Source organism: Brevundimonas sp. EU05-FHT14B07 (assembly GCF_058790795.1).
The window spans coordinates 55778-112508 of sequence record NZ_JBYTCZ010000002.1; the positions used below are offsets into that span (position 1 = coordinate 55778).

Sequence of the window (56731 nt, forward strand, 5' to 3'; positions counted from 1 at the left end):
CGAGAACTCCTCGACCCGTTCACGCACCAGGGCATGGTCGAACTCGTCATATCGATACATCAGCCAACGCCTCCGACGACGCTATGGCCGACGGTCGGCCCGGCCGAACGGATGCGCTCCTTCAGTCGGTCGCGGCCCGAAGGCGTGCGGTCCTGAACCTCAACCAGATAGGGGTTCACGAAGACGTCCGGCCGCCCGGCGACGTGAGCCAGCACGACCTCGGCTGTCGTCTCGTCCAGCACCAAAGCCTGATCGATGTGTTCGACCGGCTGGTTGTCCACGCCCGCATAGATGACGCGGCCGTCCGACAGGCGGTTTGCGGTGACGATCTTCACGCCGCGACCTCCGCTCGAACATCCAGTTGAGCCGCCGAGAAAGCCGCCGTTTCGCCGACGAACAACAGGGCCGGGCCGGTCAGGTCGGCGCCGCGCACCAGGGCGCCCATCCCGTCCAGTCGCCCGGTCAGAACCCGCTCGTCCGGGCGGCTGCCGTTCTCGACAATGGCGACGGGCGTCGAGGGCGAACGCCCCGCCGCGATCAGGCGCGCAGCCGTCTCCTCGGCGCGGTCCGACCCCATGTAGATGGCCAGGGTGTGGTTCGGGCCGGCCAGCCGCGTCCAGTCGGCCTCGACGCCCCCCGGCTTGGCCTGAGCCGTCACGAAGGTGACCGCCTGGGCGTGATCGCGATGGGTCAGGGGAATGCCCGCCGAGGCCGCGCAGGCCAGGGCCGCCGTCACACCCGGCACGACAAAGACCGGGACCCCGGCCGCCCGCATGGCGTCCAGTTCCTCGCCGCCGCGCCCGAAGACGAAGGGGTCGCCGCCCTTTAGGCGCACGACGCGGTGGCCGGCGCGAGCCTCCGCAATCATCAGGGCCTCGATCTGATCCTGCGGCACCGAATGTTCACCGCGCGCCTTGCCGACATAAAGCCGCTTGGCGTCGCGCCGCGCCCGCTCCAGCACCGGCTCGGGCACCAGACGGTCATGGATGATGACGTCGGCGTCCTGCAAAACCCGCAGCGCCTTCAGGGTCAGCAGTTCCGGGTCGCCCGGCCCGGCGCCGACGATATGGACCACCCCCTGTTCCGGCGCGGCGACGTTCAGCAGGCGCAGCATCTCGCGCCGCGCCTCGGCCGTTCGACCTTCCGCCGCCAGCGTCGCAGCCGCCCCCCGGAACGCTTTTTCCCAAAAGCGACGGCGCGCCATGAAGTCGGGCACGCTGGCCTTGACCGTATCGCGCAGCTCTCGCGCCAGCCGCGCCACATTCGCCAGTCCGGCGGGCAGCACGCCCTCGATGGCCGTGCGGATATCCCGCGCCAGAATGGGCGCCGATCCGCCGGTCGCCACGCCGATCACGACCTCGTCGCGGTCGATCAGGGCCGGGGTCTGGAAATCGCTCAGATGCGGCTTGTCCACCACATTGACCTGAGCCCCTGCCGCCCGTGCGAGATGGCCCAGCCGCACGAGTTCATCCGCGTCGTCCAGCGCCATGAACACCAGCCGTGCGCCGGCCAGTTCGTCAGTCTCTGGCGCACGCAGCACCGGTTCCGGCGCCGTCAATGGCGTCTCGATCTTGGGCGGCGCGCCGTCGGGCGCGAACCACATCACCTCGGCGGGCGTGTTCAGGAACAGTCGCAGCTTGGCCAACGCCGGCTCGCCGCCGCCGATGATCACGATCTTTGCGGCCTCCAGCGGAATGGAGGCGAGAAATACACGCATCGTCTTGCTTTCTGGGCCGTCGGGAGAGGAAACAGGGACGACGGCAGGGCGCGAACCTTCGTCTTCCCCGTCCAGAGCCGCAAACCAGATTGCCTTTGTCTCGCTGATAGGATTTCTATCCGCGATGCCCCGTCCCCTGCTCCCGCTCAACGCCCTGCGCGCCTTCGAGGCCGCCGCGCGGCATCTGAACTTCTCGCGCGCCGCCGACGAACTGTCAGTGACGCCGGGCGCGGTCAGCCAGCAAATCCGCCTCTTGGAAGACATCGTCGGCGGGCCGCTGTTCGTGCGCGAGGCGCGGGGCCTGCAACTGACCGATCTGGGCCGCTCGTCCGTGCCGCTGCTGCGCGAGGGGTTCGAGCGGCTGATGGACGCCTCGGCCCTGTTGCGCGAACCCCCGCGTCGCAAACAGGTGTCGATCAGCGTGGCGCCCGGCTTCGCCTCCAAATGGCTGATGCCGCGCATGGACGACTTCCACACCGCCCATCCCGAGATCGAACTGTGGATCTCGGCCGACATGGAGCCGGCGGACTTGAGCGAGGGCAAGGTCGATCTGGCGGTGCGCTACGGTCCCGGCGACTATCCCGGCCTTACGGTTGATCGGCTGATGACCGAGACGGTTCTGCCTGTCTGCGCCCCATCGGTAATGGATAGCGACAAGCCGATCCGCAAACCGGCCGACCTGATCGGACACACTCTGCTGCACGACATGTCCAACGACGGCGACCCCAGCCGCCCGGACTGGGCCATGTGGCTGAAGGCGCGTGGCATTCGTCACCCCGACCCGCGTCGAGGCTCGCGCTTCAATCAATCCGGCCTGTTGATCGAGGCCGCCATATCGGGGCGCGGCGTGGCCCTGGCCAAACGCACCCTGGCCCAGGCGGACCTAGCGTCAGGGCGACTAGTCGCCCCCTTCCCTGACGGATCCGAGGCGGTCGGCTTCGCCTATTATGTCGTCCAGCCCCGCGACCGGCCGCCCCCGCCCAGCGCGACCGCCTTCGTCGGCTGGCTGAAGAAACAGGCCGTGGATCACGACAATACGATGGGTCAGTTGTAGGGTTCGTTGCACCGCAGATTGGCGGCGCAGGAAAAGGACATGCGCCATGGCTGACGACAAGGCCCCTCGCCTCGCGGTCCTGATCGATGCGGAGAATGCTTCCGCCCGCATCGCAGAGGCGCTGTTCAGCGAAATCGCCACCTTGGGCGAGGCCTCGGCACGACGGATCTACGGCGACTTCGCCAGCCCGCAGATCGCCGGCTGGACGCGGGTCCTGGCCCGTTTCGCCATCCAGCCGCAGCAGAATTTCGCCAACACCAAGGGCAAGAACTCGGGCGACATCGCCTTGGTCATCGATGCGATGGACCTGCTGCATTCGGGGCGGTTCGACGGCTTCTGCCTGGTGTCTTCCGACGCCGATTTCACCCGACTGGCGGCGCGCATCCGCGAGGAAGGCGTCGACGTCTACGGGTTCGGCGAGCAGAAAACGCCCGAAAGCTTCCGTCAGGCCTGCACCCGGTTCATCTATACAGAGAACCTGATTGCGCCGGTTCCGGTCGACGCCGGCGCCAAGTCGCCCGTCGCTGAAGTGCCGGCGACCAAGCGCAAGCCGTCCGAGGCCGCGCGCCTGATCGCGGCCATCATCGCCGACATGGACGAGGACGGCGACGGATGGGTCGCGGTGGGTGGTATCGGCAATCGGCTGCGCAACGCCCATCCCGACTTCGACCAGCGCACCTATGGCTACGCCAAGCTGTCAGACCTGATCCGCGCGACCGGCCGGTTCGAGGTCGAGACCGGCGAACGCGGCGCGATGCGAATTCGCGACCGCGCCTGACGCGTTTACGCGCGGACGGCTTGGCTCGCGGAAACGCCGAGGGCCTGAAGCGCGGCGGCGGTGATGTGTTCGGCGTTCAGGCCGGCCTGGGCATACATCGCCATGGGCGCATCCTGGTCCTGGAAGACATCGGGCAGATTAAGGGTGCGGATCTTCAGACCCGCATCCAGCGCGCCCTTCTCGGCCAGCAGCTGCAGCACGAAGGCGCCGAAGCCGCCCATGGCGCCTTCCTCCACCGTGATCAGCGCCTCGTGCTCGCGCGCCAGGCGCAGGATCAGATCGGCGTCCAGCGGCTTGGCGAAGCGGGCGTCGGCGACGGTGGCCGACACGCCCTTGGCGGCCAGCATGTCCGCCGCCTTCAGCGATTCCTGCAGACGGGTGCCCAGGCTGAGAATGGCGACCGAAGTCCCCTCGCGCACGATCCGGCCCTTGCCGATCTCCAGCGGGGCGGCCAATTCCGGGATCTCCACGCCCACGCCGTCGCCGCGCGGATAGCGGAAGGCGCTGGGCCGGTCGTCGATGGCCAGGCTGGTCGAGATCATCGCCGCCAGTTCGGCCTCGTCGGCGGCGGCCATCAGCACCATGCCGGGCAGCGCGCCCATGAAGCCGATGTCGAACGATCCCGCGTGCGTGGCGCCATCCGACCCAACCAGGCCCGCCCGGTCCATGGCGAAACGGACAGGCAGCGACTGGATCGCCACGTCGTGGACCACCTGGTCGTAACCGCGCTGAAGGAAGGTCGAATAGATCGCGCAGACCGGCTTCATGCCGTCCGCCGCCAGACCGGCCGCGAAGGTGACCGCGTGCTGTTCAGCGATGCCGACGTCATAGGTCCGCTCGGGGAAGGCCTGACCGAACAGGTCCAGACCCGTGCCGGACGGCATGGCCGCCGTGATTGCCACGATCGACGGATCGACCTTGGCGTGTTTGATCAGCTCGGTTCCGAACACCTTGGTGTAGCTGGGGGCGTTGGAGATGGCCTTGGCCTGCTTGCCTGAGACCACGTCGAACTTGACGACTGCATGCAGTTTGTCGGCGCTGCTTTCGGCGGGGGCATAGCCCTTGCCCTTCTGCGTCACGACGTGAACCAGAACCGGGCGGTCCTCGATGGCGGCCGCCTTCTTCAGGATCGGGACCAGATTGTCCATGTCGTGGCCGTCGATCGGGCCGACATAATAGAAGCCCAACTCCTCGAAGAAGGTGCCCCCGGTGACCATGCCGCGGGCGTATTCCTCGGCCTTCTTGGCCGCCTTGCGGAAGGGGCGCGGCAGGTGCTGGGCCACCGTCTTGCCCAGGCGGCGGACGTTCTGATAGGCGCCGCCCGACACCAGGCCGGCCAGATAGGCGCTCATCCCGCCAACCGGCGGCGCGATCGACATGTCGTTGTCGTTCAGGATGACCATCAGCTGGCCGCTGGTCGCCTCGGCGGCGTTGTTCATCGCCTCATAGGCCATGCCGGCGGACATGGAGCCGTCGCCGATGACCGCTACGACGCGGTTCTTCTCACCCTTCTGATCGCGCGCGGCGGCGAAGCCCAGGGCGGCGCTGATGGAAGTCGAGGCGTGGGCCGCGCCGAAAGGATCGTATTCGCTCTCGCTGCGCTTGGTGAAGCCCGACAGGCCGCCGCCCTGGCGCAGGGTGCGGATGCGGTCGCGCCGTCCGGTCAGGATCTTGTGCGGATAGCACTGATGCCCGACGTCCCAGATCAGGATGTCCTTGGGCGTCTCGAACACATGGTGCAGCGCCGTGGTCAGTTCGACCACGCCCAGCCCCGCGCCCAGATGGCCGCCGGTGACGGACACGGCGTCGATTGTCTCGGCCCGCACCTCCTGTGCCAGCTGTTTCAACTGGGCGATATCGAAGTCCCGCGTGTCGGCGGGCGTCTTGACGGTGTCGAGTAGCGGGGTGTCGGGCATCAGCCGTAAAACCTTGGAAAGTCTGGTCGATCAACCCGCAGGTCGGTTCAACGTTTCGTATCAGGACCGGCGCTTTAGCACAAAGTCCACGCTGGCCCTGAGGATTTCGGCCTCGTCGCCGAACGTCTCAAGGTGCGACCGGGCCTGGTTTGCGAGATGCGCGACCCTTTGCCGCGCCGCCTCCAGACCCAGCAGGGTGACGAAGTTGGTCTTGCCGAGAGCCGCGTCCTTGCCCCCGGCAGCCTTGCCCATTTCCTCGGCCGACCCTTCAGCATCCAGCAGGTCGTCGACGATCTGATAGGCCAGGCCAACATCGTGGGCGAAGCTGATCAGGGCATGGCGGTGCTGGGCAGAGGCGTCGGCGATGATCAGAGGAATTTCGAAGGCATAGGCGAACAAGGCGCCGGTCTTCAGTCGCTGCATACGCGCCACGCCGCCCAGGTCGTCGCGCACGCCCAGCAGATCGATCATCTGACCGCCCGCCATGCCCCGCGCGCCGGACGCCAGCGACAGCCGCGCCGCCAGTTCGCAGCGCACGGCCGCATCCTCATGGGTGTCTTCGTGCAGGATGATGTCAAAGGCGGCCGTCTGCAGCGCGTCGCCGGCCAGCACCGCCGTCGCCTCGTCGTAGGCGCGGTGAACGGTCGGGCGGCCCCGGCGCACGTCGTCGTCGTCCATGCACGGCAGGTCGTCGTGGACCAGGCTGTAGGCGTGCACGCATTCCAACGCGCAGGCGGCGCGGAGCACCGACCGCTCATCGATGTCGAACAGGCGTGCGGCCTCCAACGCGAAGAACGGGCGAAGGCGTTTGCCGGGGCCCAGCGCCGCATAGCGCATCGCCTCGGTCAGGCGGGATTCTGGGCCCTCGGCGCGCGGCAGCAGTTCATCTAGCGCGACCGTGACCAGATCGGCGACCTCAGCCACGCGATCGATCACAGCCTGTTCCGGCGAGTTCGCGGCGATGACCCGGTTCACGAGAACCGGCTCCAGACCAGGCTCGAAGACGACACGGGGATCATTCGAACGACGCCGCCTCGACGCCCTTGGCCTGGCCGTCGGGGCCGACGACGATCTTTTCCACACGCAGTTGAGCCGCCTTCAGCCGCGCCTCGCAATGCGCCTTCAGCTTGGCGCCCTCTTCATAGAGGGCGATCGATTCTTCCAGCGGCGCCTGGCCGGATTCCAGGCGAGACACGATGGTTTCCAGGCGCTTCAGGGCGTCTTCGAAGCTGAGATCGGCGGGGATGGCGGCGGCGGCGTCGGTCATGGCGCGGACCCTAGAGGCGCGCGCGGGGCGCATCAACGTCAGAAGCGGCTATCGCTTCTCGTAGCGACGCTGCGACCAGTATTTGAAGCCCTGGTTCTGGACCAGTTTCCAGCCATCGGCCTTCAGCGCGCGGCCGACCATGTGGTTGAAATAGCCGTGGGCGAAGACCAGCACGTCCTGCCCGCTTTCGGCCCGCGCAATCAGCTTTTGCGCCGCCTGATCGGCGCGCGCCTCGGCCTGGGCGCGGGTTTCCTGGCCGCCGTGATGATCGAAGGCGTGCCACCAGAAGCGCGACACCACGCCCCACCATTTGGGCGACAGCTTGATCCATTCTGGAATCGGCGGCGGCGGCAGGGGCGCCTCGATGAACATGACGTCGGCCATGACCTCACGCCCCGCAGCGACAGCAGCGGCGGTTTCCTGGGCGCGCTGACGGGTCGAGGCGTAGATGGCCCCAGCCCCTTGGGCGGCCGCAACGAGTTCGGGCGGCGGGGTCTGGCCGGCCAGCAGGCCGCCGATCTCATACTTCGCCCACCAGTCGCCGTACTGGCGCGCAGAGATCAGACATTTGCGCGACAGGGCCGGCTCGCCGTGACGCGTCAGGATGATGGCGCCGGGACGGACAGCGACAAGCGCGCCGACGGATGGCGCGGCGTCAGGTGGGGACACGGACGGTTCGGTCGAATCGAGGGACAGGGCGGGGGCTGACATGACAAACGGACGGGCCTTTGGTTTCAAGGCGTTAAGCGTCCTCAGTCCTCCCCGAGCGCAGCGACGTGGGCGACCGCAGAGCGGCCTAGTCCTTCAAGGTCGTAACCGCCCTCAAGCGCCGACACAACCTTGCCCGAACAGGTCCGACGCGCGACCTCCAGAATCGCACGCGTCGCCCAAGCGAAATCCTCGGCCTCCAGCGACTGATGCGCCAGTGGATCGCGCCTGTGGGCGTCGAAACCAGCCGAGATCAGGATCAGGTCCGGCCGGAACGATTCCAGCGCCGGCATCAATCCGCCGGCGAAGGTCGCACGCCAGTTCTCGCGCGCCGCATGGGGCGCGACGGGGGCATTGACGATATTGCCGACGCCCGTCTCGGACGCCGCGCCGGTACCGGGATAGAGCGGCATCTGGTGGATGGAGGCCAGAAACAGGCTGTCGTCGTCTTCGAACGCAGCCTGGGTGCCATTGCCGTGGTGAACGTCGAAATCAACCACCGCCACGCGCGCCATCCCTTCGGCCTGAGCCGCGCGCGCCGCGACGGCGACGGAGGAAAACAGGCAGAACCCCATCGCGCGGTCCGGCTCGGCGTGGTGGCCCGGCGGGCGCACGGCGGCGAAGGCGCGGTCCATCTCGCCCCGCGCCACGGCCCTTACGGCATTGATCGCCGCCCCCGCCGCCAGCCGCGCCGCCGGTACGCTGCCGGGTGAAAGGACGGTGTCGGCATCCAGTTGGACCATGCCGGCGACCGGCGAGGCGTCCAGCAGGCGCGCGACATAGGCGGCGGGATGCACCCGCTCCAGATCCACAACCTCGGCCTGGGTCGCGGCGCACCGGTCGCGGGCCAGGCCTGCATCCTCCAGAGCATCCAGCACCGCCTTCAGCCGCTCGGGACTTTCGGGATGGCCCGCGCCCGGCGCGTGGGACAGCATGGACGGATGGGTGAAGATCGGCAGGGACATTGAAGCGACGATACGACGGGCTTTCGGACTTGTCGCCCGTGACGCGCACCAAGGCGCGCGCTAGAGCCGACGCATGACCGAAATCGTGATCCGCCCTGCCCGCCCCGAAGACGCCGCCGCCTTGGGCGCCCTGGGCCGCCAGACCTTTATCGACACCTTCGTCGAGGGGTTCGGCATCCCCTACCCGCAAGCCGACCTGAACGCGTTTCTGGACGCCAGCTTCGATCTGGAGCCGACGCTGAAGAAGTTGGCGGAGCCCGACTGCGCCTGGTGGGTGGCTGACCGCGACGGCGAGCTGCTGGCCTTCGCCAACGCCGGCCCCAACGGCCTGCCCCACCCCGAGGCCAGACCGTCGCACATGGAACTGCGCCGGCTCTATGTGTCCCAGGCGGCGCAAGGTCAGGGCTTTGGAACCAGACTGCTGAAGCTGTCTCTGGACTGGATGCAAACCCACACGGACGGCCCGCTATGGATCGGCGTCTGGAGCGGCAATGACAAGGCCCAGCGTCTGTACGCCGCCTACGGCTTCCAGAAGGTCGGCGAATACGACTACCCCATCGGGGCCTGGCGTGACCACGAGTTCATCTTGCGGCGCGGATAGACCAGGCCTATCCAGACAACCGGGGATAAGAGTTCGGGGGAACCAATGCGTAGATTATTGCTGGCGGCCGTGGCCGTCTTCCTTTCGGCAAGCCCCGTCATGGCACAGGAAACCGAAAGTCCTCCCGCCGATCCCATCGCCGCCAAGGCGGAAGGCGAACGCATTCTCGCGGAAGGTCGCGCCGCAGACCTGTTCGAGAACATCACTGCAGAGGACGGCGCAGTTCGATTGCGTCACAAGGCCAGCGGCATGGTCTGCATCTTCGAGGCCGCAGCGCCAGGCAACGTGGTTCGCGTCTATCCGCAAAGCGTCATGACGCCCAATCGCGGCGACGACGTCAGTTGCGGCAACACGATGATGGGAGCGACCTTCACCCTCTACGCCACACGATACCGAACCATGCCGACAGAAACGCAGGACATGGCGAGTTCCGTGGCAAGCATTCGCGCCAACTGGACCAACGTCCAACCGCTTGAAGGCGCCTTTGGCGTCGCCTCGGTGGAAGGCCGCCCCATACCTCTGTTCGCTGCCTTCAAGGGACGCCATCCGTATGGGTGGGACGCGGCAACCTTCATCATCCTGACCCACATCGACGGGTGGTCGTTCAAGACCCGCGCATCCGGTCCCGTCGCCGACGCCGACACCATCGCCTTGGCGGCTGGATTGATGTCCGTCGCCAGCATTCCAGCGCCGAAGAACTAAGCCACATGACGGCGTCGCCGGCGCCGTCCTATAGTGCCGCCATGCTCCTGCCCTTCTTCACCGCCCTGCGCGACGCCAAGGTTCCGGTGTCGATGAAGGAATGGCTCCATCTGATGGAGGCCATGGATCGCGACGTGGCGGAGCGCGAGGTCGAGGCCTTTTATCACCTGTCGCGCGCCGTGCTGGTCAAGGACGAGAAGCACTATGATCGGTTCGATCAGGTGTTCGGGACGGTGTTCAAGGGCGTCGAATCGGTCGGAACGGGCGAAGACCTGGCCACCGACATTCCCGAGGACTGGCTGCGTCTGCTGAACGAAAAATACTTAACCGAAGAGGAGAAGGCTCAGATCGAGGCGCTGGGCGGATTCGACAAGCTGATGGAGACGCTGAAGCAGCGGCTGGAAGAGCAGAAGGAGCGCCATTCCGGCGGCTCTAAATGGATCGGCACGGGCGGCACCAGCCCCTTCGGCCACGGCGGTTACAATCCCGAAGGCGTGCGCATCGGCGGGCCGGGCAAACACGGCCGGGCGGTCAAGGTCTGGGAGAAGCGCGAGTTCAGGAACCTGGACGATACGGTCGAACTGGGCACGCGCAATATCAAGGTGGCCTTGCGCCGCCTGCGCCGTTTCGCGCGCGAGGGGGCGGCCGAGGAACTGGACATCGACGGCACCATCGACGGCACGGCGCGCCAGGGCTGGCTGGACATCCAGATGCGGCCCGAGCGGCGCAACACCATCAAGGTGCTGCTGTTCCTCGACATCGGCGGTTCGATGGACGGTCACATCAAGCTGGTTGAGGAGCTGTTCTCGGCTGCCAAGACCGAGTTCAAGAACCTGGAGTTCTTCTACTTCCACAACTGCCTCTACGAAGGCGTCTGGAAGGACAATCGCCGGCGCCACACCGAGCGGATCCCGACGTGGGATCTGCTGCACAAATACCCCGGCGATTGGCGCGCCATCTTCGTCGGCGATGCGACGATGAGCCCCTATGAGATCACAATGCCCGGCGGCTCCGTCGAGCACTGGAACGAAGAGGCCGGCGCCGTCTGGATGAAGCGGGCGCGCCAGCAGTGGGAGAAGTCGGTCTGGCTCAATCCCGTCCAGGAGCGGTACTGGGACTATACCGCTTCCGTCGGCCTGTTGCGCGAGGTGATGGAGCAGAGGATGTTCCCGCTGACGCTCGAAGGCCTCGACAAAGCGATGCGCGCCCTGACAAGGTAGGTGACGTTCAGGCGACCGCCTGAAACTTCACGAAGGGTCCGACCATGATCGCCGCCGCCTTCGCCTTGTTGATCCTCCAACAGACTGCGCCGACCGTCGTGTGGGATGCGCCCGCGCCGGAGGCGGTCGTTGAAGCGCCCGCGCCGCCGCCCGAGCACAACATACCTGCCTGGGGCCTTGCCGATCCGTTCGGCTTCGAGCGCGCACGGTGCAGTCCGCTGGTGCGCGGCCAGAAGTCCATGGCCGAATGCCAGACCGAGGTGCGCGAACAACTCGCCATCGCCATGGGGTCCGACCTGCCCGAGGCTCTGCGCCCGAGCGGCATGGCCGGCAACTGCCAGATGATCCGGGCCAGCGCCGCGGGCTCGGACTATGCGGTCCAGTGCGGCCCGCAGTCGCGCACGGCGGCCGCGCCCTCGAGTCTGCGCGAAATGGATTGTCGTCCGCGTCCTGTCGAGGGCGGGTTCAGCTCCGAGTGCCGCCCAGTCGATGCAGCGGACAAGAAGGGTCTGTCGCTGACGCTGTGGGGCGACAAGGATTGATCGACACAGAAAAGCGCCGCCCGCTTTCCCGGACGGCGCTTCGCATTTTCGCGCATTTCTAGCGAGGCTTAGGCCTTGTCGCGCAGGCTGTCCTTGGCGCCGCCAACGGCGTTCTGGACCTTGCCTTCGACCTGATCGGCCTTGCCTTCGGCTTGCATCTTGGTGTCGCCGGTCAGCTTGCCGACGCCTTCCTTGATCTTGCCGCCGATGTTTTTGGCGGCGCCTTCGATACGGTCATGATCAGCCATGGAAATCTCCTGTTTTCATCGCCGCGACGTGGCGTTGCGGTTCGAAAAATAAACGACTTCGCTGAGGGCCTGTTCCGTAAAGCTCAGCTTGGGCGGCGGAGCCAGACGGCGACAGCCCAGGCGTGGGAATCGTGACGCAAGCGCGAGATGGCGAAGGTCGGATCCAGCCACACCAGCGTATGATCGTCCTCGCATTTCGCATCGGGATTTTCCGCCGCCACGGTCGCTGTCCAGAAGCCGCCGACGTTGTTCACCGGCTCGCGCGTGGACCGCACGAAATACTGGCTGGCCTCGGCGATGCGGTTCAGCGGCGTAACCGTCAGGCCGGTTTCCTCGACGAATTCGCGGATCAGGGCCTGGACCTCGGTTTCTTCCATATCCACGCCGCCGCCGGGAAGGTCGAAATAAGGACCGGCCTCGCGCTCGACGCGCACGCAGGCGATCAGGCCCTCACGCTCGACGATGCCGAACGCGGTGGCGCGGTGACGATAATCCGAAGCGGGTTTGCGAACGCCGAACTGCAACATGATGAAAACCGACCCTAGAGGTCGAACGACAACCTGGCGCGCACACCCTTGTGGGCGCCGTCGAACTCGACCGCCGACCGCAGACCCGATGCCATGGCGGAAATGATCTTGGCGCCCAGACCAGTGCCCTTTGGCGTGCCGTCGCCCATGCCGGGGCCGTCGTCCTCGACCGTCAGCATCACGCGATGTTCGTTTTCGCGACGCAGATGGATGCGGATCTCGCCGCCCTGCCCCGGCGCATAGGCGTATTTGACGGCGTTGGTCACCAGTTCGGTGACGATGACGCCGATGGAGACGGCCTGATCGGTGGTGACCGACAGAGGCTCGGCGTCGAGCGTCAGTTTGGGTGATCCTTCGTCCGGTCCGATGGACTTGGACAGTTCGTCCATCAGCCCGACCAGATATTCGTCCATCGCCACGTGGCTCATGTCGCCGGACGTGTAGAGGCGGCGGTGAACATGGGCGACGGCCTCGATCCGCGCCTGCGATTCGCGCAACGCGTCCTTCGCCCCCTGATCGGTGACGTGGCGCATCTGCAACGACATGAAGCTGGACACCAGTTGCAGCGAGTTGCCGACGCGGTGGTTGACCTCGCGCAGCATGGCCTCGGCCCGATCGCGCGCTCGGCGGATTTCTTCCTGCGCCAGTTCGTTCTCGCGCTCCAGCCGACGGCGCGACAGGGCGTCCTCGAGCGCCGAGCGCAACAGGGAGGTGAAGTCCTCCGAGACATCCTTGATCACGTAGTCCGCCGCGCCCGCTCGAAGGGCCGCGACGGCGATCCGCCCATCCTGCGCACCCGTCACATAGACGACGGGCGGCGGCGCCGTCAGGGCCAGAATGTCCGGCAGGACGTCCAGCCCGTCTCGCGTCGGCATATAATGGTCGAGCGCGCAGACGTCGAACTCGTCCTGCTGCAACAGCGCTAGCCCCGCATCGCCATCCGGCGCGCAGGTGACGGCGTAGCCGTGACGCCCCAGTTCCTTCTCGACCAGTCGGGACAGACCCCGATCATCGTCGATGTAGAGCAGGCGGATGGGCTGGGACGCGTCGATCGTCAGATCTCCGGCGCCTGGATCACCGACAGGAACAGACCCAACTGACGGATGGCGCCGGCGAAGGACTCATAATCCACCGGCTTGGTGATGTAGACGTTGCAGCCCAGGTCGTAGCAACGCTGGATTTCGACCTTGTCGTCCGTGGTCGTCAGCACCACGACCGGAGCCCGCTTCAGACGGTCGTTGGCCTTCACCTTTTCCAGAATGTCCGTGCCCGACATATCGGGCAGGTTGAGGTCGAGCAGGATCAGCAGCGGGCCATTGGCGAGGATTTCGTCGCTGAACAGATAGTCGAGCGCCGCACCGCCCTCATCGAAATGCTTTATCTCGTTGTTGATGTTGGCCCGGCGGATGTTCTTTTCGATCAGTTTGGCGTGGCCGTGGTCGTCTTCGACCATGATGATTTTGACGGGTTGCGTCACAGCGCGCCTCCGGGTTCAGACAGGATCAGTCGTTTGGGGAATTTCAGCAGGAAAGTCGAGCCTTTGCCCAGTTCGGACTCGACGTCGATGGTGCCGCCCAGGCGGCGCACGCTGTTTCTGACGAACGCCAGCCCCAGACCTTCGCCGGAACGGTCTTGTTTTCCCGAGCGACGGAACAGCTCGAAGATCCGTTCATGGTCACGCGGGGCGATGCCCCGGCCGTTGTCGGCGACCCGGTAGACGACCCAGCCGCCCGGCACGTCTTCGCCCGACACGACGATTTCGCCCGGCCTGTCATGGTCCAGATATTTGACGGCGTTGTCGATCAGATTCCCGACGATCTGCTCCATCGAAATGCGGTCGCTTTCGATTTCGGGCAGCGACTGCACATCGATGCGGGCGCCCGAGGCTTCGGTCTGGTGATGGACGCTGTTGGCGATGTTCTGAGCCATCGTCGTCATGTCCAGCGGTTCTGGAAGCAGGTTGCGGCGACCTTCGCGCGACAGCTTCAGGATGGCGTTGATCAGCCGGTCCATCTTCTCGGTCGAGGCGCGGATGAAGCCGATGGCCTCGGGCATTTCCTCGCGCACGGCTGTGACGATCTCGGGATCGACCACGCGCGTCTTTTCCGCCTCGTGGATCGCCTTGTCGACGATCTTGCCCGCCTGCTCCAGTTCGGAGGTGTAGCCCATCACGTTGACCAGCGGCGCGCGCAGGTCGTGGCTGACGATATAGGCGAAGCGCTGGATTTCCTCGTTGGCGCGCATCAGGTCGCCGGTGCGTTCGCGAACCTTGTCCTCCAGGCTGGCGTTGGCGGCGTCCAGGGTGGCGCGAGCGGATTGGATTTCGGCCACGTAACGCCGCACCAGCCAGGCCGACAGCAGCGCCAGAACGAGGACCAGAAGCCCCGCGATGGCGTTCATGACCACCGTCAGAACGCCAGAACGTTCCGACGCGATCCGTCGATCTTCGATCCGCTTGGATTTCAAAGCATCGAACGTGTCCACGGCCGCGCGCAACTCGTCCATGTAGCGCTTGCCCTCGCCCGAGCGCACGGACTGGATCGACTGACCGATCCGTCCCTGCTGGGCCAGCGACACGGTGCGCTCCATCTCCGCCCATTTGCGATCGGCAAGGCGATGAATGGGATCGACGGTAGCCTTCAGGGTCGGGTCGAGCGCCGCCCCCTCGTCCAGGAAGGCCAAGGCCGGCGCCATGTCCGCCTGCGCCTTGCGATAGGGTTCGAGGAAGTCGCTGCGCCCGGTCAACAGGAAACCGCGTTGGGCCGTCTCGGCGTTCAGCATGGCGATCAAGGTCGTACGCGCCGCCCGGCGCATCTGCTGGGCGTGTTCGATGGTCCGGTTCACTGACGCCGTGCGCTGGATCATCACGAACGTCGTCGCATTGACCAGAATCAGCAGCCCGAACACCAGGACCAGCATCGCCGACATGGACCGGGCCAACGACGGCGTACGCACGAAATCTTTTATGCTGGCGAGGCGACGTGGAGATGCAGCGTTCATTGCTCCGCTTTAGCCCTGCGCTGGAAAGCATGGAAGTCAAACCAGAGGGCCATAAGTCCTCTGACCAAGGACGAAACCAACAAAAACGACCTGTTTGACAACCAAAAGTATCCATGAACTACTACCGGCACATTGTAAGGATCACAACTTATGAAAAATATTCTGGTTGGCCTTCTCCTGTCTGGCGTAATTGTTGGATCGTCTTGGGCCCAGACGGGTGGCACGATGCCAAGCGAAGCGCCGCCGCAAGTGCCGCTAAAGCCGGTTTTCGGATATAGTCCCGTTGGAAGTGCAGCGCTGGATAGGGTTCGACTAAATGCGCTGGCTCTGCAAAACTGGCCATCTAGCATTGCGGCCCGCGAGCGTAGGGATCGAATGGCTAGAGCCGAGAGACTGGCTGTTCTCGTAAATCTGGGGCGCTGCCACGACGCTCATGGCGTTGCTTTGGCAGAAGGCGACGCCGCGATGGCTGATCGCGTCGCTTCCGTGTGCAGGGGCGAGCCCTAGCCGTTAAAATCACGACAGTAGTTAATCTCAGACTTGGCCCAGGGTCCGCAACCGGGCCTTGGGGTGGATCTCGTTCTGGCTCATTACGACGGTCTGGCCGCGGAAGCGTTCGATGATCGATCGCACATAGGGCCGCGTCATCGGGCCGGTCAGCAGGACGGGGTTCTCGCCCGTCATGGCGATCCGCTCGAAGGTGTCGCGAACGGCGCGGATGAAGTCCTGAAGGCGCGACGGCGCCATCGCCAGCTGCTTGTCCTCGCCATTGCCGATCAGGCTTTCGGCGAAGGCGTTTTCCCATTCCGGCGACAGGGTGACGATGGGCAGGGCGCCCTCGCCGTCCTTGTTCTGCCAGCACAGTTGACGGCCCAGACGCGCACGAACGTGTTCGACCAAGGTCGTGACGCTGGAACTGTGCGGCGCGGCCTCGGCCAAGCCTTCCAGGATCGCCGGCAGGTCGCGGATCGACACCTTCTCGCGCAGCAGAGACTGCAACACCCGCTGCAGCGTTGTGACGGTGACCACGCTGGGCACCAGTTCCTCGACTAGCTTCTTCTCTTCGGCGCCCAGTTCCTTCAGCAGCTTCTGCACCTCTGCGTAGGACAGCAGATCGGCCATATTATCTTTCAGGATCTCGGTCAGATGGGTCGTCAGGACCGTCGACGGATCGACCAGCGTATAGCCCCGGAACGTCGCCTCCTCGCGCAGACCTTCCTCGATCCAAGTCGCCGGCAAACCAAAGGCGGGTTCGCGCATATGCTCGCCCGGAAGCTCGACCTGGCGACCTGCCGGGTCCATCGCCATCAGGTGGCCCAGCCGCACTTCGCCCGCGCCCGTCTCCATCTCCTTGATGCGGATGGCGTAGCCCTGGGTCGGCAGGCGCATATTGTCGAGGATGCGCACCTGGGGAATGACGAAACCGTATTCCTGGGCCAGCGACCGCCGCAGAGCGCGAATCTGATCGGTCAGGCGCCGCCCTTCAAGGTCGTTGATCAGGCTGAGAAGCGAATAGCCGAGTTCGATCTTCACCTCGTCAATGGTGAGCACATTGGCGATCGGCTCTTCGACGTCTTCCTTGGGTTTTGCGGCCGCTGCCGCCGCCGCGATCTCCGCCTCTGTCGGCTGAGGCTTCAAGCGATTGCGGCCCAGCCGCCAGGCCATGAAGCCCGAGCCGATGGCCAGGGCCGCGAACGGGATCAGCGGCATCCCGGGGATCAGACCGATCAGACCTGCCGCGCCCGACACCACGCCCAGCGACACGGGATTGGTCGCCAACTGGGTGACCATGGCCTTGTCCGCCGTGCCTTCGACGCCCGCCTTGGACACCAGGAAGCCGGCGGCGATCGAGATGATGATGGCCGGCACCTGCGTCACCAGACCGTCGCCGATGGTCAGCTGGACATAGGTGTTGGCGGCCTCCATCGCCGGCATGCCGTGTTGCAGCGTGCCGATCAGTATGCCGCCGATGGCGTTGATGAAGGTGATGATCAGCCCGGCGACGGCGTCGCCGCGCACGAACTTGGAGGCGCCGTCCATGGCGCCGAAAAAGGTCGATTCCTGCTCCAGCTCCTTGCGACGCAGCTTGGCCTGGTCCTCGGTGATCAGGCCCGAGGACAGATCGGCGTCGATGGCCATCTGCTTGCCCGGCATGGAGTCCAGGGTGAAGCGGGCGGACACCTCCGCGATCCGGGTCGAACCCTTGGTGATGACGACGAAGTTCACCACCAGAATGATCGCAAAGATGATCACCCCGATAATGAAGTTGCCGCCCATCATCAGCTGACCGAAGGCGTTGATGACCTGACCCGCCGCATCGTGACCTTCCTGGCCGTGGGTCAGGATCAGGCGCGTGGACGCCAGGTTCAGGCCCAGCCGGAACAGGGTCGAGACCAGCAACACGGTCGGGAAGATGGCGAAATCCAGCGGCCGCTTCATCATCACGGCGGTCATCAGGATCAGCACGCTGGACACCAGCGAGAAGGCCAGCAGCAGATCCAGCAGGAACTTGGGCACCGGCAGGATCAGCAGCATGATCACGCCGATCACGCCGACCGCCATCAGCACTTCGCCGCGGTTGACCCAGCCCAGAACGTCGCGACCCGTCGGGCGCGCCATGCCGTCCTTCATCATCACCGGCGTATCAGTCACGGCCCAACGCCTTCAGCGAGCGACGCGTCGCCTCGGCGATGACGGCCGCATTGGCGTCGTCCGATGTCGCCCGGGCAGCGTGGTAATAGGCGGCGACGATCACGGGTTGGCCGTTCGGCGGATACAACAGGCCGATGTCATTGGTCGGCCCATAGCCCCCCGTCCCCGTCTTGTGCGCCACCCGCCAATTCGCAGGCGTCCCAGCCCTAAGACGATTCTGACCCGTGGGCGTATCGGTCATCCACTGCAGCAACAGGGCGCGCGACGCTGCGGTCAGGGGCGAGGCCGGATCAAGGAACAATCGTTGGAGATTGGCGACCGACTGGTTGGGAAGGATCGTGTCCTTGTCGCCGTCCAGACGGTTCATCTCCGGTTCGAAACGGTCCGAGCGAGTGCTGTCGTCGCCGATGCCGCGATAGAAGATCTGCATCGCCGACGGGCCGCCCATGGCCTTCAGCAGCAGATTGGCGGCGGGGTTGTCGCTGACCTCCACCGCGCCCTTCATCAACTGCTCGACCGTCAGGCTGACGCCAACGGCGGGCTCGGTCACCGGAGCGTGGTTGATCATGTCCGCCGCTGTGATGGGGATGCGGCGATCAAGTCGCTCCTGCCCGGCCTGCACCCGCAACAGGGTCGCGGCGGCCAGATACATCTTGAAGGTCGAGCAATAGACGAAGCGTTCGTCGCCGCGCCAAACCAGCTTACGCCCTGTCGCCGCGTCCTGAACGACGAAGCCGAGACGGCCGCCATTGCGCGCTTCCAGGTCGGACAGGTCAATAACCTCGTCTGACAGAGGGGCGGGCGCGGCAGGGCGTGATTCCGCGCGCGGCGAACAGCCGACCGCGCTCAAGGCGGCCAGCCCCGTCAGGACGCATCGGCGCTCCACGGGTGCGCGCATGGGTTCAGGCCGCGTAGCCCGAGGCGGAGACGCCGCTCATCGGCGCCGGAATGGCCGTGCCCTCATCGGCGTATTCGTTCAACTTGTTGCGCAGAGTGCGGATCGAGATGCCCAGGATGTTGGCCGCATGGGTGCGATTGCCGAGGCAGTGCGTCAGGGTGTCCAGGATCAGCGTCTTTTCCATCGCCGCCACGGTCTGACCCACGAAGCTGCGGGTCACGGCGTCGGCTGCCTGGGCGGCACGCGCAGCCACTCCGGCTTGCGGCGCCTCATAGGCCTGTCCCGCCATCATGCCTGCGCCCATGCCGCCCAGCGGCTGACCGTCCGGCAGGCGGATGGCGTCGACGTCGATCTCAGGGCCGGTCGCCAGCAGCACCGCGCGGTGCATGGCGTTTTCCAGCTCGCGGACGTTGCCTGGCCAGCGATGGGCCGAAATGGCCTGACGCGCTGCGGCCGAGATCGGACGCACCGGCACACCGTTGGCGGCGGCGTATTTCTTGATGAAGTGGTCGGCCAGAACCACGATGTCGCCGGGCCGCTCGCGCAAGGACGGCAGGCGCAGGTTCACCACGTTCAGGCGATACAGCAGGTCCTCACGGAAGGTGCCTTCCGCCACGGCCTTGGCCAGATCGCGGTTCGAGGTGGCGATGATGCGGATGTTTACAGAGACCGGCTTGGAGCCGCCGACGCGGTCGATGACGCGCTCCTGGATGGCGCGCAGCAGCTTGGCCTGGAGCCGGGCGTCCATCTCGGAGATTTCGTCCAGCAGAAGCGTGCCGCCGTCAGCCTCTTCGAACTTGCCGATGCGGCGCGCGACGGCGCCGGTGAAGGCGCCCTTCTCGTGGCCGAACAGTTCGGACTCCAGCAGGTTGTCGGGAATGGCGGCGCAGTTGACGGTGATGAAGGGGCGCTCGGACCGGCGCGAGTGCTCGTGCAGATACCGCGCCATCACCTCCTTGCCGACGCCGCTTTCGCCGGTGATCAGGATCGAGGCTTCCGAGCGCGCGACCTGGTCGGCCAGTTGCAGCACCGCCTTCATCGACGGGTCGGCCGAGATCATCGGCTTTTCGTCGTCGGCGACGGCCGACAGGACAGCGGCGATCAGTTCGGCGTCGGGCGGAAGCGGAATGAATTCCTTGGCGCCGGCCTTGATAGCTGCGGCCGCCTCTCGCGCATCGGCGTCGACGCCGAAGGCCACGACCGGAATGGTGATCCGCTCGGCCTCGTTGGCGGCGATCAGGGCGGCGATGTCCAGCTGATAGTCGACCATCAGCAGGTCGGCGCCCTGCCCCCGGCGCAGTTGTTCGGTCGCTTGGTCGGCGCGCTCGACGTGATTGACCTTGGCGCCGTGCGCCATGGCCATCTTCACCGCCGAAGCGAGCTGGCCGCTCAGTCTGCCTACCACCAGAAGACGCATCGTTCTTCTCCTCTAATCTCTAAAGCCGGTCGCCAATCAGGCGCCCGAATCCTCGGTCTTGATGATTTCCGTCATGGTCACGCCCAGCCGGTCGTCGACGACGACGACCTCGCCGCGCGCGATCAGGCGGTTGTTGACGAAGATGTCGATCGCCTCGCCGACCTTGCGGTCCAGCTCCAGCACCGAGCCCTTGTTCAGCTTCAGCAGCTGGGCCACCGACATGTGGGACTTGCCCAGAACGGCCGAGATATTGACCGGCACGTCGAAGACGGTCGCCAGGTCGGCGGCGCTCTTTTCGCCGCTGTCGTCGAGGGGCGGCAGGCCCGAAAGGCCGGAGAATTCCTCCAGCGCCAGGTCGTCGGATGCCATCAGAACATGCTCCTGTCGACGGGAAGGGTTTCGGCGTGTCCGGCCTCGGCGGCCAGGGCGGCGGTCAGGGCCTCAGCGACGCGGTCGGCCGAGCCTTGCGGATCGTGATCAGCGCGCCCGTCGGCCCATTCCAGCTGGAAGGCGGCCTGGGCCATGCCCGGTTCATCGCGGAAGGCGACCACGCCGGTAAAGCCGCTGTCGGCGCAGGCGCGCTCGATCAGGCCGCGCGCCTCGTCATCCAGGCCCGAGGCGCGAACGACCAGGCGTGGCGAGGCGTCGATCTCCTGCGCCAACAGTTCCAAAGCGGCTTTCAGCGGCGCATGCGGAAACCGGTCCAGAGCGGCCCCTGCGATGGTGCGCGCAGCAGCCAGGGCCAGGTCAGCGGCCTGTTCGCGGTGCGCCTGGGCCACAGCCTTCAGGGTCGGCATGGCCGAGGCCACAGCCTGGGCGATGTTGCTCAGGGCCATGGCGCGGATGTTCTCAACCTCGCTGAGCGCCTGTTCGCGCGCTTCCAGACGCCCCTGGGCGACCAGGGCCTCGACCTCGGCCGGCAGATAGGAGCGCTTGGCCGGCGTCCAGGCGCCGGGACGCACGACCGTGCCGTCCGCGTCAAACTCTGTGTCGAAGGCGAAGAGGCGCCGGATTTCTGGAGACTGGGTCATGTCAGTAGATCAACTCGTCGTCGGCGCCCTGACCGGCCAGCATGATGTCGCCCTTGGCGGCCAGATCCTTGGCGACCTGGACCATGGCCATCTGAGCGGCGTCCACGTCCTTCAGACGCACCGGCCCCATCGACTCCATGTCTTCGCGCATGATCTTGGACGCGCGTTCGGACATGTTGGAGAAGAACATCTCGCGCAGACCTTCGGACGCGCCCTTCATCGCAAGACCCAGTGAATCCTTGTCCACGGCGCGCAGCAGGGTCTGCACCCCGCCCGGGTCCAGCTTAGACAGATCCTCGAAGACGAACATCAGGGCGCGGATGCGTTCGGCCGATTCACGATTGCGCTCTTCCAGAGCCCCGATGAAGCGGGCCTCGGTCTGGCGATCGAAACTGTTGAAGATGTCGGCCATCATTTCGTGGCTGTCGCGCTTGGAGGTGCGCGCTAGGTTCGACATGAACTCGGTGCGCAGCGTGGCCTCAATCTTGTCCAAGATCTCGCGCTGCACCGGCTCCATGCGCAGCATCCGCTGGACGCATTCCAGGGCGAAGTCTTCCGGCAGGCTGGTCAGGACGCGGGCGGCGTGGTCCGAGCGCACCTTGGACAGGATCACGGCGACGGTCTGGGGGTACTCGTTTTTCAGATAGTTGGCGAGAACGGCCTCGTTCACATTGCCCAGCTTGTCCCACATGGTCCGGCCGGCCGGACCCCGGATTTCCTCCATCAGGCCGTCGACACGATCCTTGGGCAGGAAGGCGGCCAGCAGCTTTTGCGTCTGCTCATAGCTGCCCATCACGGCCCCGGAGCCGGACAGGCCCGAGACGAACTCGATCATCAGGGCCTCGACGGCCTCGGCGCTGACGTTGCCCAGGGTCGCCATGGCCTGGGAGATTTCCTTGACCTCGTCGTCGTCCAGCCGCTCCCACAGGGCGGTGTGCTCTTCGCCCAGCGCCAGCAGGATGACGGCGGCCTTCTCCGGCCCCGACAGCTTGTTGGGATCGTCGATCGAGGCTTTCTTGTTGACCAGCTTCGCCATCAGCCTTCGGCCACCCAGGTCCGCAGGATGCCGGCCGCGTCATCGGGATGCGACTGAACGAAGTCGGCGACCTTCTTGACCGACGACGCCTTCACCTGACCCTCGATGCGGGCGATGTCGATCTTCTGTTCCATCTCGCTGGGCGCCGGCAGCTGAACCAGCTGAGGCTGGCCGTCCGGGCCGATCACCGTGGTCGCCACGGTCGTGACCGGCACGCCGTTGGCGCCCGCCAGCGCCGGCAGATTGGCCCCGCCACCGGCGGCCGTCTTCAGCAGAGGACGCAGCACGAAGAAGATCAGCAGCAAGGCGACGACCGTCAGAATGCCCAGCTCGACGAAACGCATGATGTCGTTCTTGGAGAAGTCCAGCAGCGACGACTTGCCGTCCAGACCGCCCTCAATGCCCGTGTCGTGGTTGAAGCGGACGTTGATCACTTCGATCTTGTCGCCGCGTGTCTCGTCGATGCCGGCGGCGGCGGCGACCAGCGACTTGATCTGGGCGATCTCCTCGGCCGTGCGCGGCGCATAGGTCGGCTCGCCCTTGCCGTCCTTGGCCGGCGTCCACTTGCCGTCGACCGCGACGGCGACGGCCAGCTTCTTGACCTCGCCCGGCTCCTTGGTCGTGGTCGTGGTGGTCTTGGAGATTTCGTAGTTGGTCGTCTCGGCGTTTTCCGAGTTGGTCGAACCGGCCGGCGTCGCGCCGGGCGCAGCCCCGCCGGGGATGTTGTTCGTCGCGGTCACGCCGCCGTCAGGCTGGGCGCTGTTGTCTGCGGATTGCGAGCCGTTGGTCGTCGTCGAGCGGACGACCTGACCGTCGGGATCGAACTTCTCTTCCTGGGTCGTGGCGCGGCTCTGATCGATGTCGGCCGTGACCTGAACACGGGCGGCGCCGGCGCCCACGACGCCTTCGACGATGTCCTTGATGCGCGCCTGAAGCTGGCTCTCGGTATTGCCCTTGGCCTCGGCGGCGGAAGCCGAGGTGAAGGTTCCGTCGTCGCTGCCGGCCGCCAGGGTGCGGTTCGTTTGGTCCGCGACGGTGACGCGGTCGGGCTTCAGGTTCGGCACGGACGAGGCTACCAGGTTGCGGATCGCCCGCACTTGGTCGCTGGTCAGGTCACGCCCGCCCAGGCCCACCAGAACGGCGGCGGTCGGTTCGCCGGCGGCCGAGGTGAACATCTCGCGGCGCGGCATGGTGATGTGGACGCGGGCGGCGGTGATGCCGCGCATGGACATGATGGTGCGCGACAGTTCGCCCTGCAGGGCGCGCTGTTCGTTCAACTGTTGCTGGAACTCGGTCTGGCCCAGCACCGACTGGCTGTCGAACAGCTCGTAACCAACCGATCCGGACGTGACCAAACCCTTGCCCGCGACCAGCATCCGCGCCGTGCCGACTTCGTCGCGGTTGACCATGATGGTCGAACCGTCGCCCTTGGACGAATATTTGATGCCGGCCTGATCCAGGGCGGCGCTTATCTCGCTGGCCTCGCGCAGATCCAGGTTGGAATAGAGAAGCGCGTCGGGCGCTTGGCCCATGCGCAGCATGATGGCGACCAGCACGGCGGCCACGCCTGCGGCGACGCCGAGGACCGCAGCCAGACGGCCGATCCCGAACTTCTGCAACGCCGCTGTGAAGCCGCCCACGCGTCCCCGCCCCCTACTCGCGGGAGACACGAACGCCCCGCTAGGCAGAAAATGCCGCCTGGATGGTAAACGTCGCGTTAAGACCCGCTTAAGGGCGCGCCCCGCCCGCCTGAAGCTGCGGCAAAACCGCCGGCGCACCGGACGGCAGGGGGGCTGTCGGGTCTCTCAACCACGAGACGACGTCGCGATAGACGATCTCGGCGTCCAGATCGCGGTTCAGCAGATGCCAGCCGTTCGGATACCAGGCGGTCCGCAGCGTTCCGCCCTCCCGCTCGGCCCGCTCAAGCGCTGCCTTCATCGGCCCCTTCTTCACCACCTCGTCGTGGGCGCCGTACATCAGGATGGCGTCGCCCCGAATGCGGCCCAGGCTGCGCGATGAGGCCTCCATCAGATCGACCAGCCCATAGACGGTGTCGAACCGCGTCGCGAGGATGCTCATCGGATCGCGCCCGTTGCGGATCAGCTCCAATGTATTCGAAGAGGCGTGGATGTCGCGCGTGATGAACTCCGGCGGCTCCAGCGCCACGTCGCCCAGCGCTCGAGCTGCGATGTTCAGCGCCGTGCTGTTCAACGGTCCTTGCGTCGACCAGCCCCATACGCCGGGCGCCAGCAGCACGATCCGGTCCGCATCCGGCGGATTGTCGGAGCCGAACGCCGCCGCCGTCACCGACCCTCCCATACTCTCGCCCACCACAGCGATGACGGCATTGGGATAGCGGGCCCGCGCCATCGCGGTGATCTCGCGCAGATCATCCGTCATCCGCTGCTGCCCGGCCCATTCGCCCCGCCCCGGCGCCCCGCCGAAGCCACGCTGGTCGTAGGACCAGATCTCGATACCCTGCTCGGCCCACCAAGGGCCGGCCAAGCGGAAGCTGGCGTCGTGATCGTTCATCCCATGCAGGGCCACGATCACCGCCCAAGGCGCCCCATCCTTTGGCCCCCAATGCAGATACGGCAGGCGCGCGCCGTCCGACATGACCAGCGCCCGATCCTCGACATGGGCGCCGACAAAGCCCGGCGGCGGCGTCAACGGCGGCTGAATGTGGGGTGCGGCGCAGGCCGACAGAATGAGCGCGGCGGTCAGCGGCATAAGTCTGGAGGCGATCAAGGCCATGTGTCCCAAGCAGCGCTCATGATACCACCGGCGTGTCCTTCTCGCTGGAGCGAATGGCCGCCGGATTTGCAGAAGTCAGAATGCGCTGAACCCGTTCCCGGAGATAGGGAAGCACCTCCGCCTCGAACCACGGATTCTTCTTCAGCCAGGCCGTATTGCGCCACGACGGATGCGGCAGCACCAGCAGATCCGGTGCATACTCCCGCCACGCCCTAATCGTTTCGGTCATGGTCCGCTTGGCGTCATCGCCCAGCGCCCACGCCTGGGCATAGCCGCCGACCAGCAGGGTCAGTTCCATCTGTGGCAGGGCGTCCAGCAACTGCGGTCGCCACAGTTCCGCACAGCGTGTCGGCGGTGGATAGTCGCCGCCCTTTGGCGCAGTGCCCGGATAGCAAAAGGCCTGGGCCGCGACCCCGATGCGCGGGTCGGCGTAGAAGGTCTCATAGTCCACGCCCATCCAGTCACGAAGACGATCGCCCGAGGGATCCGTGAACGGCAGGCCGCTCTCATGGACCCGTCGTCCCGGCGCCTGGCCGCAGATCAGCAGCCGCGTCTCGGGAAAGACCCGCACCACCGGGCGCGGCGTGTGCGGCAGGACGCCCGCGCAGGCGCGACAGGCGCGGATGTCGTTCAGGATATCCTGGAGATCAGTCGTCATCGCCCTCGACGACCGGCGGACGGCGGCTCAGCGCCAGGGCCGTTTCTTCCTCGGTCGCCTGGCGCAGGCGCGTGACGCCGCGGAAATTGTCCGGATCGACCGCCTTGCCCTTCTTGATGATGGTCAGCTTGCCCTGGCGCATCAGGCCCAAAGCGGTCGCGCGGACCTTGGGCAGCATGCGCTGCCATTGCTCGGGCTGTAGCTCTTTGGCCACTTCCGCGGGCTCAATGCTCTTGCCGGCCTCAAGCGCGGCGATTTTGTTCAGGATTGCGGTTTCGATCGGGTCGCTCATTGCGCCTATATGCTGCAACGCACGCCCATAAGTAAGGCCGAGTCTGCATGCCCAAGAAAATCACCATCACCGAGGGCGAGTTCGCCGGCTGGCAGACCTACGATCTGCACGACACCTTCGACACGGTGGTCGGCCCCTTCTACGGCAAGCCGGATCCCGATGGGCACATGCGCTGCGCCTTCCGCGCCGAGCAGAAGCATATGAACGCAGGCGGACGGATGCACGGCGGCTGCCTGATGACCTTCGCCGACATCGCAATGTTCCAGATCGCCTATCAGGAGATGGAGGGCGCCTCGGGCGTCACGGTCCAGCTGGACTCAACCTTCATCGACGGCGGCTATGTCGGCGAACTGATCGAGGCCACCGGCCAAGTCACCAAGGCGGGCAAGAGCCTGATCTTCGTGCGCGGCCAGATCAACACCGGCGACCGCCTGCTGATGACCTTCTCCGGCGTCATCCGCAAGTTCACGCCTCGGTGAGACGCGCGCCCTAGCCGAAAACGACGCTCGGCATGGCGCCGACGATGGCCGCGGTCATCAAGGTGGCGAGGAAACCGGCGAACAGGCCCTTCCAGACCATGCCCAGCACCTCTTCGCGGCGTTCGGGCATCAGGACCGAAAGGCCGGTCACGGTGATGCCGACCGAGCCGATATTGGCGAAGCCGCACAGGGCGTAGGTCATCAGCATCCGCGTGCGCTCGGTCATCTCGGCGGCCGGCACCTTGCCCAGGTCGATGAAGGCGACGAACTCGGTCAGGGTCAGTTTGACGCCCAGCAGCCAGCCGGCGACATCGGCGTCCTTCCACTCCACCCCGATCAGCCAGGCGACAGGCGCGAAAATCCAGCCCAGCATCCGCTCGACGGTCAGGGGCGCATCGAACACCACGAACCCGCCCAGCATAACATTGACCAGGGCGACCAGCGCCACGAACACGATCAGCACGGCCGAAATGTTCAGCACGACCATCAGGCCGTCGGACGTCCCTTTGACGATGGCGTCGATGGCGCTGTCGTATTTCAGGGCCGAGTCATAGTCGGCGACGGCGCCGCCCATCCCTTCTTTCTCGGGGATGATGATCCGCGCCAGCAGCACGCCGGCCGGCGCCGACACGATCGAGGCCACCAGCACGTGACCCGCCGCATTGGGCAGCACCGGCGACAGGATCGTCGCATAAGCCACCATGGTCGAGCCGGCGACCGTCGCCAGGCCCACCACCATCATCAAAAAGATCTCGGACCGCGTCAGCTTGTCCAGATAGGCGCGGATCACGATCGGGCTTTCGATCATGCCCAGGAAGATGTTGGCCGCGACCGCCAGGGCCGAGGCGCCGCCCAGACCCATCGTCTTCTGGAACAGGAAGCCGAAGCCCAGGGTGATCCACTTCAGGATCTTCCAATGCCAAAGCAGGGCCGACAGGGCGGAAATCACCAGGATCAGCGGCAGAACCTGGAAGGCGAAGGTGAAAAGCGCGCCCTGGTTCGAGACCGTATAGGGTTGGTCCCCGCCGGCCAGATAGCCGAAGACGAACTTGGTCCCCTCGGTCGTGGCGACCGCAAGACCGTCCACCGCGCCCGTCACCGCCGCCAGCACCGCCTGCGAGCCCGGAATGGCGAACAGGGCCAGCACCAGCCCCGCCTGCACCAGGATCGCGCCGATGGTCAGCCGCCAGGGGAAGGCCTTGCGGTTCTCCGAGATCGCCCAGCAGACCGCGACGATGACGACCAGACCCAGAAGGCTCTGGAGGTTCAGGAGGCTGAACATGGAAAACGATCCCCGCACCCGGCGCGCCTGCCGGTCTGTATTCGCTTCAAGGACAAAGTGACGCGGCTGGCAAGCGAAACGAAAAAGGGCGGCCCCTTAAGGGACCGCCCTCCTCCTGTCGTCGCGCCTCGGCTTACAGTTGGCCGCGCACCAGCTTGCCGTAGTGATCCATCAGATCCAGCGACAGGGCGCCGGGGGTGAAGCGGTATTCGCCCACCTCGGCGACCGGGGTCACCTCAACGGCCGTGCCGGTCAGGAAGCATTCGGTGAAGTCTGACAGCTCTTCCGGCTTGATCTCGCGCACCACAACCTCGATGCCTTTCTCGCGGGCGATCTCGATCACGGTCTGGCGGGTGATGCCGTCCAGAATGTGCTCGACATTCGGCGTGTGGATGACGCCGTCCTTGACGAAGAAGACGTTGGCGCCGGTCGCCTCGGCGACATAACCGCGCCAGTCCAGCATCAGGGCGTCGGCGAAACCGCGGCGCTCGGCGGCGTTCTTGGACATGGTGCAGATCATGTACAGACCCGCCGCCTTGGCCGTCGTCGGGGCCGTCGCCGGATCGGGACGACGCCACTTGGACCATTCCAGACGCAGGCCGCGCGCCTTGACCTCGGGGTCGAAATAGCTGGGCCAGTCCCACACGGCGATCGCCAGGTGAACCTTGTTGTTCAGGGCCGAGACGCTGGTCTGTTCCGGGCCGAGGTAGGCGACGGGACGCACATAGCAGTCCGTCAGACCGTTCTTGGCGCAGGTTTCCTTACAGAAGGCGTCGATTTCAGCGACGCTGTAGGGTATCTCGAAATCGAGCAGGTTGGCGGACCGCTTCAGGCGCTCGGAATGTTGCGTCAGCTTGAAGATTTCGCCGCCGTACATACGCTCACCCTCAAAGACCGACGAGCCATAGTGAAGGGCATGGGTCAGAACGTGCGTTTTCGCTTCCCTCCAGGGGACGAAATCGCCATTCACCCAGATGAAGCCGTCACGATCGTCGAAAGGAACGAAGGCCATTGAAATACGTCTCCCGCGAAACTGACGGTCTTAGAGCCGCACGAATCGCTCAGGTCAACGCCGCAAGCGGGGGAAACGTCGCATGAGCATGACGGAATCGCGTTCGCATGGCCGCTCAGGCCCCATCGCCGGCCCCGGCGTCGGCCGCCATCTGCTGATTGTCGACGACGACGATCGCATCCGCGAACTGCTGAAGGAATTCCTGGCGCGCGAAGGCTACCGCGTGACGGGCGCCGCGCACGCGGCCGCCGCCAAGCGGATGATGGAGCTGATCGAGTTCGATCTGGTCGTGCTGGACGTCATGATGCCGGGCGAAAGCGGCCTGGACTTGACCAGCTGGGTCCGCAACAAAGCCGAGCTGTCCAAGACGCCGGTCCTGCTGCTGACCGCGCGCGGCGATCCCGAGGACCGGATCGAGGGTCTGTCGCGCGGCGCCGACGACTATATGTCCAAGCCCTTCGAACCGCGCGAACTGGTGCTGCGCATCGACGCCATCCTGCGCCGCACCGGCGGCAAGCCGATCGGTCCCAAGGAAATCAAGCTGGGCACCGCCGTCTTCGACATGGAACGGCTGGAGTTGAGCCGTGACGGCGCGCCCCAGCGTCTGACCGAGGCGGAGGCCCAGTTGCTCAAGACCCTGGCGCTTCACGCCCACGCGCCGGTCGAGCGGATGAGCCTGTCGCCGGATACCGCCGACATCACCGGACGCGCCGTGGACGTCCAGGTCACCCGTCTGCGCCGCAAGCTGGAGGTCGATCCCAAGAACCCGCGCTATCTCCAGACGGTGCGCGGCGTCGGCTATATGCTGGCTCCCGACTGAGCCGATGCGGCTTCTGCCCGCCTATCTGTGGCCGCGCTTTCTGAAGCGGCGCCTGCCGACCTCGCTATGGGGCCGGTCGCTGCTGATTATCGTCCTGCCGGTGCTGGTCATGCAGATGGCGGTGACGTGGGTCTTCTTCGACGCTCACTGGCAGACGGTGACCGCGCGCCTGTCCGAAGGCCTGGCCGGCGACATCGCCTGGGCCGTCGAGAGCTATGAGGACGACCCCAGCCCGGCGAACCTGGACAAGCTGGCCAATCGCGCCGAACGGTCCATGTCCCTGTCCATCGTGCTTCAGGACGGGCGCACCCTTCCGACGGAAGAACGCCGCGGCGCCATCGGCGTGGTGGACCGGGTGCTGGACAAGGCCTTGGATGCGCGTCTGGACCGCCCCTACTGGTTCGACACCACCCGCTATCCCGCCTACGTCGACATCCAGGTGCAGGAGCCGCAAGGGGTGCTGCGCATCATCGCCCCACGCGAGCGCGCGGTGGCGACCCAGGCCCATATCTTCGTCCTGTGGCTGGCGGTGGCGACCGTTCTGTTGATGGGCGTGGCCATCCTTTTCATCCGCAATCAGGTCCGCGCCATCGAGCGTCTGGCCGACGCGGCCGAAGCCTTCGGGCGCGGCGAAACCGTGCCCCGGTTCAAGCCGCACGGCGCGCGCGAGGTCCGCGCCGCCGCCGTCGCCTTCATGGCCATGCGAGACCGGATTCAGCGCCACATCGATCAACGCACCGCCCTGCTCGCCTCGGTCAGCCACGATCTGCGCACGCCCCTGACCCGTCTGCGCCTCGAACTGGCTCTTGCTCCACCTTTCAAGCGCCAGTCCGCCATGCGGGGCGACCTGGACGAGATGGAGCATATGATCGACGAATACCTCGACTTCGCCCGTGGCGAAGCGGGCGAACCACCCAAGCCGGTGTCGATTTCCGACCTGTTGAACGCGGCCGGCGAGGATGCAAAACGTGCTGGCGCCGAGGTCGAGGTGGTGGTCGCCGACGGGCTGACGGCCTCGGTTCGCCCCCTCGCCTTCAAGCGCGCCCTGGTAAACCTGGCCGGCAATGCCGCCTCGCACGGCGAGCATGTGCGGCTGTCGGGCCGCGCCCTGGCGTCAGGCGGGCTGGAGATCATCGTCGAGGACGACGGTCCCGGCATCCCCGAGGCCATGTATGACGAGGCCTTCCGGCCCTTCTCGCGCCTGGACGACTCTCGCAACCAGAACCGCAAGGGCGTCGGTCTGGGCCTCGCCATCGCGCGCGATGTGGCGCGCGGCCACGGTGGCGACGTCACCCTGGATCGCAGCGAACTGGGCGGGTTGAAAGCGACGATCCGCATCCCGGGCGCGGTCAGCGTCGCCGAGCCCGCTAAGGTTTGAAAGCTTTCATCAGCAGGGTCTGGCGGAACGGCGCTGCAAGGGTCATCTTGAAGGCGACAGGGCTTGGAGATGATTTCGATGCGTAAACTCGCCTTCTTTGCACCCTTGGCCGCGACACTCGCCGTCGCCGCCATGGCTCAGGCTCAAGCGCCGACGGTGAACGTCACGGTCGGGCCGCAGCTTCAGCGCGAGGTCGGAAAGCTCGGCCACCGCGAGGTCAACGAACAGATCGCCAGCCTTCAGGCCGAGGTCGGAAAGGCCTTGGCCCAGCGTTATCCAGGCGCCACCGCCAATCTGGTCCTGGTCGATCTGAAGCCCAACCGGCCGACGTTCGAACAGGTCCGTCAGACGCCGGGCCTCGACCCGATCCGCAGCGTGTCCGTCGGCGGCGCGGCCATCAAGGGCGAGATCGTGATGGCGGACGGGGTGACGCGGCCCGTGGACTATTCCTACTTCACGCCCAGCATCAACGACGTCTGGGGCTACAGCGTCTGGCGCGACGCCGACCGCGCGTTCGAGCGCTTCGGCGATCAGATCGAGCGCGGACGCTTCTAGCCCATCTCGCGGTTGCGTCTGACCGCCGCCGCGACCGTCTCGTCCAGCATCGCCGTCAGGCGGCCGTCCTTCGCCATGGCGTCAAGCCCGGCGCGGGTCGAGCCGCCGGGCGAGGCGATGCGGCCGATCAGGGCCTCCAGCCCGTCGTCACCCATGGAGTTGGCTGCGGACCTCAGGGTCGCGCGCGCCAGCACATCCGCCGTCGCCGCATCCAGACCCGCAGCCTCCCCGGCCCGGGCCAGCGCTTCGGTAAAGGCGTAGAAATAGGCCGCGCCCGACCCGGCCACCGCCGTCGCCGCATCCATCAGCGCCTCGTCGGCCAGCACGACCGTCTCGGCCATCGGCTCGAACAACACCCGCCCGACGTCCTCGGCTCGCGGGTCCGCCGACCAGACAGAGGCCACGCCGCGCCCGCGCGACACACCGGTCGTCGGCATCACCCGCACGATGGGCCAGCCTCCTACGCCTTCCGCCAGCGTCGGCGCCGTCACGCCCGCCATGACCGACAGGATGACGGCTCGGTCATTCAGGAACGGCGCCAGCGGAGCCATGACCTCGCGCCACAGCGCCGGTTTGACCGCCAGAACGATTACCGCCGCCTCGGTCAGGACCTCCAGCGGCGGATTGGTCCGCGCGCCCTTGACCCGCGCCGTCTCGGCCGCCGGCTTTTCCGAGGGGGTGAGAATGATCAGGTCAGACGCCGCCACAGTCTCGGTCAGCAGCCAGCCTTCCAGAATGGCGGAGCCCAGCCGGCCGCAGCCGACCAGAACAACGGGACCCGGCACAGATGCCGCGCTTGGCATCAGGCGGTGCCGACGGTCTCGAACAGGCAGGCGTCGATCGCCTCTTGCGGCTTCTTGTTCCCACGCACCATGAAGTCGAAGGCGGGGTAGTAGCGATCCGAAGCCTCGATGGCCGCGTCAATCATCGACGCCGCCTGGGCCAGGGTCGGACGCTCACCCATCGGCAAGGCCAGCGAATGACGGAAGACGATCTCCCCGTCTTCCGCCCAGACCTCGAAATGACCCATCCAGGTGCGCTGGTTGATCAGGCCGACGAGTTCATAGGCCGCCGTCTTGCGGCTCTTTGCCACCTTCAGATCCAGCGCACAGCACAGCTGAAGACAGTCGCCCTCGGGACGCCAGGCGAACCACAGTTCATAATCCTTCCAGTCTCCGGCCAGAGCAAAGGCGAGGTCGCCGTCGTCGGTGCGGTCAAACGGAAGATTCTCGGCCGTGAGCACATGCTCGACGACCTCAAGCGGGTCGAAGGGCACGTCCACTTCCTCGGGCCGGGCGATGTCCATCAAGTGTCTTTCACGCTGCGTCCGCGAGAATCGCGGGCGTTAACAGAACGGTAAGCCTGTTCGCAGATTCGGCTCAACCGGCTGCGTCCCCGGGTTGAGTTCCATCTGTGGACGTTCCCTTCACGGGCTTTGCAGCCGGCTTTTGGGCGGCCTTCAGCTCTGCGATCTCAGCCCGCAGAGCCGCGATCTCGTCCTTCAGAACATCAAACTCGTCGCGACGGACCAGGTCCATTTCGGCGGCGATCCGGTCAGCTTGGGCGCGCCAGGCGGTCTTGGCCTCTTCGCCTGCGGCCTGGGCCAGGCCCATGGCGCCGGTCGTCAGCTTGGCGAACTCGTCCAGAATGGGATTGCGGGTCTGCATGGCGGCTCCGACCTCAACGTCGTTAACGAAGGTTCACCGACTATGGTGAACGAAACCTTTCTTTCTGCTGCTTCGCGGGCGCCATCAAGGCGTCGTGATGCGTCTTCACAGGCGACGACGGCGGCGACGCTTGCTAAACCACTGTCAAAGACAGTCCCGCACAGGAACGCCCCTTGCCCTTTCCCGAATTCGATCCGGTCCTGATCCACCTCGGACCGCTTCCGATCCGCTGGTACGCTCTGGCCTATGTCGCCGGCATCGTGCTGGGCTGGTGGTACGCCGCGCGCCTGGCCAAGACTCAAAGGCTGTGGGCGCCCGGCAAGCCGCCCGTCACCACGACGCAACTGGACGATCTGGTTCTGTGGATCGTGCTGGGCATCATCCTGGGCGGCCGCTTGGGCTACGCCCTCTTCTACAAGCCGGCCATGTACGGCCAGCTGTTCACCGGCCAGACGCTGGGCGAGCGGTTCGAACTGTTCCAGCTGTGGACCGGCGGCATGAGCTTCCACGGCGGCTTCCTGGGCGTCTGCCTGGCCATCGTCCTCTATGCCCGGTCGCAGAAGATCAACATGCTGCGCCTCGGCGATCTGGTCGCGCCCGTCGTGCCGATCGGCCTGATGTTCGGTCGCCTGGCCAACTTCATCAATGGCGAGCTGTGGGGCCGCGAGACGACCGTCCCCTGGGCCGTGCGCTTCTGCAACGCCCGCATCGAACAGATGTACGGCTTCTGCCCCGCTGGCGATGCGCCCCGCCACCCCAGCCAGCTCTATGAGGCAGGCCTAGAGGGGATCGTCCTCTTCTCCGTCCTTTCCATTGCCATCTGGAAGTTCGGCCTGCTGAAGAAGCCCGGCTATATCACCGGCCTGTTCCTGGTCGGTTATGGCGTCTGCCGTGCGGCGCTGGAGAATGTGCGCGAGCCGGATATCGGCATGCCGGATTTCCCGTTCGGCCTGACCATGGGAATGATGCTGTCGATCCCGATGATCCTGGTCGGCGCCTGGCTGATCTGGCGCGCATGGAAGCGCCCGCCGGCTGCCGCTGAGGCATGAGCGAGACCGAAACCCTCAAGGCCCGTTTGGCGCGCGAGATCGCCCTGACGGGCCCGATGACGGTCGCCGACTACGTAACCCGCTGCCTGCACGATCCCAAGGGCGGCTACTATGCGTCTCGTCCAGATTTGGGCGCGCGTGGCGACTTCATCACCGCCCCTCTGGTCAGCCAGATGTTCGGCGAACTGATCGGCCTGTGGGCGGTCGAAACCTGGAACCGGCTGGGCGCGCCCGAGCGGTTCCGCCTTGTCGAGGTCGGCCCCGGCGACGGCACGTTGATGAGCGACGCATTGCGCGCCGCCCGCCTGGTCCCGGGCTTTCTCGAAGCCTGCGATCTGATCCTGATCGAACCCAGCGCCCCCTTGCGCGACCTCCAGGCCAAGGCCTTGGCCGGCGCCGACCTGTCGCCGCGCTGGGTCCGCAGCCTGACGGCGATCGAGACCGACACCCCGGTCATCCTGATCGCCAATGAGGTGCTGGACTGCATGCCCGCCCGTCAGTTCGTCCGCACCGACGGCGGCTGGGCCGAGCGCCGCATCGGCGTCACAGACGATGGCGACCTGATGTTCGGCCTGACCGCCATTTCCGGCGGCTTTCAAAAGCCGGACTTCGAGATCGCGCCGGGCGGCATCCTAGAAATTTCGGACCAGCAGGCGATCTTCGGCCGCGACCTCGGCCTGCTGATGAAGGCCGCCTCGGGCGCCGCCCTGCTGATCGACTACGGCCGCGCCCGCCCAGAAGCCGGCGACACGCTCCAGGCCTTGCGTCGTCACCAGAAGGTCGATCCGCTCGCCACGCCTGGCGAAGCCGACCTGACCCAATGGGCCGACTTCCCAATGGTGCTGGAAGCGGCCGTTCGCACGGGCGCCGACGTCACCGGCAGCCTGCCCCAGGGCGAGTTTCTGCGCCGGCTGGGCATCGAGGCCCGCGCCGAGGCGCTGAAAGCCGGCCGCCCCGCCGCCTCGGGCGTCATCGCGCGCCAGCTGGATCGGCTGACCGGCGACGACCAGATGGGAACCCTATTCAAGGCCGCCGCCATCTTCGCCCCCCGATCCCTGGTCGTCCCCGGCTGGGACGCCTGATATAGGTAGGGGCATGAGCGATCTGGCCCCCCTCACCCACCCGCTTCTGACCGCCGCCGGCATCGCCCACGGCTTCTTCACCCGCGCGGGCGGCGTCTCGACCGGCATCTACGAAGGCCTGAACGCCGGCGTCGGCTCCAAGGACGATCCCGCCGCCGTCGCCGAAAACCGCCGGCGCGTCGCGGCTCATTTCAATGCCGACGCCGATCATCTGAACGGCTGCTACCAGATCCATTCCGCCGTCGCTCGCGTGGCGGAAGGCCCCTGGCATGGCGACCGCCCCGAGGGCGACGCCGTCGTCACCGCCGAGCCCGGCCTGCTCTGTTCGGTCCTGACCGCCGACTGCGCGCCCATTCTGATGGCCGATCCCGAGACGCGCATCGTCGCGGCCGTCCACGCCGGCTGGAAGGGCGCTTTGGGAGGAGTAGTCCATTCCGCCGTGGCCGCCATGCAGGCCCTGGGCGCCGATCCGCGCCGCACCCTGGCCGTCGTCGGCCCTTGCATCGCCCCCGCCAGCTATGAGGTCGGCGTCGATTTCGAAGATCGCTTCACCCACCACGATCCTGGCAGCGACCGCTTCTTCCACCCCGGAGAGTCCGACGACAAACGCCAGTTCGACCTGCCCGGCTTTGTCCTGTGGCGGCTGCAGCAGGCGGGGGTCGGCCAGGCCGTCTGGACCGGCCACGACACCTGCGCGGACGCAGAGCGGTTCTATTCGAACCGCCGCGCCTTCCAGCACGGCGAGCCGGACTTCGGTCGATTGATTGCGGTGATCGGGGCTTAGCCCGCGCGCGCCAGCTCCGGCACGCGGGTCACTTCACGCCAGGCGTGGGGGGCGGCCAACAGGGCGCGGACCAGCTTGTTGTTCAGGGCGTGACCGGCCTTGTAGCCTTCGTAGCGACCCAGCAGCGGCGCGCCCAGGACATACAGGTCGCCGATGGCGTCCAGCGCCTTGTGACGGACGAACTCGCGTTCCATGCGCAGGCCGCCGGGATTCAAAATCTCGTCGCCGTCGATGACCACGGCGTTCTCCAGCGAGCCGCCGCGCGCCAGACCCGCCTTGCGCAATGCCTCGACCTCATGGGCGAAACCGAAGGTGCGGCAGGCCATGATCTCCTTGCGGAAGGTCGGTTCGTCCACGACGAAGTCGATCACCTGATTGCCGATCACGGCCGACGGGAAGTCGATCTCGAACCGCATCTCGTAGCGGTCGCACGGCATCAGGGCTGCATGCTTGTCACCCTCGACGACATGGACCGTTTCCAGGATCTCGATGTAGCGCTGCGGCGTCGGCTGCGGTCGGAAACCGGCCCGGTCCAGCAGCTTCACGAACTCCAGCGCCGAACCGTCCAGGATCGGCAGCTCCGGTCCGTCGACCTCGACGACAGCGTTCGACACGCCCAGGGCGGCGAAGGCGGCCATCAGATGCTCGATCGTCGAAAGGCGAACGCCCGCGCCGTTCTCGATCATGGTGTTCAGGCGGGCGTCAACGACGGCCTCGCCCGACACCGGAATGCGGTTGTCGCGGTCGGTGATGTCGGTGCGCACGAAGACGATGCCCGTGCCCGACGGCGCAGGCCGAACCGCCATCCGCACCCGGCGGCCGGTGTGCACCCCGACCCCGGCGATGATGGCCGGGGCGACGATGGTGCGTTCGTGATGGTCGCTTCTGACCGACAAACCTGAACTCGCTCTTTCCTTTGCGCGCCGCACGCCGTGCGGATTGCGCCCTGCGTTTCATCTAGCGGTCATGCCGCAAGCGCGAAATCAAAGTCCGGTTTCGGATTGTTTCGGTCTGAGACACATCCGAGAACGAGAAACGCCCCGGAGGCGGGCTCCGGGGCGTTTCATCGTCATTTGGGACGTTTAGTTGGCCAGACGGCGGAGAAAGGATGGGATTTCCAGGTCGTCATCGGCCTGTCCCGCCTCCGGTTCTTGATGTTGGACCGGTTGAGCCGAAGAGCGCGCCTGATGCGACGATTGCGGCGCATAGGACATGTCGTGCTGCGGCTGGGTGCGCTTGCCGCGACCAAACAGGCTCCAGCCGCTGCGGCGGTGGTCACGGTCGTCGTAACCCTCGTCGGCCTGAGGCTGCTGGGCCGCAGGCGCGGCGCGCTCATAGAGATCGCCTTGCGGCGCGACGCGCGGCGCAGGCGCTCGGGTTTCATATTCCTCGACCCAAGGATCGACGATCGGGTCCAGAGCGCGCGGTTGCGGCTCGGCGACGCGGATCACAGGCTCGGGGCGCGGTTCCGGTTCGCGAGCGGCAGGGGCCTGAAAGGTCGGCACGACCGGCGCCGCCTCGATACGGGGCTCAGGCGCGCGCGGGGCTTCCGCGCGAACCGGCTCGCGGTAAGCGTCGCGGGTCGGTTCCGGCGCGCGGGAGGCTTGCGTGCCGTAGAGGCCGCCAGCTGAGCGGCGAGCGTCATGACCAGCCAGCGGCGCGCTGGCGGCTGGCGGGGCGATGGGTTCGATGCGACGCACTTCGCCCTCGTCCATGCCGGTCGCGACGACCGAGACACGGATCTTGCCATCCAGGGCCGGGTCGAAGGCGGCGCCGAAGATGATGTTTGCGTCGCCGTCCACTTCCGCGCTGATGGCGTTGGCGGCTTCGTCGACTTCCAGCAGAGTCATGTCCAGACCGCCGGTGATGTTCACCAGCACGGCCTTGGCGCCCTTCAGGCTGGTCTCGTCCAGCAGCGGGTTGGCGATGGCGTTCTGGGCCGCCAGCAGGGCGCGGTCGTCGCCCGTGGCCTCGCCCGTGCCCATCATCGCCTTGCCCATCTCGGACATGACGGCGCGCACGTCGGCGAAGTCCAGGTTGATCAGGCCCGGCAGGATCATCAGGTCGGTGATCGAACGCACGCCCGAGTGCAGAACCTGGTCGGCCATACCGAAGGCGTCGGCGAAGGTCGTGCGTTCGTTGGCGACGCGGAACAGGTTCTGGTTCGGGATGACGATCAGGGTGTCGACATAGCGTTGCAGCTCTGCGACGCCGGCGTCGGCCAGACGCATGCGGTGACGCCCTTCGAAGGTGAAGGGCTTGGTCACCACGCCGACGGTCAGGATGCCGCGATCTCGCGCGCATTTGGCGATGACCGGCGCCGCGCCGGTGCCGGTGCCGCCGCCCATGCCGCACGTAATGAAGACCATGTGCGCACCTTCCAGGTGCTGATGGATTTCGTCGGCGGATTCCTCGGCGGCGTTCATGCCGACTTCGGGGTGGGCGCCGGCGCCCAGGCCTTGGGTGATGGTCTCGCCCAGCTGGATGCGGCGATCCGTCTTGGCGAAGCTGAGGTGCTGCGCGTCGGTGTTGGCCACGACGAACTCGACCCCTTCGAGGCCGGCGTCGATCATATTGTTCACGGCGTTGCCGCCGGCGCCGCCGACGCCGAACACGACGATGCGGGGCTTCAGTTCAGTGTGTTGCGGCTTGACCAATGAGAGCGACATTTTCTGTTTCCGACCTGCTGACCCGCCCCTTCAAACCAACCGACCGCCCCGCCGAATCGCTTTGGTTATGAGCGCGTTAAGGATTGCGCCCATGAAGGTTAAGAGAAGGTTACGGCGATAATGTGAGTCGGACCGAAGAACACCCCAAACCGAAAGCGTTACTGGAGTTTTGTTGTCGAGAACGAAAAAGGGCGGCTCTTTCGAGCCGCCCTTTCCGTCCACAAGCTTCGCCTAGAAGAGCCGGTAGTTCAGACCGACAAAGTAGCGTCGGCCATACGGATCGAAGGTCGATGCGAACCCGAGGTACAGCGGCGGTTCCGCATCGAACGCGTTTGTAACACCGCCTCTCAGGACGACCTTGTCATTGACATTGTAACGGACGGTGAAGTCATGCCGGACAAAGTTACCTGTGGTGTACCAATCGGTCGGTTGACCATCAGCATTGCCGCTAGTGATCACATCACGCGTCTTGACCAAATCCTGAGAAGCCATCCAGTCGGCGTTCCAAGTCACGGAGAAGTTGCGATTAGGCGACCAGGTCAGGCGGGAGACGCCTTCCATACGCGGATAGAACACTCCGGTGGTCAGGTCGGAGAAGAAGTTGGGGTTCACAAGGCTGGTGAACTGCTTCTGCTCAATCAGCCACAGGGCGTTCATAGTGTAGTCAAAGCGACCAAAGTTAACGCCAAACACATCCTGGGTTTCGAACCCATAGGTCGCGCTGATGTCCAGTCCGCGGGTCTCCAGCTTCGCAAAGTTTAGCGATTGCAGGATAAAGCCGCCGATGGGATCTCCGGTCGGCGCACCAACCTTGAAGACGTTGTACGGATCAACGTTGGCGTTCGGATTGTTGCGACGAACCAGCGCGCAAGTGACGGGGTCGAGATTGGGACCGTTGACGCAGGCCTCAGCAATCGCTTGGCCGCCAGGGGTCACAATCACATCGTCGATTACGATCTCATAGTAATCGAGCACCAGCGAGAAGTTCGGAACAAACCGAGGGCGCAGAATGGTCGAGAAGGTGAAGGACTTGGAGGTTTCAGGACGCAGCGCAGGATTCCCGCCCAACGAGCTGGCAATACCACCGCTGTAAGTTGGGCGGTAGTCGTCGTTGATCGTCGTGGTCGTCTGACCAAAGTCGTAGGTGAGCCCACGCTGAGAGGCCAAGGCCGTGCAGTTCGCGATGCGGTTAGCACGAATTTCAGTGGCGTTGTCTCCGGCGAACGCCGCGATGACACGGGTGTCGCAAGGATCCGAGAAGTTGTTGACGAACGTCTGCGAGAACGGGCGGAAGTTCTCCGTCAGGTTCGGTGCACGGAACGACGTGTTGTAGCTCGTTTTGAACATGATATCGCGGATCGGGCGATAAACGAGGCTCACCCCGTAAACGTCGCCTGTCCCAGCGGTCGTATAGTCAAAATACCGATAAGAGCCGCTGAGCTCTGCGAACTCGCCAAGCGCACTATCTTTGAACAGCGGAATAGCAACTTCGGCGAACGCCTCTTTGGTTTCATATTCAGCGCCGGTGAAGTCCGCTCCGGTGTTGAGCTGCAGAACACGGCCTGCGGTGTCGCGATCGCGACCGATACCTTCGGTGTATTCACGGCGATATTCGGCGCCCAACGAGAAGCCGATCGGACCAGCGCCCCAGAAATCTCCTAGCTCGCCGCCGAACGTGGCGACCGCGCTTTCCTGAATGTTCTTTTCCTGCACGCGAACAAAGGCGGAAATGTAATCGATTGCGGCAGCCGACTGGTTGCCTGCGCCGAATACGTTCAGCGGCACGCAGCCTGCGACCTCAGGATTGGACGACGGGTTGGCATAGGTGGTCGCTGTCGTGAACGGGTTCTGCTCGGTGATCGGAAGGCCTTGCGCATTCAGCAATCGGACGCGGCAGACGATCTCGCCGGGACGGCCGTTCACCAGACCTGCAGTATCTACCACGGAATCCATGGCATGGCCGAAACGGATCGCATCCGGTCCCGTCTCTACGTTGAGATTCTTCATTTCACCGTAGACGTAGGACAGACCCCAGTTGACGTTGTTGATGAAGCCCAAACGGTCGTAGTCGCCTTCCAGCGCAGCGACATATCGCTGCACTTCACGATTGTTGGTCTGGGTGCGGGGAATGCCGAAACCGCGGTGAAGCGCGATCGGCGCATTGACGGTGCCAAGCGTCGCGCCGGCGGTCGTGTTGGTGGGATCTCCATAAGAGGTGAAAGTGTTGCCTCGAATGGCGTCTCGCAGGTTAGCCGGCAGGAAAGCGTTGTCCGTACGCGTGCTGAAGGTGGACGAGCCCGAGATCAAACCTGGGGTGGTCGTAGTACCCGTACCAGCACCCAGCGACGCGTCGACGATATAGATGTCCCAGAACGAATACTGACCTTGGTCGTATGCATCTTCGGTCGTATATTTGGCTTCAAGCGTTCCTCGAATATTATCGCTGAACTTGAAGTTTGCGCCAACTTGATAGCGCTGAGCTTCCTGATCTGGGAAGCGAGTCAAGGCGTCGAACGCCGTGATGTTTACGGGCTCGCCGTCACCACCGATATTGTACGGACGGTTCGCGCCCGTTACGCCGACCCGCTGACCGAAGTTGGCCAGACGCGCTGTCGTGCCGTCAAACCAGTATGTGTAAGACGGATCTACGTTGAAACAGTTCGACGATGTTGAGAAGCTGCGGCACGCGGCGACGGGGACATCAGGATCATTGAACTGGCTGGGTCGCTGCATGTTGGCAAGCGTTGTCGTTCCCCACAACGGCCGATCCAGTCGACGCACGTTGAAGAACTCGCCCGTATCGATGATGCCGTCGGATGCCGGACCAATCGCCGGATTGGTCGGATCAGCGTCGATGCCCAGAGCGATTCGGCTGCGACGCAGCCAGTCGATCTGATCCGAGCGAACCTCGTCAGCCTTCTCGTATTCACCGAAAGCGTAAAGATTCAGACGATCGTCCAACAAGTTGACGCCAGCCAACGCCGAGACCCGACGCGTGGCGGCATCACCACCCTCGGTCAACTGACCGTAGTTCGCGTCAATCTCCAAACCCTCGTAATCACGACGGAGAGTATAGTTGATAACGCCGGAGACAGCGTCTGCGCCATACACCGACGACGCACCACCAGTGATAATCTCAATGTTATTGATCAACAGGCGCGGGATGGTGGACACGTCCACAGAAAGCACGCCCGCTTGCGAACCGACATGACGACGCCCATCAATCAGGGTCAGCGTCCGGCCGCTGCCCAAAGAGCGCAGGTTGGCGAACTCGAGACCGCCGTCATTCAGGCCTGTTCCGGTGGTGTCCGAAGGAACGAGCGAGTTTGACAACGCCGGGATCGTCGCGAGGTAATCGATCACAGTGGGCAGGCCGGTTTCGAGCAGTTGCTCGCGCTGGACCTGGATAATAGGCGCGGCGACCGTGGTTGGATCGCGCCGAATACGAGAGCCTGTAACGACGACTTCCGAGACGGTGGCCGCTTCCTCATCCTGCGAAGTCGAGGCGGGCGCCTGGCTCTGCGCCATGGCGGCGGTGCTCGCCAGAATGCCGGCGAGGACCGTAGTCCCAAACAGATATCGGCGGTTCATAATCATTCATTGTCCCCAATATGTCAGCTCGCCCTCAAGACGGACGCGAGATCATAAAATTCTCGTAACGCAATTGAGGCAGCTCTCAAACGTTTCTGACACATTTCAGACACGACATAACGTCGGTGTAGCAGCCAAGACACAGGGTTATGTTACCCTAGAAGGCGGTTCCGACTAGCCGCTCTGGTAAATTGTTGCGTCACATACCTCTATAGGCGATTTTTATGGCTATATTTCGGATCTCAAGGGTATTTTTGTTGCCATTTGGGCATGCTTGGATCGTCTGATACGAGCCGAAAATACGCCGCATTCAGAGGTTGTCGCGCAGCCAGCCGGCCACACGGCCCACCACGTTGCCACGGTGGACGCGCGGCGCATCCGCAGCCGTGATTTGCCGCGCCATCAGCTTCCGCGCCGAGACCGCTTCACGCGGGCCGTAGGCGGCGCGGAGGAGGACGCCGGCCGTGGCGCAGAAAGCGGGGCCGGAGGCGGCGTCGGCCAAATGTGGCGCCCGTTGGGGTTTTCCGAGGCGGACAGGACGGTCGAAGACGCGCACCGCCAGTTCGCGCACGCCGTTTAGCTGACTGGCCCCGCCGGTCAGAACGAGGCCCGCGCCGGGCTCCAGGCCGACGCCGGCATTTTTCAGCCGATCACGGAGCAGTTCGAGGGTTTCCTCGACGCGAGGCGCGATGACGGTCTTCAGCATGGCGCGCGGGACGATGACGGGGCCGGCCGAGGCGTCCTCGCCGCGCGGCGGGGCCTCCAGCATTTCGCGGTCCTCGTTGGCGCTGGCCATGGCCGAGCCGTGCAAAGTCTTCAGCCGCTCGGCGCCCGCCTTGGACGTCGACAGGCCTCGCGCGATGTCGGATGTCACATGGTCGCCGCCGACGTTCAGGCTTTCGATATGCAGCAGCGACCGACCGCCCCAGACGGCAGCGCTGGTCGAGCCGCCACCCATGTCGATGCAGACGGCGCCCAGGTCCATCTCGTCTTCTTCCAGCGCAGCGAGCGACGAGACGACAGGCGCAGCGGCCACGCCCTGCAGGTCCAGGTGGGCCAGCTCCAGACAGTGGCTCAGGGTCGTGAAGACGTTCTCGGCCATGGAGACGACCAGCAGGTCCAGCCCCAGCGAGCCGCCGCGCATGGCGCGCGGATCATGGACGCCGCGCGCGCCGTCGACCGACCAGGCGATGGGCAGAACGTGGATCGGGCGGCGGTTGGGCAGGCGGATCTGAGCCAGGGCCATGCCGATGGCGCGCGCCAGATCGGCGTCGCCGACCGGATTGGCGCCCAGCGAGACGCGCGCCTGCACCCGGTGGCTGGCCATCTGGCCGATGGCGGTTGTGACGACGACGCCGGAAACCGGGCTCTGGGCCGCGCGCTCGGCGCGTTCGACGGCGTGGCCGATGGCCTGGGCGGCCTCGTCCATATTGATGATCGCCCCACCCTTCACGCCCTTGGACTGGACGTGGCTGGCGCCCGCGACGCGGATGGTGCGGTCGGCGTGGCGCACGCCGTCGGGCTTCATGATGAAGCACGAAACCTTGGACTGGCCGATGTCCAGCGCCGCAATCCCGGGGGCGCGACCGGCGCGAGGATCCATGCCCCGACTCTGATCGTTCGCCGCGCCGCGTTGCTTCGTCATGATCTTCGGTATCCTAAGCGTCGCCGGTGGGTCGCACGGCGACCTCGTCCGGGGTTCTGAGATCGACGCGGGCGAAGCCCAGGTCGAGCAGGCGTTCGCGCTGGTCCAGCGCATCGAGGCGGATCAGGGCCGCCTCCTGTTCGGTGGCGGGCAGCTGGATCAGGCTGCCGTCCTTGAGGCGAAGGTCCCAGCGGCGTTCGTCCACGCGCACCAGGGCGTCCACCATTCCCATCAGACGCGGACGCTGGGCCAGCAGGGGCAGAATCTCGCCAGCCGCCACATCGGCGCCCTTGCCCACGACCAGCGGCAGGGTCGGATATCGGCGCGCATCGGCCCCGTCGATGACCTGGCCCCGCGCATCGATGACCTTGATCTGGCCGGCCTCCTGCCAGACGGCGAGACGGTCGTGTTCCTTGACCTCGACGATCAGGGTGTCGGGGAGCAAGCGCACCACGCGCGCCTCCTTGACCCAGCCCACGCCCTGAACCCGCGTACGAATGGCGTCCAGATCCAGGCTGGTGATCGGCTGGCCGGAGTAGAGACCCAAGGCCTGCTGGATCGCCGGTTCGGCCTCGGGCGAGGCGCCGGTGATGTGCACCCGCTTCAGCGTCAGACCCATTCCGGCCGTCAGATTGTCGACCCCGTGCGAGACGGACGCGCCGATCCGTTCGGCCCGCGCGCCTGTGGCCAGCACCCCGACCAGCAGCAGCGCGCCGGCGCCTAGGGCGATCACGGCGGTGCGGGGGGAAATATCGACACGGCCGATGGCGGCCATCTTGCCGGGAATGGCGGACGCGTTCTTGGCCCCGCCACGCGACCGCCCTCCCCCTTTGGGAGCCGCGCCGCGTTGGGGAGCCTGATTAGAACTCTGTCGCCGACCGCCGCGAACTACCGCGGGCATGAGGCGTCCTCCACCATCCACCGAACCAGATCGTCGTAGCTCATCCCGGTGTAGGCCGCCTGCTCGGGCGCGAGCGAAGTCGGGGTCATTCCGGGCTGGGTATTGACCTCCAACAGGACCAGATCGTCCTTAACATCATCATAACGGAAGTCGGATCGCGACACGCCGCGGCACCCCATGGCCACGTGCGCCGCCTCGGCCTGACGCAGCGCCTTGTCGAACACGTGCGGCGGCAGGACGGCCGGCAGGACGTGCACCGATCCGCCCGGCGCATATTTGGCCTCGTAGTCGTAGAAGCCCTTGGTCGGGGTGATGTCGGTGACCGTCAGGGCGCGCGGCCCGGCCGGTTCGCCCAGCACGGTGACGCACAGCTCCTTGCCGGCGATATAGGGCTCGACGACGACCTGCTCGCCGTAAGCCCAGCCCGGCTCGCCCACTTCGGAAACCGGACGGTTGGCGCCTTCGCGCACCAGGAAGACGCCGACCGACGAGCCTTCGGCATTCGGCTTGACCACATAGGGCGGGTCGATGACGTGACGGCTGGCGACCTCGTGACGATCGTAAAGACCGCCGCCCGGCACCTTGATGCCCGCCGCCCGCAGCACGGCCTTGGACTTGTCCTTGTCCATCGCCAGGGCCGAGGCCAGCACGCCGGAATGCGTGTAGGGAATCCGCAAAGTTTCCAGCACGCCCTGAACGCAGCCGTCTTCGCCCCAGGCGCCGTGCAAGCAGTTCAGCACGACGTCCGGCTTGATCAGGCCGGACAGCACATTGGCCAGATCCCGCCCGGCGTCCACGCGGCTGACGCGTACGCCCTGCCGCTCCAGCGCCTGCGCGCACTGCTCGCCCGAAGAGAGGGAAACCTCCCGCTCGGCGGAAAGGCCGCCCATCAGGACGGCGACATGAAGGGATGCGAAGGGGCGGGTCATGGGCGGCTCCAGAACCGTCTGGATGCCGCGCAGGTCGTTAACAGCCCGTCAACCAAACCGTCGAGAAGTCACTGAAGTGTTGATGACGCCGGCTTTTCGACCAAGACGACCGGGTCATCCACACCCGAGACTTGAGGCGCAGCCGCCTCAACGACAGTCTCGGATGGCGGCGTCAGGTCAAGGGCGTAAAGATATGCGCCCTGACACTGTTCCTTGTCGCCATAAGACCACTCCGCCGCACGGTGACGCACACCGGCTGCCGCGGCCGGCGATGTCGGCGCCAACAGATCGTCACGAACGGTCATGTCCGGCCGCAACTGCTCGCCCGACAGGTCGAACGCGCCAGCATAGACCGCCTCGCCGTCGCGCGCCTCGAACCCGGAGTTCCCCAGGCAGAAATGGGTGATGTACTGACCGACATTGACCGCGCTCAGACGCCAGCGACCGGGCGGCACGGAAAAGGTCTGGGTCACGGCCCGCGTGCGATCGCCGCGCACCGCGCCGCGCGTTGGCAGAGCGACGGCGAACAGCGCCGGACGACCGTCCTGCTCCCAGGGCTGAATATCGGGCGCAGGCCCCTGGCGGGTAAAGAACAGCGTGCGGCCGCCCTGCTCCGCCATGCCGGTCAGACGCACGGTGACGAGAGCGTCCCCGGACGCCACGGCGACGTCCTCTGGCTTTAGCGCGCGCGGCGGACGCGCGGTGCGCGGGGCCTGCGGGCCTTTACGGGCGGCCGGCGGCGTGGTGCTTTGCGGCGGCAAGGCCTGAAGGCTCAACGACGCCTTATCCAGATCGCCTGATTTTCCGACCAGCACCGTTTCGCCGCGCAAAGCGTCGTTGTCATAGATGCGAACGATCTCCCCCTTCGGCTGGTCGGCGCCGACGTGGTCCGCCAGGGCGGCGTGAAGTTCCGCCTGCTCCAGCGCGTCCAGCGCCTTACCGTCGGTCTCGTCCAGTCGAACGACACGCCAACCGTTCACGACCATGCAGTTTTCGACGTTGGCGGCGACGCCTCTGCGCTCGTGCATCCCGTTCATCGCGCCCTGGATGACGCCGACCACCAACATGCCCAGCAGACCACCGGCCGCACCGGCTGCGGCGGCGCTGTTGTCATCAGGCTGCGTCATCCGCGAGGCCTCGGCCAGACACCCGTTCAACGCGGCGTCGTGCTGCGCCAGATCGGCGCCCGCGCGGTTGAAATAGGTGTACCCAGCGCTGGACCGCGTCAGATCGATCCGGTTTTGGCCGCCCTCAAGCGCAGGACCGACCGCCGTGCGGGTGACGAGTTGGGCGTGGGCCGGTTCTGCGGCCATGGCCAGAAGGCCGACGACGGCTGCGATACGCTTCATCTGATTTCTCCCCCGAGAAATCCTCACCTAACGTGCGGCATGTCCTTGCGCAACCGCCGATCAGCGTCGGCCAATCCGCTTGATTTCCCACTCCAGCTGAACGCCGGTCTTGGCCAAGACATCGGCGCGAACCGCCTCGCCCAGGCCTTCAATGTCGGCGGCTGTCGCCTCGCCGGGATTGATCATGAAGTTGGAGTGCAGTTCGCTGAACATGGCACCACCGCCGGTTTCGGTGTGCAGCTTGCCGCGCCAGCCGGCCTCATCCACCAGCTTCCACGACGAATGGCCCTCGGGGTTCTTGAACGTCGAGCCGCCCGTTTTCTCACGGATTGGCTGGGTGGTCTCGCGACGGCTTGTGATCTCGGAGATCCGGGCCGCCACCGCCTCGGGTTCGTCGGCCGTGCCGCGATAGGTCGCCTCGATCCAGATGATGTCGGCCGGCGCCCGGGAATGGCGATAGGTGTAGCCGAAGTCGGCCAGAGCGTAATCGACCCGCTCGCCCGCCTGCGTCAGCCCCCAGGCCGAAATCAGCACGTCCTTGGTTTCGGAGCCATAGCAGCCGGCGTTCATGGTCAGGGCTCCGCCGATCGTGCCCGGAATGCCGGCGTAGAATTCAAGCCCGGCGATTCCCGCCCTGGCGCTGGCCTTGGCGACCATCGAGTCCAGCGCGCCCGCGCCGGCCGTGACTGTGTCGCCGTCCGTCGTGACCTGCGCCCACGGGCGGCCCGCCAAGCGGATCACCACGCCCTCGACCCCGCCGTCACGGACGATGACGTTCGATCCAACGCCCAGAACCGTCACCGGCACGGACGGGTCCAGCGCCTTCAGGAAGTCCGCCAGATCCTCGGCGTCCGCCGGAATGAACAGGGCCTCGGCCGCGCCGCCTACGCGGAACCAGGTATAGGGCGCCAGCGGCTCGTTCCGCAGCAGCTTGCCGCGCACCTCGGGCAGACCGTTCACGCCAGAGCCTCCAGCTGCGCCGGCAGGCCATAGGCCCAGCTGGTGATATCGCCGGCGCCCAGCAGCACGACAACGTCGCCGGATTTGGCCTCATCCTTGATCAGGCGTGGCAGGACAGCGGCGTTCTCCAGGGCCTGGACGTGACGATGGCCGTAGCGGCGAACCCCGTCGGCCAGGGCGTGCTTGTCCACGCCTTCGATCGGTTGTTCGCCGGCGGGATAGACGTCGGCGACGATCACGCTGTCGGCGTCCGAGAAGCAGGTCGAGAACTCGTCCATCAGATCGCGCAGACGCGTATAGCGGTGCGGCTGAACTACGGCGATGACCCGACCGTCCGTCACCTGACGCGCGGCCTTCAGCACGGCGGCGATCTCGACCGGGTGGTGGCCATAGTCGTCGACGATGCGGACGCCGCCCACGACGCCCGTCGTGGTGAAGCGCCGCTTGACCCCGCCGAAGCCGGCAAGGCCCGCGCGGATCGCGTCGTCCGACACGTCCAGTTCGCGCGCCACGGCGATGGCGGCCAAAGCGTTCGACACATTGTGCCAGCCGGCCATCGGCAGATGGACGCCCGAGATCACATGGGTTTCGCCATTCTGGATGACCACGTCGAAGCGGCAGCCGTCCGGCCCCATCTCGACATTGTCGGCCCGCACCATGGCCTGCGGATTGACGCCGTAGGTCACGAGCCGTCGGTTATCGATGGCCGCGACCAGCTTCTGCACTTCGGGATGGTCCAGACAGACTGCGGCGAACCCATAGAAGGGGATGTTCTCGACGAAGTCCACGAACGCCTTCCGCACCCCGTCGAAGTCGCCGTAGTGGTCCAGATGTTCGGGATCGATATTGGTGACGATGGCCACCGTCGATTTCAGGCGCAGGAAGCTGCCGTCCGACTCGTCCGCCTCCACCACGATCCAGTCGCCGTCGCCGACCTTTGCGTTGGTGCCGTAGGCGTTGATGATGCCGCCGTTGACCACGGTTGGATCCAGGCCCGCCGCATCCAGCAGGGCCGCCACCATCGAGGTCGTCGTCGTCTTGCCGTGCGTGCCGCCCACCGCGATCGAGAACTGCAGCCGCATAAGCTCGGCCAGCATCTCCGCCCGGCGCACCAGCGGGATGCGACGCTCGCGGGCCGCCTTCATCTCGGGATTGTCGGCCTTGACCGCCGTCGAATAGACCACCGCTGAAACGCCCTCGCCCACATGGGCGGCGTCGTGGCCGATGAAGATCTTGGCGCCCAGCTGTTCCAGCCGTTCGGTATTGGCGCTGGCCTTGGCGTCAGAGCCCTGCACCGAATAGCCGATCTTCAGCATGATCTCGGCGATGCCGCTCATGCCGATGCCGCCGATGCCGACGAAATGAACGGGACCGAGGTCGAACGGGACGGGGCGAAGGCGTGCGATCATTTTCGCCTCATAAACGCCGCCTCGCCTCCTGCGAAGGGCGCGCCGCATACGGAGCGAACTTTTCTAGGGACGATCGGTCGCGGCTGTGCGCGAACTCGCACAGAACTATTGCGCCTCCACCGGGTTGTCTTCGGGAACGCGCGCGGCTCCCGCTTGCGCCGCTGCTCCAGAGGACTCCCAAGATGGCCAAGAACGCAAAGCCGGCCGGCGGGCCGACAATCGGCGCCGCCGGCGAGGTGCACCAGACCGCCTCGACGCCTGAGACCCGCCTGACCACAAATCACGGGACGCCGATCAGCGACAATCAGAACTCTCTCAAGGCCGGCCCGCGCGGCTCGACCCTGTTGGAAGACTTCATCCTTCGCGAGAAGATCCAGCATTTCGACCACGAGCGTATCCCGGAGCGGATCGTCCATGCCCGCGGCTCGGCCGCCCACGGCTTTTTCGAACTGACCGACAGTCTGTCGGAGTTCACCACGGCCAAGATCCTGACCGAGGTGGGCAAGAAGACCGAGCTGTTCGCCCGCTTCTCGACCGTCGCTGGCGGCGCGGGCTCGGTCGATACGCCGCGCGACGTGCGCGGCTTTGCGGTCAAATTCTACACGACCGAGGGCAACTGGGACCTGGTCGGCAACAACATCCCCGTCTTCTTCATCCAAGACGCGATCAAGTTCCCGGACCTGATCCATTCGGTGAAGATGGAGGCCGACAAGGGCTATCCCCAGGCGGCCAGCGCCCACGACACCTTCTGGGACTTCATCGGCCTGATGCCCGAGAGCATGCATATGGTCATGTGGGCCATGTCGGATCGCGGCATCCCGCGCAGCCTGCGCATGATGGAAGGTTTCGGCGTCAACACCTTCCGCCTGCTGAACGCCGAGGGCGAGGCGACGCTGGTCAAGTTCCACTGGCGGCCGAAGCTGGGCACGCAGTCCACCTGCTGGGACGAGGCGGTAAAGATCGCCGGCGCCGATCCCGACTATCACCGCCGCGACCTGTATGAAGCCATCGACCAGGGCGACTTCCCCGAATGGGAGTTCGGCGTGCAACTGTTCACCCAGGACCAGGCCGACGCCCTGCCCTTCGACATTCTGGACGCCACCAAGCTGGTGCCGGAGGAGGATTATCCGATCCAGGTGATCGGGCGGATGGTGCTGGATCGCAACCCGGACAACTTCTTCGCCGAGACGGAACAGGTCGCCTTCCTGCCGACCAACATCGTGCCGGGCATCGATTTTTCGGAAGACCCCCTGCTGCAGGGCCGGCTGTTCTCCTATCAGGACACCCAGCTTTCGCGCTTGGGCACGGTCAACTTTCACCAGATCCCGATCAACCAGGCCAAGGGCTGCCCCTTCCAGAACTTCCAGCGTGACGGTCATATGCAGATGGCCGTGCCCAAGGGCCGCGCCAACTATGAGCCCAACAGCCTGTCCGAAGCGGGCGAGGACGGCGGCCCGCGCCAAGATCCCAAGGGCGGTTTCCGTACCGCGCCCATCCCGGTCGAGGGCGAAAAGGTCCGCCTGCGCGCCGAAAGCTTCGCCGACCACTACAGTCAGGCGCGGCTGTTCTTCCGCTCCCAGACCGAGATTGAACAGGCCCACTTGGCCAGCGCCATCGTCTTCGAACTGTCCAAGGTGTCGCTCGCTCACGTCCGCGAGCGCGTTTTGGCCAATCTGCAGAATGTCGATGAGACGCTGGCCCAGCGCGTCGCCGACGGCCTGAACCTGCCCCTGCCCAAGGCGTCCGACCCCGGTGTGGCGCCCATCGATCTGGACGCCTCGCCTGCCTTGCGCATCGTCGGCAAATACCCCGACACCCTGAAGGGCCGGAAGGTCGCCATCCTGGTCGCCGACGGTTCGGATGGCGAGGTAATCGACGCCGTGAAGGCGGCGGTTGAAGGCGACGGCGGCTCGGTCTTCATCGTCGCGCCCAAGATCGGCGGCGCAAAGCTGAAGGACGGCAAGACGCTGGCGGCAGACGGTCAACTGGCCGGCAGCCCGTCGGTCCTGTTCGATGCGGTGGCGATCATCCTGTCCGAGGACGGCTGCGCCCAAATTCTTAAAGAAGGCGCCGCAGTCGATTTCGCCAAGGACGCCTTCGGTCACCTCAAGGCCATCGGCCACACCCCCGAGGCCCAGCCCCTGCTGGACAAGGCGGGCGTCGAGCCGGACGCCGGCGTGATCGATCTGTCCAATGACGCCAAAGGCTTCCTCGCCCCCGCCCGCACCCGCCAGTGGGATCGCGAGCCCAAGGTGCGCATGCTGGCCTGATCGCCCCACCTTTCGTCATCCCAGGCCCTGTGCCTGGGATGACGGGACCGGGCGGATTTCAACACTGCCTTAACCGTAAGGATTCACCATAGCGGTCTCATTGTTGCGAGACCGCGTTCCATGTCCGATCTGAAGACCGACGTCATTCACCGTGGCGACTGCATTGAGGTGTTGAAGGGCCTGCCTGACGCCTCGGTGGATATGGTCTTCGCCGATCCGCCCTATAATCTGCAGCTGGGCGGCGACCTGCTGCGTCCCGACAATTCCAAGGTCGATGCGGTCGATGACGACTGGGACAAGTTCGCCAGCTTCGCCGACTATGACGCCTTCACCCGCGCCTGGCTGGCGGAATGCCGCCGCGTCCTGAAGCCCGAGGGCTCGATCTGGGTGATCGGCAGCTACCACAACGTCTTCCGCCTGGGATCGGCGATCCAGGATCTGGGCTTCTGGGTGCTGAACGACATCATCTGGCGCAAGTCCAACCCGATGCCGAACTTCAAGGGCACCCGGTTCACCAACGCCCATGAGACCCTGATCTGGGCCGCCAAGTCGCGAGATCAGAAGCGCTACACCTTCAACTATGATGCGCTGAAGGCCTTCAACGAAGACACCCAGATGCGCTCCGACTGGACCTTCGCCCTGTGCACGGGCGAGGAGCGGATCAAAGACGCCGACGGCAAGAAGGCCCATCCGACCCAGAAGCCCGAAGCCCTGTTGCACCGCGTCCTGCTGTCGGCGACGCGCCCCGGCGACGTAATCCTAGATCCCTTCTTTGGCACCGGCACCACCGGCGCCGCCGCCAAACGCCTCGGCCGCCATTACATCGGCATCGAGCGTGACGAGACCTATGCCCAGGTCGCCGAAACCCGCATCGCCTCGGTCATCCCTGCCCGCCCCGAGGACCTGATGGTCACCGGCTCCAAGCGCGCCGAGCCCAAGGTGCCGTTCGGCGCCCTGGTCGAGGCCGGTCTGCTGCAACCCGGCGATCGCCTTTATTGCCCCAAGGGCGAGCGTGAGGCGCGTGTTCGTGCGGACGGTTCGCTGGTTCACGGTTCGCTCAGCGGCTCGATCCACAAGCTGGGCGCGCTGCTGGAGAATGCGCCGGCCTGCAACGGCTGGACCTACTGGCGGTTCAAGACCGACCAGGGGCTGAAATCCATCGACGCCCTCCGCTCGGAAGTTCGCGCCGCGATGTGAGCCGCTGCGACCGCGCGTCGCATAAGCCGCATCAATCACTTAGCTGACAATGCGTCGCTGAAACGTACGATTTCGCACACTTATTACGGGTCAGCGTCGCTGTAACCCCGCGAAACCTATGTAAAAATTAGTCAACTGCGATGGAACTTCGCAGTTGCGAGAACATTGATGTCAACGGCCCGCCAGGATGCGGTGTCGGAGCACATCACCATGAAAATCGCGCAGATCACCCCTCTGTATGAGGCCGTGCCTCCCAAGTTGTACGGCGGCACGGAGCGTGTGGTGGCGCATCTGACCGACGCACTGGTCGATCTGGGCCACGACGTGACTCTGTTCGCCAGCGCCGACGCCCAGACCAAGGCCCGTCTGGTGCCCGTGCGCGATCAGGCCATCCGTCTGGATCCGGCGCCGCTGAAATCCGACCTCGCCGCTCACCTGTCGATGCTGGGCGAAGTTCTGGACCGCGCCGACGAGTTTGACGTCATCCACTTCCATACCGACATGGTCCACTTCCCGCTGTTCCAGAAATATGCGGACAAGACTTTGACGACCCTTCACGGCCGTCTGGACATGAAGGACCTGCCCGGCGTCTATGCGCGTTGGAGCGAGTTTGGGCTGGTCTCCATCTCCGACGATCAGCGCAAGCCGCTGCATTTCGCCAACTGGAAGGCCACCGTCCATCACGGCATGCCCGGCGAACAATACATCTTCTCCCCGAAGTCCGAGGGCTATCTGGCCTTCCTGGGTCGCATCTCGCCCGAGAAGCGCCCCGACCGCGCCATCGAGATCGCCACCAAACTGGGCATGCGTTTGAAGATGGCCGCCAAGGTGGACGCCGCCGACAAACGCTATTGGGAAGAAACGATTCGCCCACTGGTTGAGGGCAATCCGCTGATCGAGTTCATCGGCGAGATCGGCGATCACCAGAAGTCCGCCTTCCTCGGCGGCGCCGAGGCCCTGCTCTTCCCTATCGACTGGCCGGAGCCGTTCGGTTTGGTGATGATCGAGGCCATGGCCTGCGGCACGCCGGTGATCGCCTTCCGCTGCGGCTCGACGCCTGAGGTCATCGAAGATGGCGCCACCGGCTTCCTGGTCGATACGATGGAACAGGCCATCGCCGCGGCCGGACGCGCGCATCTGCTGGACCGCGAGGCGATCCGCGCGCGGTTTGATCTGCGGTTCTCGGCCACCGCCATGGCGCGCCGGTATCTGGACGTCTACGGCGATCTGCTGGCCCGCCGCCCGTTCGCGGAAACCGCGCTGGATGACGTGGTCACGCCGTTGCGTCCGCGTGAAGAACGCAGCTTCGCCGCAACCGCCTGAAACCAACTCCGTCGGGACGCCGCCACAATCGTGAGTTTGTAACGGCGTTCACCCAAAAGTTAAGCTTATCCATTACGGTCGTCCCAAATCGGGGCGACCACTATGCAATGGACAGCGATGAGGCGGCGGCTGGCGGATCTGCGCCGGAATACCGCAGGCAACATTGCGACCTTCTTCGCCCTGTCCGCCATGGGCCTGACACTGATGGTCGGCCTGGCCATCGACATCAATCGCTATGTCTCGGTCAGGAACCAGGTGCAGGAGGCGCTTGATGCAGCAGCATTGGGGGCTGCGGCGTCCCGCGCCCAGACCGTCAAGGAGCTGGAAGCGGTCAGCGGTCCCTATCTGGAGGCCAATCTGAAGACCGGCCAACTGATCGATGGCTGGAAGACCGGCACCCAATATGTCGATGGCAAAATCGTCAGGGTGACGTTCAAGGGCGGGGTCAAACCCATCTTCGCGGGTCTGGCCGGCGTCAAACAGTTCGACATCAACGCCCTGTCCGAGGCGACGCGCGGCGTGGCGCAAAAGATCGAGACCGTCCTTGTGCTCGATAACACCTGGTCGATGAGCGAAAAGGACAGCCGCTCGATCAAGCGGATCGATGCGCTAAAGAGCTCGGCCAGTCTGCTGGTCAACGAGTTGATGGCGACCGAGAGCGACGAGGTCTCAATCGGCGTCGTGCCCTATGCGGACTACGTCAACGTCGGGATTGCCAATCGCAAGGCCCCGTGGATTTCCGTGCCCGACGACTATGTCCAGGAGCGCACCTGCACGACCAAGACGACCTACAGCGGCGGCACCCCCTACCCTTGCACTACCGTGCGTGACGGCGTCAGCGAGACCGGCACATGCTACAAGGATCAGGTAGTCAAGACGGTCACCGTCCCGCCCTATGCTTGCAACGTCAGCTACAAGTGGTTCGGCTGCGTCTATTCGCGCAACGTCGGCACGACGCGGCTGAACGACCAGTCGCCGGCGACGCCCTACAAGGGTTTTCTGACGACGGGCCAAAGCTGCCTGAATGCGGTCAGCCCCTTGTCCAAGAGCAAGTCCGGCGTCCTGAACGCAATCAAGAACCTCGTCATCAATGTCGGCGGCTACAAACCCGAAACCCACATTCCATCCGGCCTGATCTGGGGCATCAATCTGCTGTCGCCTACCGCGCCGTTCCAGGAAGGCGGCGCCTACGATCCGGCGAACCGCACGCCGCGCAAGATTCTGGTGCTGATGACCGACGGCGTGAACACCCTGCGCTACCGCTCATCCGACGGCGCGCACGTCGCCACGGTCAAAGCCAATGAGCTGGCGGCGACGGATTCCGATCTCGACTCGATCTGCACCTACGCCAAGTCGAACAAGATCGAGGTCTTCACCGTCGGCCTGAACGTGCCCACGCAGAACGGGCGCAATTTGCTGAGGACCTGCGCCAGCGATTCCGACCATGCCTTCCTGGCAGAAGACAGCGCCGCTCTGGAAGCCGCCTTCCGCGACATCGCGCGGTCCATCGGCGTCGTGCGACTGATCAAATGAAGGTCTCCCGGCCTCTGTTGATGAAAAAGCACAGGTTCGCCTGAACCCGTCGGCGACTTGCCCATTAAAGTCTGCAAGCGGCCCCTGAGCGCCGCATTCGGGTGCGACACGTTCGGCCGAGGCCTCACAACGACGGGGAAGAGACCGCATGGACGACGCCTATTCCACTCAACTGACCGCCGGTGAATCGGTCGAGGCCACGGGTCTCGAACACCTGATGGCGCTGAAGGAAGGCGACACCTTCCTGGTCGCCGACGGATGGGGCGACATGAAGGGCGGCGCCGACGGCCTGTTCGCGGGCGACACCCGCGTCCTGTCGCGCTGGGCGATGACGGTAGGCCTGCTGAAGCCGTCGCGTCTGTCGTCCGGCGTCAGCCAGGACAACGTCTTCTTCTCCTGCCACACCACCAACCGTCCCCTGCCCCCGATGGGCGGTCGATCGGCTCCGGCCGGTGTCCTGCATATCGAGCGCCGGCGTTTCCTTTGGAACCGGCGGATGTTCGAGCGCATCCGCATGGTCAACCACGGGGTGGAGGACATCCTGCTGCCGCTGGCCTTCGACTTCGGCGCGGACTTCTTCGATATCTTCCAGGTGCGCGGCACGCCGCGAGCCAAGCGCGGGACGATCCACACGCCGACGACCGACGGCCGCCGCGTCACCTTCCGCTACACCGGCCTGGACGACGTGGACCGGTCCAGCTGCATCGCCTTTTCCGAACCGCCCGCGCGCCTGACGCATCAGCGCGCCGAGTTCATGTTCAGCCTGCCGAAGGGCCGCTCGCTGGACCTGTTCATCGAGTGCGGCGTGGACGCCTGCGAGACACCGGACGCGGACCGTTGGCGACAGAACGCCATACAGGCGCG

General features: G+C 65.5%; 55 protein-coding genes (2 of these 55 cut by a window edge). 18 read left to right on the forward strand and 37 right to left on the reverse strand.

Annotated features, from left to right (window positions below):
* The 3 genes in view from AC3WRC_RS04345 to cysG are tightly spaced (each overlapping or abutting the next) and all read right to left on the reverse strand, a layout consistent with a single transcriptional unit that may run on beyond the window.
* Nucleotides 1-60, reverse strand: the start of a protein-coding gene (locus tag AC3WRC_RS04345; protein WP_492303032.1) for a nitrite/sulfite reductase. Its footprint begins 1608 nt before the window's first position; the window shows 60 of its 1668 coding nt (coding positions 1-60); its start codon is at nt 58-60; its stop codon lies beyond the left edge, outside the window.
* The gene (locus tag AC3WRC_RS04350; RefSeq protein ID WP_492303033.1) at nt 60-335 is read right to left on the reverse strand and encodes a DUF2849 domain-containing protein; all 276 of its coding nucleotides are present in this window, start codon (nt 333-335) and stop codon (nt 60-62) included. Before AC3WRC_RS04350 ends, AC3WRC_RS04345 begins: the two co-directional genes overlap by 1 nt.
* A complete protein-coding gene (cysG, locus tag AC3WRC_RS04355) occupies nt 332-1717 on the reverse strand; it encodes a siroheme synthase CysG (RefSeq protein WP_492303034.1) in 1386 nt (461 codons plus the stop codon). Before cysG ends, AC3WRC_RS04350 begins: the two co-directional genes overlap by 4 nt.
* Nucleotides 1718-1841: 124 nt before the next feature.
* Between cysG and gcvA the strand changes: the two genes are divergently transcribed.
* On the forward strand, nt 1842-2771 hold the full coding sequence (gene gcvA, locus AC3WRC_RS04360; protein ID WP_492303035.1) for a transcriptional regulator GcvA: 930 nt from the start codon (nt 1842-1844) through the stop codon (nt 2769-2771).
* A gap of 46 nt (nt 2772-2817) precedes the next feature.
* Nucleotides 2818-3549, forward strand: coding sequence for an NYN domain-containing protein (locus AC3WRC_RS04365; protein ID WP_492303036.1), 732 nt, complete (start codon nt 2818-2820; stop codon nt 3547-3549).
* 5 nt (nt 3550-3554) lie between these two features.
* On the opposite strand, the gene dxs is transcribed toward AC3WRC_RS04365, so the two are convergent.
* From dxs to AC3WRC_RS04390, 5 genes are all read right to left on the reverse strand, one after another.
* Nucleotides 3555-5468 carry a 1-deoxy-D-xylulose-5-phosphate synthase gene (gene dxs, locus AC3WRC_RS04370; RefSeq protein WP_492303461.1) on the reverse strand — a complete coding sequence of 638 codons (1914 nt, stop codon included), beginning with the start codon at nt 5466-5468 and terminating at the stop codon, nt 3555-3557.
* 57 nt (nt 5469-5525) lie between these two features.
* Nucleotides 5526-6401, reverse strand: a complete 876-nt coding sequence (locus tag AC3WRC_RS04375) for a polyprenyl synthetase family protein (protein WP_492303462.1) — start codon at nt 6399-6401, stop codon at nt 5526-5528.
* A 79-nt stretch (nt 6402-6480) separates the two neighbouring features.
* Complete coding sequence (locus AC3WRC_RS04380) at nt 6481-6732, reverse strand: exodeoxyribonuclease VII small subunit (protein WP_492303037.1); 252 nt, start codon at nt 6730-6732, stop codon at nt 6481-6483.
* A 48-nt stretch (nt 6733-6780) separates the two neighbouring features.
* Nucleotides 6781-7443, reverse strand: a complete 663-nt coding sequence (locus tag AC3WRC_RS04385; RefSeq protein ID WP_052247765.1) for a histidine phosphatase family protein — start codon at nt 7441-7443, stop codon at nt 6781-6783.
* Nucleotides 7444-7484: 41 nt separating this feature from the next.
* Nucleotides 7485-8405, reverse strand: a complete 921-nt coding sequence (locus AC3WRC_RS04390) for a histone deacetylase family protein (protein WP_492303039.1) — start codon at nt 8403-8405, stop codon at nt 7485-7487.
* A 73-nt stretch (nt 8406-8478) separates the two neighbouring features.
* Here AC3WRC_RS04390 and AC3WRC_RS04395 point away from each other — a divergent pair, with 73 nt between their 5' ends.
* Genes AC3WRC_RS04395 through AC3WRC_RS04410 form a run of 4 tightly spaced genes read left to right on the forward strand, consistent with a single transcriptional unit; the run spans nt 8479 to nt 11470 of the window.
* Complete coding sequence (locus AC3WRC_RS04395) at nt 8479-9006, forward strand: GNAT family N-acetyltransferase (protein WP_492303040.1); 528 nt, start codon at nt 8479-8481, stop codon at nt 9004-9006.
* Between the two features lie 45 nt (nt 9007-9051).
* Nucleotides 9052-9708 (forward strand): hypothetical protein, encoded by a 657-nt coding sequence (locus AC3WRC_RS04400; protein ID WP_492303041.1) that lies wholly within the window; start codon nt 9052-9054, stop codon nt 9706-9708.
* Nucleotides 9709-9749: 41 nt separating this feature from the next.
* Complete coding sequence (locus tag AC3WRC_RS04405) at nt 9750-10928, forward strand: vWA domain-containing protein (protein ID WP_492303042.1); 1179 nt, start codon at nt 9750-9752, stop codon at nt 10926-10928.
* Between the two features lie 44 nt (nt 10929-10972).
* Complete coding sequence (locus tag AC3WRC_RS04410) at nt 10973-11470, forward strand: hypothetical protein (protein ID WP_492303043.1); 498 nt, start codon at nt 10973-10975, stop codon at nt 11468-11470.
* Between the two features lie 68 nt (nt 11471-11538).
* Here the strand turns inward: AC3WRC_RS04410 and AC3WRC_RS04415 are convergent, their stop codons facing one another.
* The 15 genes from AC3WRC_RS04415 to AC3WRC_RS04485 form a co-directional block, all read right to left on the reverse strand.
* Nucleotides 11539-11718 carry a CsbD family protein gene (locus AC3WRC_RS04415; RefSeq protein ID WP_055754117.1) on the reverse strand — a complete coding sequence of 60 codons (180 nt, stop codon included), beginning with the start codon at nt 11716-11718 and terminating at the stop codon, nt 11539-11541.
* An 83-nt stretch (nt 11719-11801) separates the two neighbouring features.
* Complete coding sequence (locus tag AC3WRC_RS04420; RefSeq protein WP_055754116.1) at nt 11802-12245, reverse strand: NUDIX domain-containing protein; 444 nt, start codon at nt 12243-12245, stop codon at nt 11802-11804.
* 14 nt (nt 12246-12259) lie between these two features.
* Nucleotides 12260-13303 carry a sensor histidine kinase gene (locus AC3WRC_RS04425; protein ID WP_492303463.1) on the reverse strand — a complete coding sequence of 348 codons (1044 nt, stop codon included), beginning with the start codon at nt 13301-13303 and terminating at the stop codon, nt 12260-12262.
* A complete protein-coding gene (locus tag AC3WRC_RS04430; protein ID WP_231868686.1) occupies nt 13300-13722 on the reverse strand; it encodes a response regulator in 423 nt (140 codons plus the stop codon). Before AC3WRC_RS04430 ends, AC3WRC_RS04425 begins: the two co-directional genes overlap by 4 nt.
* A complete protein-coding gene (locus AC3WRC_RS04435; RefSeq protein WP_492303044.1) occupies nt 13719-15200 on the reverse strand; it encodes a sensor histidine kinase in 1482 nt (493 codons plus the stop codon). The genes AC3WRC_RS04430 and AC3WRC_RS04435 overlap by 4 nt, the downstream gene beginning before the upstream one ends.
* Before the next feature lie 579 nt (nt 15201-15779).
* Nucleotides 15780-17879 (reverse strand): flagellar biosynthesis protein FlhA, encoded by a 2100-nt coding sequence (gene flhA / locus AC3WRC_RS04440; protein ID WP_091748308.1) that lies wholly within the window; start codon nt 17877-17879, stop codon nt 15780-15782.
* A gap of 10 nt (nt 17880-17889) precedes the next feature.
* Nucleotides 17890-18795 (reverse strand): class A beta-lactamase, encoded by a 906-nt coding sequence (gene bla / locus AC3WRC_RS04445; protein ID WP_492303045.1) that lies wholly within the window; start codon nt 18793-18795, stop codon nt 17890-17892.
* 4 nt (nt 18796-18799) lie between these two features.
* Nucleotides 18800-20212 carry a sigma-54-dependent transcriptional regulator FlbD gene (flbD, locus tag AC3WRC_RS04450; protein WP_492303046.1) on the reverse strand — a complete coding sequence of 471 codons (1413 nt, stop codon included), beginning with the start codon at nt 20210-20212 and terminating at the stop codon, nt 18800-18802.
* A gap of 36 nt (nt 20213-20248) precedes the next feature.
* Complete coding sequence (fliN, locus tag AC3WRC_RS04455) at nt 20249-20581, reverse strand: flagellar motor switch protein FliN (protein WP_039246916.1); 333 nt, start codon at nt 20579-20581, stop codon at nt 20249-20251.
* Nucleotides 20581-21243 (reverse strand): FliH/SctL family protein, encoded by a 663-nt coding sequence (locus AC3WRC_RS04460; RefSeq protein WP_492303048.1) that lies wholly within the window; start codon nt 21241-21243, stop codon nt 20581-20583. Before AC3WRC_RS04460 ends, fliN begins: the two co-directional genes overlap by 1 nt.
* A gap of 1 nt (nt 21244) precedes the next feature.
* Entirely contained in the window at nt 21245-22279 is a 1035-nt protein-coding gene (fliG, locus tag AC3WRC_RS04465) for a flagellar motor switch protein FliG (protein WP_055754108.1), read from the reverse strand.
* On the reverse strand, nt 22279-23919 hold the full coding sequence (fliF, locus tag AC3WRC_RS04470) for a flagellar basal-body MS-ring/collar protein FliF (protein ID WP_174085918.1): 1641 nt from the start codon (nt 23917-23919) through the stop codon (nt 22279-22281). The genes fliG and fliF overlap by 1 nt, the downstream gene beginning before the upstream one ends.
* An 88-nt stretch (nt 23920-24007) precedes the next feature.
* Entirely contained in the window at nt 24008-25033 is a 1026-nt protein-coding gene (locus tag AC3WRC_RS04475) for an alpha/beta fold hydrolase (protein ID WP_492303049.1), read from the reverse strand.
* Between the two features lie 16 nt (nt 25034-25049).
* Nucleotides 25050-25691 (reverse strand): uracil-DNA glycosylase family protein, encoded by a 642-nt coding sequence (locus AC3WRC_RS04480; RefSeq protein WP_055754105.1) that lies wholly within the window; start codon nt 25689-25691, stop codon nt 25050-25052.
* On the reverse strand, nt 25681-25983 hold the full coding sequence (locus AC3WRC_RS04485) for a DUF3253 domain-containing protein (RefSeq protein ID WP_055754104.1): 303 nt from the start codon (nt 25981-25983) through the stop codon (nt 25681-25683). The genes AC3WRC_RS04480 and AC3WRC_RS04485 overlap by 11 nt, the downstream gene beginning before the upstream one ends.
* Before the next feature lie 47 nt (nt 25984-26030).
* Here AC3WRC_RS04485 and AC3WRC_RS04490 point away from each other — a divergent pair, with 47 nt between their 5' ends.
* On the forward strand, nt 26031-26462 hold the full coding sequence (locus AC3WRC_RS04490; RefSeq protein ID WP_055754103.1) for a PaaI family thioesterase: 432 nt from the start codon (nt 26031-26033) through the stop codon (nt 26460-26462).
* A gap of 10 nt (nt 26463-26472) precedes the next feature.
* Here AC3WRC_RS04490 and AC3WRC_RS04495 read toward each other — a convergent pair whose 3' ends face one another.
* Nucleotides 26473-27744 carry a NupC/NupG family nucleoside CNT transporter gene (locus tag AC3WRC_RS04495; protein WP_039247069.1) on the reverse strand — a complete coding sequence of 424 codons (1272 nt, stop codon included), beginning with the start codon at nt 27742-27744 and terminating at the stop codon, nt 26473-26475.
* Between the two features lie 133 nt (nt 27745-27877).
* Nucleotides 27878-28756, reverse strand: coding sequence for a branched-chain amino acid aminotransferase (locus AC3WRC_RS04500; RefSeq protein WP_045810405.1), 879 nt, complete (start codon nt 28754-28756; stop codon nt 27878-27880).
* Nucleotides 28757-28844: 88 nt separating this feature from the next.
* Between AC3WRC_RS04500 and AC3WRC_RS04505 the strand changes: the two genes are divergently transcribed.
* The 3 genes from AC3WRC_RS04505 (at nt 28845) to AC3WRC_RS04515 (ending at nt 31509) form a co-directional block, all read left to right on the forward strand.
* On the forward strand, nt 28845-29576 hold the full coding sequence (locus AC3WRC_RS04505) for a response regulator (RefSeq protein WP_369814635.1): 732 nt from the start codon (nt 28845-28847) through the stop codon (nt 29574-29576).
* 4 nt (nt 29577-29580) lie between these two features.
* The gene (locus tag AC3WRC_RS04510) at nt 29581-30954 is read left to right on the forward strand and encodes an ATP-binding protein (RefSeq protein ID WP_492303050.1); all 1374 of its coding nucleotides are present in this window, start codon (nt 29581-29583) and stop codon (nt 30952-30954) included.
* A gap of 78 nt (nt 30955-31032) precedes the next feature.
* On the forward strand, nt 31033-31509 hold the full coding sequence (locus AC3WRC_RS04515; protein WP_492303051.1) for a hypothetical protein: 477 nt from the start codon (nt 31033-31035) through the stop codon (nt 31507-31509).
* Here the strand turns inward: AC3WRC_RS04515 and AC3WRC_RS04520 are convergent.
* The 3 genes from AC3WRC_RS04520 to AC3WRC_RS04530 form a co-directional block, all read right to left on the reverse strand.
* Complete coding sequence (locus tag AC3WRC_RS04520) at nt 31506-32294, reverse strand: pyrroline-5-carboxylate reductase family protein (RefSeq protein ID WP_492303052.1); 789 nt, start codon at nt 32292-32294, stop codon at nt 31506-31508. The genes AC3WRC_RS04515 and AC3WRC_RS04520 overlap by 4 nt on opposite strands.
* A 17-nt stretch (nt 32295-32311) precedes the next feature.
* On the reverse strand, nt 32312-32815 hold the full coding sequence (locus AC3WRC_RS04525; protein WP_017504503.1) for a type III secretion system chaperone family protein: 504 nt from the start codon (nt 32813-32815) through the stop codon (nt 32312-32314).
* 73 nt (nt 32816-32888) lie between these two features.
* The gene (locus tag AC3WRC_RS04530; RefSeq protein WP_017504504.1) at nt 32889-33176 is read right to left on the reverse strand and encodes an accessory factor UbiK family protein; all 288 of its coding nucleotides are present in this window, start codon (nt 33174-33176) and stop codon (nt 32889-32891) included.
* Between the two features lie 173 nt (nt 33177-33349).
* Between AC3WRC_RS04530 and lgt the strand changes: the two genes are divergently transcribed.
* The 3 genes from lgt to pgeF are packed head-to-tail and all read left to right on the forward strand — an operon-like array spanning nt 33350 to nt 36091.
* Nucleotides 33350-34225, forward strand: a complete 876-nt coding sequence (gene lgt, locus AC3WRC_RS04535) for a prolipoprotein diacylglyceryl transferase (protein WP_295193837.1) — start codon at nt 33350-33352, stop codon at nt 34223-34225.
* Nucleotides 34222-35307: a class I SAM-dependent methyltransferase gene (locus AC3WRC_RS04540; RefSeq protein ID WP_492303053.1), complete on the forward strand. Its 1086-nt coding sequence runs from the start codon at nt 34222-34224 to the stop codon at nt 35305-35307. The genes lgt and AC3WRC_RS04540 overlap by 4 nt, the downstream gene beginning before the upstream one ends.
* A gap of 13 nt (nt 35308-35320) precedes the next feature.
* Nucleotides 35321-36091 carry a peptidoglycan editing factor PgeF gene (gene pgeF, locus AC3WRC_RS04545; protein WP_492303054.1) on the forward strand — a complete coding sequence of 257 codons (771 nt, stop codon included), beginning with the start codon at nt 35321-35323 and terminating at the stop codon, nt 36089-36091.
* On the opposite strand, the gene lpxC is transcribed toward pgeF, so the two are convergent.
* From lpxC to murC, 9 genes are all read right to left on the reverse strand, one after another.
* Complete coding sequence (lpxC, locus tag AC3WRC_RS04550) at nt 36088-36987, reverse strand: UDP-3-O-acyl-N-acetylglucosamine deacetylase (RefSeq protein WP_492303055.1); 900 nt, start codon at nt 36985-36987, stop codon at nt 36088-36090. The two genes, pgeF and lpxC, sit on opposite strands and share 4 nt — an antisense overlap.
* Nucleotides 36988-37173: 186 nt before the next feature.
* Nucleotides 37174-38760 (reverse strand): cell division protein FtsZ, encoded by a 1587-nt coding sequence (gene ftsZ, locus AC3WRC_RS04555; RefSeq protein WP_492303056.1) that lies wholly within the window; start codon nt 38758-38760, stop codon nt 37174-37176.
* A 231-nt stretch (nt 38761-38991) separates the two neighbouring features.
* Nucleotides 38992-42357: a TonB-dependent receptor domain-containing protein gene (locus AC3WRC_RS04560; protein WP_492303057.1), complete on the reverse strand. Its 3366-nt coding sequence runs from the start codon at nt 42355-42357 to the stop codon at nt 38992-38994.
* Nucleotides 42358-42661: 304 nt separating this feature from the next.
* The gene (ftsA, locus tag AC3WRC_RS04565) at nt 42662-43954 is read right to left on the reverse strand and encodes a cell division protein FtsA (RefSeq protein WP_492303058.1); all 1293 of its coding nucleotides are present in this window, start codon (nt 43952-43954) and stop codon (nt 42662-42664) included.
* 55 nt (nt 43955-44009) lie between these two features.
* Nucleotides 44010-44897 (reverse strand): cell division protein FtsQ/DivIB, encoded by an 888-nt coding sequence (locus AC3WRC_RS04570; RefSeq protein WP_426024153.1) that lies wholly within the window; start codon nt 44895-44897, stop codon nt 44010-44012.
* Nucleotides 44885-45826 carry a D-alanine--D-alanine ligase gene (locus AC3WRC_RS04575; RefSeq protein ID WP_492303059.1) on the reverse strand — a complete coding sequence of 314 codons (942 nt, stop codon included), beginning with the start codon at nt 45824-45826 and terminating at the stop codon, nt 44885-44887. Before AC3WRC_RS04575 ends, AC3WRC_RS04570 begins: the two co-directional genes overlap by 13 nt.
* Nucleotides 45827-45894: 68 nt before the next feature.
* Complete coding sequence (locus AC3WRC_RS04580) at nt 45895-47175, reverse strand: hypothetical protein (RefSeq protein ID WP_492303060.1); 1281 nt, start codon at nt 47173-47175, stop codon at nt 45895-45897.
* A gap of 60 nt (nt 47176-47235) precedes the next feature.
* Nucleotides 47236-48135, reverse strand: coding sequence for a UDP-N-acetylmuramate dehydrogenase (gene murB, locus AC3WRC_RS04585; RefSeq protein ID WP_492303061.1), 900 nt, complete (start codon nt 48133-48135; stop codon nt 47236-47238).
* A complete protein-coding gene (gene murC / locus AC3WRC_RS04590) occupies nt 48132-49544 on the reverse strand; it encodes a UDP-N-acetylmuramate--L-alanine ligase (protein WP_492303062.1) in 1413 nt (470 codons plus the stop codon). Before murC ends, murB begins: the two co-directional genes overlap by 4 nt.
* 182 nt (nt 49545-49726) lie before the next feature.
* Between murC and AC3WRC_RS04595 the strand changes: the two genes are divergently transcribed.
* From AC3WRC_RS04595 to AC3WRC_RS04615, 5 genes are all read left to right on the forward strand, one after another.
* Nucleotides 49727-51814, forward strand: a complete 2088-nt coding sequence (locus AC3WRC_RS04595; RefSeq protein ID WP_492303063.1) for a catalase — start codon at nt 49727-49729, stop codon at nt 51812-51814.
* Nucleotides 51815-51934: 120 nt separating this feature from the next.
* Entirely contained in the window at nt 51935-53011 is a 1077-nt protein-coding gene (locus AC3WRC_RS04600) for a site-specific DNA-methyltransferase (RefSeq protein ID WP_492303064.1), read from the forward strand.
* A gap of 210 nt (nt 53012-53221) precedes the next feature.
* Nucleotides 53222-54334 carry a glycosyltransferase family 4 protein gene (locus tag AC3WRC_RS04605; RefSeq protein ID WP_492303464.1) on the forward strand — a complete coding sequence of 371 codons (1113 nt, stop codon included), beginning with the start codon at nt 53222-53224 and terminating at the stop codon, nt 54332-54334.
* Between the two features lie 117 nt (nt 54335-54451).
* Nucleotides 54452-55867: a pilus assembly protein TadG-related protein gene (locus AC3WRC_RS04610; protein ID WP_492303065.1), complete on the forward strand. Its 1416-nt coding sequence runs from the start codon at nt 54452-54454 to the stop codon at nt 55865-55867.
* A gap of 148 nt (nt 55868-56015) precedes the next feature.
* Nucleotides 56016-56731: the start of an amylo-alpha-1,6-glucosidase gene (locus AC3WRC_RS04615; RefSeq protein WP_492303066.1), read on the forward strand. Its footprint extends 1432 nt past the window's final position; the window shows 716 of its 2148 coding nt (coding positions 1-716); the start codon lies at nt 56016-56018; its stop codon lies beyond the right edge, outside the window.

Bases quoted from the DNA above. Each gene is read 5' to 3' on its own strand.
- AC3WRC_RS04540 (WP_492303053.1), top strand. From the start codon at position 34,222: ATGAGCGAGACCGAAACCCTCAAGGCCCGTTTGGCGCGCGAGATCGCC.
- AC3WRC_RS04390 (WP_492303039.1), bottom strand. From the start codon at position 8,405: ATGTCCCTGCCGATCTTCACCCATCCGTCCATGCTGTCCCACGCGCCG.
- AC3WRC_RS04600 (WP_492303064.1), top strand. From the start codon at position 51,935: ATGTCCGATCTGAAGACCGACGTCATTCACCGTGGCGACTGCATTGAG.
- AC3WRC_RS04400 (WP_492303041.1), top strand. From the start codon at position 9,052: ATGCGTAGATTATTGCTGGCGGCCGTGGCCGTCTTCCTTTCGGCAAGC.
- AC3WRC_RS04495 (WP_039247069.1), bottom strand. From the start codon at position 27,744: ATGTTCAGCCTCCTGAACCTCCAGAGCCTTCTGGGTCTGGTCGTCATC.
- gcvA (WP_492303035.1), top strand. From the start codon at position 1,842: ATGCCCCGTCCCCTGCTCCCGCTCAACGCCCTGCGCGCCTTCGAGGCC.
- fliN (WP_039246916.1), bottom strand. From the start codon at position 20,581: ATGGCATCCGACGACCTGGCGCTGGAGGAATTCTCCGGCCTTTCGGGC.
- AC3WRC_RS04500 (WP_045810405.1), bottom strand. From the start codon at position 28,756: ATGGCCTTCGTTCCTTTCGACGATCGTGACGGCTTCATCTGGGTGAAT.
- bla (WP_492303045.1), bottom strand. From the start codon at position 18,795: ATGCGCGCACCCGTGGAGCGCCGATGCGTCCTGACGGGGCTGGCCGCC.
- AC3WRC_RS04515 (WP_492303051.1), top strand. From the start codon at position 31,033: ATGCGTAAACTCGCCTTCTTTGCACCCTTGGCCGCGACACTCGCCGTC.
- murC (WP_492303062.1), bottom strand. From the start codon at position 49,544: ATGATCGCACGCCTTCGCCCCGTCCCGTTCGACCTCGGTCCCGTTCAT.
- AC3WRC_RS04510 (WP_492303050.1), top strand. From the start codon at position 29,581: ATGCGGCTTCTGCCCGCCTATCTGTGGCCGCGCTTTCTGAAGCGGCGC.
- AC3WRC_RS04605 (WP_492303464.1), top strand. From the start codon at position 53,222: ATGAAAATCGCGCAGATCACCCCTCTGTATGAGGCCGTGCCTCCCAAG.
- AC3WRC_RS04505 (WP_369814635.1), top strand. From the start codon at position 28,845: ATGACGGAATCGCGTTCGCATGGCCGCTCAGGCCCCATCGCCGGCCCC.
- AC3WRC_RS04420 (WP_055754116.1), bottom strand. From the start codon at position 12,245: ATGTTGCAGTTCGGCGTTCGCAAACCCGCTTCGGATTATCGTCACCGC.
- AC3WRC_RS04560 (WP_492303057.1), bottom strand. From the start codon at position 42,357: ATGATTATGAACCGCCGATATCTGTTTGGGACTACGGTCCTCGCCGGC.
- AC3WRC_RS04410 (WP_492303043.1), top strand. From the start codon at position 10,973: ATGATCGCCGCCGCCTTCGCCTTGTTGATCCTCCAACAGACTGCGCCG.
- AC3WRC_RS04610 (WP_492303065.1), top strand. From the start codon at position 54,452: ATGAGGCGGCGGCTGGCGGATCTGCGCCGGAATACCGCAGGCAACATT.
- AC3WRC_RS04475 (WP_492303049.1), bottom strand. From the start codon at position 25,033: ATGGCCTTGATCGCCTCCAGACTTATGCCGCTGACCGCCGCGCTCATT.
- AC3WRC_RS04570 (WP_426024153.1), bottom strand. From the start codon at position 44,897: ATGCCCGCGGTAGTTCGCGGCGGTCGGCGACAGAGTTCTAATCAGGCT.
- cysG (WP_492303034.1), bottom strand. From the start codon at position 1,717: ATGCGTGTATTTCTCGCCTCCATTCCGCTGGAGGCCGCAAAGATCGTG.
- AC3WRC_RS04380 (WP_492303037.1), bottom strand. From the start codon at position 6,732: ATGACCGACGCCGCCGCCGCCATCCCCGCCGATCTCAGCTTCGAAGAC.
- flbD (WP_492303046.1), bottom strand. From the start codon at position 20,212: ATGCGTCTTCTGGTGGTAGGCAGACTGAGCGGCCAGCTCGCTTCGGCG.
- AC3WRC_RS04490 (WP_055754103.1), top strand. From the start codon at position 26,031: ATGCCCAAGAAAATCACCATCACCGAGGGCGAGTTCGCCGGCTGGCAG.
- AC3WRC_RS04405 (WP_492303042.1), top strand. From the start codon at position 9,750: ATGCTCCTGCCCTTCTTCACCGCCCTGCGCGACGCCAAGGTTCCGGTG.
- fliG (WP_055754108.1), bottom strand. From the start codon at position 22,279: ATGGCGAAGCTGGTCAACAAGAAAGCCTCGATCGACGATCCCAACAAG.
- AC3WRC_RS04595 (WP_492303063.1), top strand. From the start codon at position 49,727: ATGGCCAAGAACGCAAAGCCGGCCGGCGGGCCGACAATCGGCGCCGCC.
- AC3WRC_RS04395 (WP_492303040.1), top strand. From the start codon at position 8,479: ATGACCGAAATCGTGATCCGCCCTGCCCGCCCCGAAGACGCCGCCGCC.
- pgeF (WP_492303054.1), top strand. From the start codon at position 35,321: ATGAGCGATCTGGCCCCCCTCACCCACCCGCTTCTGACCGCCGCCGGC.
- AC3WRC_RS04460 (WP_492303048.1), bottom strand. From the start codon at position 21,243: ATGACCCAGTCTCCAGAAATCCGGCGCCTCTTCGCCTTCGACACAGAG.
- ftsZ (WP_492303056.1), bottom strand. From the start codon at position 38,760: ATGTCGCTCTCATTGGTCAAGCCGCAACACACTGAACTGAAGCCCCGC.
- AC3WRC_RS04365 (WP_492303036.1), top strand. From the start codon at position 2,818: ATGGCTGACGACAAGGCCCCTCGCCTCGCGGTCCTGATCGATGCGGAG.
- AC3WRC_RS04580 (WP_492303060.1), bottom strand. From the start codon at position 47,175: ATGAAGCGTATCGCAGCCGTCGTCGGCCTTCTGGCCATGGCCGCAGAA.
- ftsA (WP_492303058.1), bottom strand. From the start codon at position 43,954: ATGGATCCTCGCGCCGGTCGCGCCCCCGGGATTGCGGCGCTGGACATC.
- AC3WRC_RS04575 (WP_492303059.1), bottom strand. From the start codon at position 45,826: ATGACCCGCCCCTTCGCATCCCTTCATGTCGCCGTCCTGATGGGCGGC.
- AC3WRC_RS04415 (WP_055754117.1), bottom strand. From the start codon at position 11,718: ATGGCTGATCATGACCGTATCGAAGGCGCCGCCAAAAACATCGGCGGC.
- AC3WRC_RS04525 (WP_017504503.1), bottom strand. From the start codon at position 32,815: ATGGACATCGCCCGGCCCGAGGAAGTGGACGTGCCCTTCGACCCGCTT.
- flhA (WP_091748308.1), bottom strand. From the start codon at position 17,879: ATGATGAAGGACGGCATGGCGCGCCCGACGGGTCGCGACGTTCTGGGC.
- AC3WRC_RS04480 (WP_055754105.1), bottom strand. From the start codon at position 25,691: ATGACGACTGATCTCCAGGATATCCTGAACGACATCCGCGCCTGTCGC.
- AC3WRC_RS04485 (WP_055754104.1), bottom strand. From the start codon at position 25,983: ATGAGCGACCCGATCGAAACCGCAATCCTGAACAAAATCGCCGCGCTT.
- AC3WRC_RS04530 (WP_017504504.1), bottom strand. From the start codon at position 33,176: ATGCAGACCCGCAATCCCATTCTGGACGAGTTCGCCAAGCTGACGACC.
- AC3WRC_RS04385 (WP_052247765.1), bottom strand. From the start codon at position 7,443: ATGTCAGCCCCCGCCCTGTCCCTCGATTCGACCGAACCGTCCGTGTCC.